The organism is Gordonia hirsuta DSM 44140 = NBRC 16056 (assembly GCF_000333015.1).
GTDB lineage: Bacteria > Actinomycetota > Actinomycetes > Mycobacteriales > Mycobacteriaceae > Gordonia > Gordonia hirsuta.
This window is the reverse complement of sequence record NZ_BANT01000022.1, coordinates 56,831-114,501: the sequence shown is the minus strand read 5'-3', so window position 1 is coordinate 114,501 and position 57,671 is coordinate 56,831. Positions and strand designations below refer to the sequence as shown.

47 protein-coding genes, 2 tRNA genes and 1 pseudogene (2 of these 50 running past the window's edge) are annotated in these 57,671 nt (G+C 69.3%); 20 read left to right on the top strand and 30 right to left on the bottom strand.

The window, feature by feature from the left end:
- Both GOHSU_RS09165 and acpS read left to right on the top strand, forming a co-directional pair.
- A protein-coding gene (locus GOHSU_RS09165; RefSeq protein ID WP_005940173.1) for a type I polyketide synthase crosses the window boundary here: on the top strand, nucleotides 1–4,137 show its end. It extends 5,133 nt beyond the left edge of the window; only the last 4,137 of its 9,270 coding nucleotides appear in the window; its start codon lies beyond the left edge, outside the window; it ends in the stop codon at nucleotides 4,135–4,137.
- Nucleotides 4,134–4,529, top strand: a complete 396-nt coding sequence (acpS, locus tag GOHSU_RS09160; RefSeq protein ID WP_005940171.1) for a holo-ACP synthase AcpS — start codon at nucleotides 4,134–4,136, stop codon at nucleotides 4,527–4,529. The genes GOHSU_RS09165 and acpS overlap by 4 nt, the downstream gene beginning before the upstream one ends.
- A gap of 34 nt (nucleotides 4,530–4,563) precedes the next feature.
- Here acpS and GOHSU_RS09155 read toward each other — a convergent pair whose 3' ends face one another.
- Complete coding sequence (locus GOHSU_RS09155; protein WP_005940169.1) at nucleotides 4,564–5,214, bottom strand: TetR/AcrR family transcriptional regulator; 651 nt, start codon at nucleotides 5,212–5,214, stop codon at nucleotides 4,564–4,566.
- A gap of 20 nt (nucleotides 5,215–5,234) precedes the next feature.
- Nucleotides 5,235–5,708 (bottom strand): thioredoxin-dependent thiol peroxidase, encoded by a 474-nt coding sequence (bcp, locus tag GOHSU_RS09150; RefSeq protein WP_005940167.1) that lies wholly within the window; start codon nucleotides 5,706–5,708, stop codon nucleotides 5,235–5,237.
- A 113-nt stretch (nucleotides 5,709–5,821) separates the two neighbouring features.
- Here bcp and GOHSU_RS09145 point away from each other — a divergent pair, with 113 nt between their 5' ends.
- The 7 genes from GOHSU_RS09145 (at nucleotide 5,822) to GOHSU_RS09115 (ending at nucleotide 14,371) form a co-directional block, all read left to right on the top strand.
- Complete coding sequence (locus tag GOHSU_RS09145) at nucleotides 5,822–6,046, top strand: DUF3618 domain-containing protein (protein ID WP_005940165.1); 225 nt, start codon at nucleotides 5,822–5,824, stop codon at nucleotides 6,044–6,046.
- A gap of 92 nt (nucleotides 6,047–6,138) precedes the next feature.
- Nucleotides 6,139–6,211: transfer RNA gene (locus GOHSU_RS09140), tRNA-Lys, on the top strand.
- Between the two features lie 241 nt (nucleotides 6,212–6,452).
- Complete coding sequence (locus tag GOHSU_RS09135) at nucleotides 6,453–7,676, top strand: L,D-transpeptidase (protein WP_005940162.1); 1,224 nt, start codon at nucleotides 6,453–6,455, stop codon at nucleotides 7,674–7,676.
- Between the two features lie 98 nt (nucleotides 7,677–7,774).
- Entirely contained in the window at nucleotides 7,775–8,914 is a 1,140-nt protein-coding gene (locus GOHSU_RS09130; protein WP_005940159.1) for an acyl-CoA dehydrogenase family protein, read from the top strand.
- Nucleotides 8,915–9,160: 246 nt separating this feature from the next.
- Nucleotides 9,161–11,440, top strand: coding sequence for a glycerol-3-phosphate 1-O-acyltransferase (locus GOHSU_RS09125; protein WP_005940156.1), 2,280 nt, complete (start codon nucleotides 9,161–9,163; stop codon nucleotides 11,438–11,440).
- Complete coding sequence (locus GOHSU_RS09120; RefSeq protein ID WP_005940153.1) at nucleotides 11,437–12,945, top strand: HAD-IB family hydrolase; 1,509 nt, start codon at nucleotides 11,437–11,439, stop codon at nucleotides 12,943–12,945. The genes GOHSU_RS09125 and GOHSU_RS09120 overlap by 4 nt, the downstream gene beginning before the upstream one ends.
- A complete protein-coding gene (locus GOHSU_RS09115; protein WP_005940151.1) occupies nucleotides 12,935–14,371 on the top strand; it encodes a wax ester/triacylglycerol synthase domain-containing protein in 1,437 nt (478 codons plus the stop codon). The genes GOHSU_RS09120 and GOHSU_RS09115 overlap by 11 nt, the downstream gene beginning before the upstream one ends.
- Before the next feature lie 26 nt (nucleotides 14,372–14,397).
- Here the strand turns inward: GOHSU_RS09115 and GOHSU_RS09110 are convergent, their stop codons facing one another.
- The 5 genes from GOHSU_RS09110 to GOHSU_RS09090 all read right to left on the bottom strand — a co-directional run bounded on the left by GOHSU_RS09110 (nucleotide 14,398) and on the right by GOHSU_RS09090 (nucleotide 20,487).
- Nucleotides 14,398–14,844, bottom strand: coding sequence for a hemerythrin domain-containing protein (locus GOHSU_RS09110; protein ID WP_005940148.1), 447 nt, complete (start codon nucleotides 14,842–14,844; stop codon nucleotides 14,398–14,400).
- A gap of 111 nt (nucleotides 14,845–14,955) precedes the next feature.
- Nucleotides 14,956–16,437 (bottom strand): pyridoxal phosphate-dependent decarboxylase family protein, encoded by a 1,482-nt coding sequence (locus GOHSU_RS09105; protein ID WP_005940145.1) that lies wholly within the window; start codon nucleotides 16,435–16,437, stop codon nucleotides 14,956–14,958.
- A complete protein-coding gene (locus GOHSU_RS09100; protein WP_005940141.1) occupies nucleotides 16,434–17,759 on the bottom strand; it encodes an MFS transporter in 1,326 nt (441 codons plus the stop codon). The genes GOHSU_RS09105 and GOHSU_RS09100 overlap by 4 nt, the downstream gene beginning before the upstream one ends.
- Entirely contained in the window at nucleotides 17,756–19,654 is a 1,899-nt protein-coding gene (locus GOHSU_RS09095) for an amidohydrolase family protein (RefSeq protein WP_005940138.1), read from the bottom strand. The genes GOHSU_RS09100 and GOHSU_RS09095 overlap by 4 nt, the downstream gene beginning before the upstream one ends.
- A gap of 128 nt (nucleotides 19,655–19,782) precedes the next feature.
- The gene (locus GOHSU_RS09090) at nucleotides 19,783–20,487 is read right to left on the bottom strand and encodes a DUF4352 domain-containing protein (RefSeq protein ID WP_005940135.1); all 705 of its coding nucleotides are present in this window, start codon (nucleotides 20,485–20,487) and stop codon (nucleotides 19,783–19,785) included.
- A gap of 132 nt (nucleotides 20,488–20,619) precedes the next feature.
- On the opposite strand from GOHSU_RS09090, the gene GOHSU_RS09085 reads away from it, so the two are divergent.
- Both GOHSU_RS09085 and GOHSU_RS09080 read left to right on the top strand, forming a co-directional pair.
- A complete protein-coding gene (locus GOHSU_RS09085; RefSeq protein ID WP_005940131.1) occupies nucleotides 20,620–21,639 on the top strand; it encodes an LLM class flavin-dependent oxidoreductase in 1,020 nt (339 codons plus the stop codon).
- A gap of 142 nt (nucleotides 21,640–21,781) precedes the next feature.
- Nucleotides 21,782–22,147: pseudogene (locus GOHSU_RS09080) on the top strand (DUF6841 family protein); the annotation flags it as partial.
- Between the two features lie 13 nt (nucleotides 22,148–22,160).
- Here the strand turns inward: GOHSU_RS09080 and GOHSU_RS09075 are convergent.
- Nucleotides 22,161–22,724: a TetR/AcrR family transcriptional regulator gene (locus GOHSU_RS09075; protein WP_005940125.1), complete on the bottom strand. Its 564-nt coding sequence runs from the start codon at nucleotides 22,722–22,724 to the stop codon at nucleotides 22,161–22,163.
- A gap of 71 nt (nucleotides 22,725–22,795) precedes the next feature.
- Here GOHSU_RS09075 and GOHSU_RS09070 point away from each other — a divergent pair, with 71 nt between their 5' ends.
- Nucleotides 22,796–24,322 (top strand): AMP-binding protein, encoded by a 1,527-nt coding sequence (locus GOHSU_RS09070; protein WP_005940122.1) that lies wholly within the window; start codon nucleotides 22,796–22,798, stop codon nucleotides 24,320–24,322.
- Nucleotides 24,319–25,086 (top strand): crotonase/enoyl-CoA hydratase family protein, encoded by a 768-nt coding sequence (locus tag GOHSU_RS09065; protein ID WP_005940119.1) that lies wholly within the window; start codon nucleotides 24,319–24,321, stop codon nucleotides 25,084–25,086. The genes GOHSU_RS09070 and GOHSU_RS09065 overlap by 4 nt, the downstream gene beginning before the upstream one ends.
- Nucleotides 25,087–25,128: 42 nt before the next feature.
- Here GOHSU_RS09065 and GOHSU_RS09060 read toward each other — a convergent pair whose 3' ends face one another.
- The 16 genes from GOHSU_RS09060 to GOHSU_RS08985 form a co-directional block, all read right to left on the bottom strand.
- Nucleotides 25,129–26,127, bottom strand: a complete 999-nt coding sequence (locus GOHSU_RS09060; protein ID WP_005940116.1) for an isopenicillin N synthase family dioxygenase — start codon at nucleotides 26,125–26,127, stop codon at nucleotides 25,129–25,131.
- A gap of 67 nt (nucleotides 26,128–26,194) precedes the next feature.
- Nucleotides 26,195–27,850: an NADH-quinone oxidoreductase subunit NuoN gene (gene nuoN / locus GOHSU_RS09055; protein WP_005940104.1), complete on the bottom strand. Its 1,656-nt coding sequence runs from the start codon at nucleotides 27,848–27,850 to the stop codon at nucleotides 26,195–26,197.
- Nucleotides 27,847–29,361: an NADH-quinone oxidoreductase subunit M gene (locus GOHSU_RS09050; RefSeq protein WP_005940101.1), complete on the bottom strand. Its 1,515-nt coding sequence runs from the start codon at nucleotides 29,359–29,361 to the stop codon at nucleotides 27,847–27,849. The genes nuoN and GOHSU_RS09050 overlap by 4 nt, the downstream gene beginning before the upstream one ends.
- Nucleotides 29,358–31,247 (bottom strand): NADH-quinone oxidoreductase subunit L, encoded by a 1,890-nt coding sequence (nuoL, locus tag GOHSU_RS09045; RefSeq protein ID WP_005940097.1) that lies wholly within the window; start codon nucleotides 31,245–31,247, stop codon nucleotides 29,358–29,360. Before nuoL ends, GOHSU_RS09050 begins: the two co-directional genes overlap by 4 nt.
- 5 nt (nucleotides 31,248–31,252) lie before the next feature.
- Entirely contained in the window at nucleotides 31,253–31,552 is a 300-nt protein-coding gene (gene nuoK, locus GOHSU_RS09040; protein WP_005940093.1) for an NADH-quinone oxidoreductase subunit NuoK, read from the bottom strand.
- Nucleotides 31,549–32,307: an NADH-quinone oxidoreductase subunit J gene (locus tag GOHSU_RS09035; RefSeq protein WP_005940090.1), complete on the bottom strand. Its 759-nt coding sequence runs from the start codon at nucleotides 32,305–32,307 to the stop codon at nucleotides 31,549–31,551. Before GOHSU_RS09035 ends, nuoK begins: the two co-directional genes overlap by 4 nt.
- Nucleotides 32,304–32,807 carry an NADH-quinone oxidoreductase subunit NuoI gene (gene nuoI, locus GOHSU_RS09030; RefSeq protein WP_005940086.1) on the bottom strand — a complete coding sequence of 168 codons (504 nt, stop codon included), beginning with the start codon at nucleotides 32,805–32,807 and terminating at the stop codon, nucleotides 32,304–32,306. The genes GOHSU_RS09035 and nuoI overlap by 4 nt, the downstream gene beginning before the upstream one ends.
- Nucleotides 32,800–34,104: an NADH-quinone oxidoreductase subunit NuoH gene (nuoH, locus tag GOHSU_RS09025; RefSeq protein WP_005940084.1), complete on the bottom strand. Its 1,305-nt coding sequence runs from the start codon at nucleotides 34,102–34,104 to the stop codon at nucleotides 32,800–32,802. The genes nuoI and nuoH overlap by 8 nt, the downstream gene beginning before the upstream one ends.
- Nucleotides 34,104–36,530 (bottom strand): NADH-quinone oxidoreductase subunit G, encoded by a 2,427-nt coding sequence (locus GOHSU_RS09020; RefSeq protein WP_005940081.1) that lies wholly within the window; start codon nucleotides 36,528–36,530, stop codon nucleotides 34,104–34,106. Before GOHSU_RS09020 ends, nuoH begins: the two co-directional genes overlap by 1 nt.
- A complete protein-coding gene (gene nuoF, locus GOHSU_RS09015) occupies nucleotides 36,527–37,828 on the bottom strand; it encodes an NADH-quinone oxidoreductase subunit NuoF (protein ID WP_005940078.1) in 1,302 nt (433 codons plus the stop codon). Before nuoF ends, GOHSU_RS09020 begins: the two co-directional genes overlap by 4 nt.
- A complete protein-coding gene (gene nuoE, locus GOHSU_RS17380; protein WP_005940075.1) occupies nucleotides 37,825–38,460 on the bottom strand; it encodes an NADH-quinone oxidoreductase subunit NuoE in 636 nt (211 codons plus the stop codon). Before nuoE ends, nuoF begins: the two co-directional genes overlap by 4 nt.
- A complete protein-coding gene (locus GOHSU_RS09005; RefSeq protein ID WP_005940072.1) occupies nucleotides 38,457–39,752 on the bottom strand; it encodes an NADH-quinone oxidoreductase subunit D in 1,296 nt (431 codons plus the stop codon). Before GOHSU_RS09005 ends, nuoE begins: the two co-directional genes overlap by 4 nt.
- Nucleotides 39,749–40,411 carry an NADH-quinone oxidoreductase subunit C gene (locus GOHSU_RS09000; RefSeq protein WP_005940070.1) on the bottom strand — a complete coding sequence of 221 codons (663 nt, stop codon included), beginning with the start codon at nucleotides 40,409–40,411 and terminating at the stop codon, nucleotides 39,749–39,751. Before GOHSU_RS09000 ends, GOHSU_RS09005 begins: the two co-directional genes overlap by 4 nt.
- Nucleotides 40,408–40,962 (bottom strand): NuoB/complex I 20 kDa subunit family protein, encoded by a 555-nt coding sequence (locus GOHSU_RS08995; RefSeq protein ID WP_005940067.1) that lies wholly within the window; start codon nucleotides 40,960–40,962, stop codon nucleotides 40,408–40,410. Before GOHSU_RS08995 ends, GOHSU_RS09000 begins: the two co-directional genes overlap by 4 nt.
- Nucleotides 40,953–41,315, bottom strand: a complete 363-nt coding sequence (locus tag GOHSU_RS08990) for an NADH-quinone oxidoreductase subunit A (RefSeq protein WP_005940065.1) — start codon at nucleotides 41,313–41,315, stop codon at nucleotides 40,953–40,955. The genes GOHSU_RS08995 and GOHSU_RS08990 overlap by 10 nt, the downstream gene beginning before the upstream one ends.
- Nucleotides 41,316–41,424: 109 nt before the next feature.
- Nucleotides 41,425–41,823, bottom strand: a complete 399-nt coding sequence (locus GOHSU_RS08985; RefSeq protein WP_005940062.1) for a hypothetical protein — start codon at nucleotides 41,821–41,823, stop codon at nucleotides 41,425–41,427.
- 54 nt (nucleotides 41,824–41,877) lie between these two features.
- On the opposite strand from GOHSU_RS08985, the gene GOHSU_RS08980 reads away from it, so the two are divergent.
- Nucleotides 41,878–42,384 carry a GNAT family N-acetyltransferase gene (locus GOHSU_RS08980; RefSeq protein WP_005940059.1) on the top strand — a complete coding sequence of 169 codons (507 nt, stop codon included), beginning with the start codon at nucleotides 41,878–41,880 and terminating at the stop codon, nucleotides 42,382–42,384.
- A gap of 18 nt (nucleotides 42,385–42,402) precedes the next feature.
- Here the strand turns inward: GOHSU_RS08980 and GOHSU_RS08975 are convergent, their stop codons facing one another.
- Nucleotides 42,403–43,155, bottom strand: coding sequence for a DUF6319 family protein (locus GOHSU_RS08975; protein ID WP_005940056.1), 753 nt, complete (start codon nucleotides 43,153–43,155; stop codon nucleotides 42,403–42,405).
- Nucleotides 43,156–43,173: 18 nt separating this feature from the next.
- The gene (locus tag GOHSU_RS08970) at nucleotides 43,174–45,081 is read right to left on the bottom strand and encodes a sigma factor-like helix-turn-helix DNA-binding protein (RefSeq protein WP_005940052.1); all 1,908 of its coding nucleotides are present in this window, start codon (nucleotides 45,079–45,081) and stop codon (nucleotides 43,174–43,176) included.
- 155 nt (nucleotides 45,082–45,236) lie between these two features.
- Here GOHSU_RS08970 and GOHSU_RS08965 point away from each other — a divergent pair, with 155 nt between their 5' ends.
- Complete coding sequence (locus GOHSU_RS08965; RefSeq protein ID WP_024332895.1) at nucleotides 45,237–46,811, top strand: MFS transporter; 1,575 nt, start codon at nucleotides 45,237–45,239, stop codon at nucleotides 46,809–46,811.
- On the opposite strand, the gene GOHSU_RS08960 is transcribed toward GOHSU_RS08965, so the two are convergent.
- Complete coding sequence (locus tag GOHSU_RS08960) at nucleotides 46,792–47,832, bottom strand: YihY/virulence factor BrkB family protein (protein ID WP_005940044.1); 1,041 nt, start codon at nucleotides 47,830–47,832, stop codon at nucleotides 46,792–46,794. The two genes, GOHSU_RS08965 and GOHSU_RS08960, sit on opposite strands and share 20 nt — an antisense overlap.
- Before the next feature lie 103 nt (nucleotides 47,833–47,935).
- On the opposite strand from GOHSU_RS08960, the gene GOHSU_RS08955 reads away from it, so the two are divergent.
- A complete protein-coding gene (locus GOHSU_RS08955) occupies nucleotides 47,936–49,117 on the top strand; it encodes an arginase family protein (protein WP_005940041.1) in 1,182 nt (393 codons plus the stop codon).
- Between the two features lie 53 nt (nucleotides 49,118–49,170).
- Complete coding sequence (locus tag GOHSU_RS08950; protein WP_005940037.1) at nucleotides 49,171–50,298, top strand: tellurite resistance/C4-dicarboxylate transporter family protein; 1,128 nt, start codon at nucleotides 49,171–49,173, stop codon at nucleotides 50,296–50,298.
- A 99-nt stretch (nucleotides 50,299–50,397) separates the two neighbouring features.
- Here GOHSU_RS08950 and GOHSU_RS08945 read toward each other — a convergent pair.
- The 3 genes from GOHSU_RS08945 to cmrA all read right to left on the bottom strand — a co-directional run bounded on the left by GOHSU_RS08945 (nucleotide 50,398) and on the right by cmrA (nucleotide 51,983).
- Nucleotides 50,398–50,470 (bottom strand) — tRNA-His (locus GOHSU_RS08945).
- 100 nt (nucleotides 50,471–50,570) lie between these two features.
- On the bottom strand, nucleotides 50,571–51,167 hold the full coding sequence (orn, locus tag GOHSU_RS08940) for an oligoribonuclease (RefSeq protein WP_024332893.1): 597 nt from the start codon (nucleotides 51,165–51,167) through the stop codon (nucleotides 50,571–50,573).
- A 3-nt stretch (nucleotides 51,168–51,170) separates the two neighbouring features.
- Nucleotides 51,171–51,983 (bottom strand): mycolate reductase, encoded by an 813-nt coding sequence (cmrA, locus tag GOHSU_RS08935; protein WP_005940031.1) that lies wholly within the window; start codon nucleotides 51,981–51,983, stop codon nucleotides 51,171–51,173.
- Nucleotides 51,984–52,067: 84 nt separating this feature from the next.
- Between cmrA and GOHSU_RS08930 the strand changes: the two genes are divergently transcribed.
- From GOHSU_RS08930 to GOHSU_RS08920, 3 genes are all read left to right on the top strand, one after another.
- Nucleotides 52,068–54,599 (top strand): helix-turn-helix transcriptional regulator, encoded by a 2,532-nt coding sequence (locus GOHSU_RS08930; RefSeq protein ID WP_005940028.1) that lies wholly within the window; start codon nucleotides 52,068–52,070, stop codon nucleotides 54,597–54,599.
- 88 nt (nucleotides 54,600–54,687) lie between these two features.
- On the top strand, nucleotides 54,688–57,135 hold the full coding sequence (locus GOHSU_RS08925) for a LuxR C-terminal-related transcriptional regulator (RefSeq protein WP_155821081.1): 2,448 nt from the start codon (nucleotides 54,688–54,690) through the stop codon (nucleotides 57,133–57,135).
- Nucleotides 57,136–57,243: 108 nt separating this feature from the next.
- Nucleotides 57,244–57,671 carry the 5' portion of a hypothetical protein gene (locus tag GOHSU_RS08920; protein ID WP_005940022.1) on the top strand. The gene runs 31 nt beyond the window's last position, so the window shows 428 of its 459 coding nt (coding positions 1–428); the start codon lies at nucleotides 57,244–57,246; its stop codon lies beyond the right edge, outside the window.

Sequence of the window (57,671 nt, the reverse complement as noted above, 5' to 3'; positions counted from 1 at the left end):
TACGCCACCGTGAGCGCCGAAGTGCTCAACGCCGAGAGCGATGCCGATCTGCTGGTGGCCCAGGATGCCGGTGTCGAGCCGGTCGAGGACGTCGTCGAACAGGCTCCGGCCGCTGACCAGACTCCTGCCGCACCGGCGGCCGCCCCCGTCGCGGCGGCACCGACCGCTGCGGCGACCGGTCCGCGTCCCGACGACATCGTCTTCACCCCGACCGATGCGGTCCGCTCGGTGATCGCGCTGTGGACCAAGATGCGCACCGACCAGATCGGCGCGGTCGACACCATCGAGGCACTGTGCGACGGCGTCTCCTCGCGCCGCAACCAGTTGCTGCTCGACATCGGCGCCGAACTGGGGCTCGGTGCGATCGACGGTGCCGCCGAAGCGGATATGGCCGCGCTGTCCGCGCAGGTCGATTCGCTCGCCCGCGGCTACCGGCCGCTCGGCGAGGTCCTCACCGATGCGGTCGCCGATCAGTTCCGCAAGGTGGCCGGCCCGCTGGGCAAGCGGCAGTCGTATGTCATCGACCGGGTGACCGGCGACTGGCAGCTGGGTGCCGGGTGGGCGCAGCACGCGCTGGTCGCACTGGCGCTGGGCACCCGGGACGGGGCCAGCGTCCGCGGCGGTGATCTGGGCGATCTGCTCGACGGTCCGGTGACCAACACCGACGGCCTGGACGGGGTCATCGACCGCGCTGTGCGCCGTGTCGGTACCGCCCGCGGCATCGCCGTCGAACTTCCGGTGGCCGCCACCGGCGGGGGCGCTGCGGTCGATGCCGCCGCCCTCGGCGAGTTCGCCGATCAGGTGACCGGCCCCGACGGGGTGCTGGCGACGGCGGCGCAGACCGTGCTGGCCAAACTGGGGCTCACCGACACCGAGTCGACTCCCGAAGCCGACCCGGATGCCGCGGTGCTGGCCGACCGGGTCAGCGCCGAACTGGGTTCGGACTGGCAGCGCACCGTCGCCCCCGCCTTCGACGCCGACCGCGCCGTGCTGATCGACGATCGGTGGGCCAGCGCCCGCGAGGATCTGGCGATCATCTGGCTGCGCCCCGAGGACGAACTCGACCAGATCGCCACGGCCGGGTTCACCGGCGCCGGGCAGACCGTCGCCGAGCACGCTTCCTGGTGGCGCCGACGCGCCGAGCAGACCGGTGCCGATGCGCACGCCCGGCTGTATGCGGCGATCGCGCAGGCCGCGATGGTCGCCGAACCCGGCGAGTTCGCCGACGACATCGCCGTGGTCACCGGGGCCTCGGCAGGCTCGATCGCCGCGGCCGTGACCAGCAGGCTGCTGGCCGGTGGGGCGACCGTGGTCGCCACCACCTCCCGGCTCAACGGCGAGCGGCTGGCCTTCTACAAGCAGCTCTACCGCGAGCACGCCCGCGCCGGTGCCGCACTGTGGGTGGTGCCGGCCAATATGGCGGCCTATACCGACGTCGACGCACTGGTCGAATGGCTGGGCAGCGAGCAGACCGAGAACCTGGGGGCGAGCACCGTGGTGGTCAAGCCGGTCATGGCGCCGACGCTGCTGTTCCCGTTCGCCGCACCGCGGGTGGCCGGTGACCTCACCGACGCCGGTGCGCGCGCCGAACTGGAGATGAAGGTGCTGCTCTGGTCGGTGGAACGGCTGATCGGCGGCCTGTCGGCCATCGGCGCCGACCACGACCTGGACGCCCGGCTGCACGTGGTGCTGCCCGGATCGCCCAACCGCGGCATGTTCGGCGGCGACGGCGCCTATGCCGAGAGCAAGGCCGCCCTGGACGCGGTGATCAACCGCTGGTCGGCCGAGGACTCCTGGAACGGGCACACCAGCCTGGCGCATGCGCTGATCGGCTGGGTGCGCGGCACCGGGCTGATGGGCGGCAACGACCCGATGGTCGACGCCGTCGAGGCCGCCGGGGTGCGGACCTGGAGCACCGACGAGATGGCCGCGAACCTGCTGGGTCTGTGCAGCGTCGAACAGCGTTCGGCGGCCCGGACCGCGCCGCTGCTGGCCGACTTCACCGCGGGCCTGGATCCTGCCTCGATCGATTTGAAGGCGATCGCCGACCAGGCTCAGGCCGGCGGCGACGACCCGACGACCGCCGATGCGGACTCCGCCGAGGACGAGGACGGGGTGCTGGTGTCGGCGCTGTCGGCCCCGGCCCGTGCCGAACTGCCCGCGCCGATCGACTGGGCGCCGATCGATGCCCGCCCGGAGGATCTGGTGGTCATCGTCGGTGCCGGCGAGGTCGGGCCGTACGGATCGGCACGCACCCGGTTCGAGATGGAGGTCGACGAGAAGCTGTCGGCCGCCGGCGTGCTGGAACTGGCCTGGAACACCGGGCTGGTGCAGTGGGACACCGCTCCCAAACCGGGCTGGTACGACGTGGCCACCGGTGACCGGATCGCCGAGGAGGACATCGCCGAGCGCTATCACGACGAGGTGCTCGAACGCTGCGGCATCCGCCGCTACGCCGACGACGGTGCGATGACCGACAACGCCGCGCCGCTGCTGGAGTCGGTCTTCCTGGACGAGGACCTGAGCTTCGCGGTGCCCTCGGAGGCGGCGGCGCGTGCCTTCGCCGCGGCCGACCCCGAGCGCACCCGGGTCAGGGCCAACGCCGACACCGGTGACTGGACGGTCACCCGGCTGGCCGGCACCGAGATCCGGGTGCCGCGGCAGATGAAGCTCTCGCGCACCGTCGGCGGCCAGATCCCGACCGGTTTCGATCCGGTGCGCTGGGGTGTGTCCGCGGATATGGCCGAGTCGGTGGACCGGGTCGCATTGTGGAACCTGGTGGCCACCGTGGATGCCTTCCTGACCGCCGGCTTCAGCCCGGCCGAGCTGATGCGCTGGGTGCACCCCGGACTGGTCGCCAATACGCAGGGCACCGGCATGGGCGGGATGACCTCCATGCGGTCGCTGTACGTGGACACCCTGCTCGGTGAGGCCAAGGCCAACGACATCCTGCAGGAGGCGCTGCCGAATGTGGTGGCCGCGCACGTGGTCCAGTCGTATGTGGGTTCCTACGGGGCGATGATCCACCCGGTCGCCGCCTGCGCCACCGCAGCCGTCTCGGTCGAGGAGGGTGTGGACAAGATCCGCCTAGGCAAGGCGCTGTTCGCGGTGGCCGGCGGTTTCGACGACCTCGGTATCGAGGGGATCGTGGGCTTCGGCGACATGTCGGCCACGGCCGATTCGGCGGCGATGACCGCACGCGGTATCGAGGACCGGCGTTTCTCCCGGGCCAACGACCGGCGCCGCGGCGGCTTCGTCGAATCGGCGGGCGGTGGCACGGTACTGCTGGCCCGCGGCGATGTGGCCGCCCAGATGGGACTGCCGGTGCTGGGCGTCGTCGCCTGGGCGCAGAGCTTCGGCGACGGTGTGCACACCTCCATTCCGGCGCCCGGCCTGGGTGCCCTGGGGGCGGCCCGCGGCGGGCAGGATTCGCCGCTGGCGGCGTCGCTGGAGGCCCTCGGCGTCACCGCCGACGAGGTGGCCGTCGTCTCCAAACACGACACCTCGACGCGGGCGAACGATCCGAACGAGTCCGAGCTGCACGAGCGGCTGGCCTCGGCGATCGGCCGCAGCGACGGCGCACCGCTGTTCGTCGTCTCGCAGAAGTCGCTGACCGGCCACGCCAAGGGCGGTGCCGCCGCCTTCCAGCTGATCGGTCTGTGCCAGGTGCTGCGCGACGGGATCATCCCGCCCAACCGCAGCCTCGACTGCGTCGACGAGAAGATGGCGCAGTATCCGCATCTGGTGTGGGCACGCGAGCCGCTGGCGCTGGGCGAGCGGTCCGGGCTGAAGGCGGGTCTGCTGACCTCGCTGGGCTTCGGGCACGTGTCCGGGCTGATCGCCGTGGTGCATCCGGAGGCCTTCATCGCCTCGCTGGACGATGCTCAGCGGGCCGAATACCGGGAGCGGTCCGCACTGCGGCTGCGCACCGGCCGCCAGCGCCTGCTGGAGGCGATGTGCGGAGTGGAGTCGGCCTACCAGCGCCCGCCGAACCGCCGATTGGATGCGGACCTTGACGAGCACGACGCCGAGGCCGCCCTGCTGCTGGATCCGCAGGTCCGGCTCGACGCCGAGGGCGCCTATGCGGCCACCGGCTCGGCGACCGCCGTTGCGGGCACCGCGGGGGCTGTTCGATGAGCGTGGTCGGTATCGGACTCGACATCGTCGACGTTCCCGAGTTCGCTGAACTGCTGGAGCAACCGGGGTCGACCATCGCGATGAGTTTCCGGGTCGGGGAGCGGCGGGATGCCGATTCCCGGACCGGGGACCCCGCGCGGCACCTGGCGGCGCGCTGGGCGGCGCGTGAGGCGGTCATCAAAGCGTGGTCGTCGAGCCGATTCGCACAGGTGCCGGTGCTGCCGGAGACCGCGGTGAACGATGTGGAGATCATCTCCGACAACTGGCGCCGGCCCAAGGTGCGTCTGCACGGCGATCTGGCGAAGTATCTGAGTCACGTCGACATCCACGTCTCACTGACCCACGACGGAAACACCGCCGCGGCGGTGGCGATCCTGGAGACGCGGGAGTAGGCGGAGCAGATCCAGCGGAGAACACCGGCCGGTGTCAGACCCGGTCGGTGTTCTCCTCCAGGAGCAGATAGCCCCCGAGCATGCGCTTGAGTTCGTGCACGGTCTGCTCGTGGTCGTGACCGTCCTGCACCGAGAAGCTCAGCAGGGAGTAGGCGGTGTGGACCAGCACCTGCGACATCATCTCCCGCCGCTGGGACTGGCGGGGGGTGAGCGGGGCTAGCAGCCGGGCCACCTGCTCGGCCAGGATCTGCTCGTTGAGCGATGCGGTCAGGCGGGTGGCCGGCGTCGACTGCACCGCGAGCCAGACCGCGCGGCGCGAGGGATCGGTGCGCCACAGCGACGCCAGGTGGTCGAGGAACTTCTCCAGCAGCGCAGGCCACTCCAGCGAGGGGATCTCGGTGGCGAATGCGGCCAGCTCATCGCGCACGCTCGCGGTGTCGACGCGATCGAGTTCGCAGACGATCACATACTTGTTCGCGAAGTACTGATAGAGGGTGCCGATCGGAACATCGGCGCGAGCGGCCACCTGCTCGCAGGTCAGCGAGTCGAAGCCGTCGTCGATCAGAACCTGCCGGGCTGCGGCGAGGATGTCGTTGAAGGTGCGGCGACTGCGTTCCTGGGACGGCCGCTTGCGGGGGAGCAGGGGCGCCGGGGAGCCGGGCGCACCGGAGGTGCCGGAAGTCATGGGGGAGCGGGGCGGGGCGGTCAGAGAGACAGGTCGCGCCGGATCTTGGCCACGTGTCCGGTGGCCCGCACGTTGTACATGGCCGCCGCGATGCGGCCGTCCGCGTCGATCAGGAAGGTCGATCGGATCACCCCGGTGACCACCTTGCCGTACAGCTTCTTCTCGCCGTAGGCGCCGTAGGCGGTCAGGACCTTCTTCTCCGGATCCGACAGGAGCGGGAAGTTGAGCTGATCGCGTTCGACGAACTTGGCCAGCTTCTCCGGCTTGTCCGGGGAGATCCCGATCACCGCGACGCCGGCCTCGTTCAGCTCCGCCAGATTGTCCCGGAAGTCACAGGCTTCCTTGGTGCATCCCGGGGTCATCGCCGCCGGATAGAAGTAGACCAGGACGCGCTGTCCGGCGTACTCGCTCAGCGCGACGGGTTTGCCCGTGGAATCGGGCAGTGTGAACAGGGGAGCGATGTCGCCGACTTCGAGTCGCACTGGCGCAGTCATGGGCTCAACCCTAGCCGGGCGGGCTGTCGGCCGGGCCGGTGACTCGGTACGCTCCTAGAGCAGGTGCGCCGCCGTGCGCACAATCGCCCGAACCACAGACGACGGAGGACCGCGTGGCAGACGATACCCAACGGATCGAGCAGGAGATCGCCCAGGCGCGCGAGGAACTCGCGACCACCCTGGATCAGCTCGCCGAGCGGGCGAACCCGCAGCGCATCGCCGAGGATGCGAAAGGCAAGGCGATCGCCTTCGTGCAGAAGCCGCAGGTCAAGTACACGCTCATCGGTGTCGCCGGACTGACGGTGGTCCTGGTGGTCCGCGCCGTCGTCAAGCGCTGACACGACCCCTTGCGAGACCCGAAAGTCGGTGCTGACCAGCCGATTTCGCAACCGGCACAGTCGCCTGTTAATGTTTGTTCTCGCAAGGCCAAGCGCCATTAGCTCAAGTGGTAGAGCAGCTGACTCTTAATCAGCGGGTTCGGGGTTCGAGTCCCTGATGGCGCACCGGATGATCGCCCTTCACCGCACCACAGTGGAGGGCGATTCGCGTCTCTGGCATTCCGCGTTGACCTGCGGATATGCGAATGACAGAGATGTCATTCACCACAGTCTCGTATCTGGCGGAACCGTGGTCCGCTTGGTATTCTTGACGCCAGATTGGTCGTTGAGCTCGGGTTCGGCAAGAGTGCCGGCCAGGTGAGCACGCGGGGTGTTACGGCCGGCGTTTGATTCAGTTTGGAGCATCATGGGTTTCCCACGTCTGCGCGGCCGTCGCACGATCAGCAAGTCGACGGCGGCCGGTGTCCTGGCCGTCGCGGCCGTCACTCTCACCGCCTGCAGCGGTGGGTACAGCGATCAGGTGCACGCCTCGGGCGAGTTCGCCGACATGATCAAGCCGGCGATCACCATCACCGATAACAACGGAAAAGCGCTGACCAAGGACGCGGTCGGCGTGCAGCCGGGTCTGCCGATCGTGGTCAACGCCACCGAAGGCGCCCTGACCGGTGTGCGGATCGACAAGATCGACGGAACCCCGGTCAAGGGCCGGTTCAGCGCCGACGGTGGCACGTGGACCAGCTCCGAGCCGTTCGGCTACAACCGCCGGTACACGGTACAGGCCGAGGCGATCGGCGTCGGCGGACAGACGGCGGCGACGCAGTCGTTCACCACCCAGGCGCCGGACAACCTCACCAGTGCCTACATCATCCCGGGCAAGGGCGAGACGGTCGGCATCGCGCAGACGGTGGGTGTGCGGTTCGACGAGGCCATCCCCGATCGCCAGGCCGCCCAGGATGCGATCAAGATCACCAGCACCCCGGCGGTGCAGGGCAAGTTCTACTGGATCAGCAACTCCGAGGTCCGGTGGCGTCCGGAGCACTACTGGAAGCCCGGCACCAAGGTCGACATCCAGGTGAACACCTACGGCATCGACCTGGGCAACGGCCTGTTCGGTGAGAAGAACGTGTCCTCGAACTTCACCGTGGGCCGAGCGATGGAACTGTCCGTCGACGACAACACCAAGACCGTCGTGATCAAGCGGGACGGTCAGGTGATCCGGACCATGCCGACATCCATGGGCAAGCCGGGGCACACCACGCCCAACGGCATCTACATGATCGGCGACCGCGTCGACCACATCATCATGGATTCGTCGACCTACGGTGTGGCGGTCGGCTCGGCCGAGGGATACCGCACACCGGTCGACTGGGCGGTGCAGATGTCCTACAGCGGTATCTACCTGCACGGGGCACCCTGGTCGATGTGGGCGCAGGGCAACAGCAACACCAGCCACGGCTGCCTGAACCTGAGTCCCGAGGACGCGCAGTGGCTGGTGCGCAACACCCTGCGCGGGGACCCGGTCAGCGTCAAGAACACCGGCGGGGAGACCCTGTCGGGCACCGATGGACTCGGTGACTGGAACATCCCGTGGTCGGTCTGGTCGAAGGGCAACGCCGGCACCCAGGGCTGAGCGTCCACACACCCCCGGGGTGGTCGAACGTTGCCAACGGTCAATGGTTAGGATCGTGCGGACCGAACCACATCCATCCGAAATAAGGTGAACGATCCATGGCCAAGCCCTCGTGGGAGACCGAAGAACTGACTGCCCTGCGCGATATGACGCGGGCTTTCTGTGAGAAGGAGATCGAGCCGAACATCGAGCGCTTCGCCGAGCAGCACCACGTCGATCGAGACCTGTGGAACAAGGCCGGCGAAGTCGGTCTGCTCTGCATGTCGATCCCGGAGGAGTACGGCGGCGGCGGCGGGACGTTCGCGCACGAGGCCGTGCTGATCGAAGAGCAGGCCCGGCTGGCCGACGCCTCGTGGGGTGTGAGCCTGCACAACGGCATCGTCGCCCACTACCTCCTGGCCTACGGCTCGGAGGAGCAGAAGAAGCACTGGCTGCCGAAGATGGCGACCGGCGAGGTGGTCGGCGCCATCGCGATGACCGAACCGGGCACCGGCAGTGACCTGCAGAACGTCAAGACCAAAGCCGTCAAGGACGGCGACGACTACGTGATCGACGGCAACAAGACCTTCATCACCAACGGTGGCCAGGCAGACCTGGTGATCGTGGTCGCCAAAACCGACACCGGTGAGGGTGCCAAGGGCATCTCGCTGATCCTGGTGGAGACCGATCGCGAGGGCTTCTCCCGCGGCCGGATCCTGGACAAGGTCGGCATGAAGGGCCAGGACACCGCAGAACTGAACTTCAGCGGTGTGCGGGTCCCGCAGTCGAACCTGCTCGGCGACTCCGAGGGCCTGGGCTTTGTGCAGCTGATGCAGCAGCTGCCGCAGGAGCGCCTGATCATCGCCGTCGGCGCGGTGGCTGGTATGGAGGTCGCCCTGGAGAAGACGCTGGAGTACACCAAGGATCGCACCGCCTTCGGCCGGCCGATCTTCGGCTTCCAGAACACCAAGTTCAAGCTGGCCGAGGTGGCCACCGATGCGCACATCGGCCGGGTCTTCCTGGACGACTGCATCGACAAGCACCTGCGCGGCGAGCTGGACATCCCGACCGTGGCGATGGCGAAGGCCTGGACCACCGACACCGCGCAGAAGGTGGCCGACGAGTGCCTGCAGCTGTTCGGCGGTTACGGATACATGAACGAGTACCCGATCGCACGCATGTGGGCCGACAGCCGGGTCCAGCGCATCTACGGCGGTACCAACGAGATCATGAAGGAGATCATCAGCCGCTCGCTGTGATCTGTCGTGCGCAGTGACCGCACTGGTGCGTAGACGCCGGAGCGGTTGGGGCGCAAGCCGATTGCGGTCCGACGACGGGCCGACCCTCGAAAGGGGACCGGCCCGTTGTGCATCCCGGCGGTCGATCTGTGCCGCACCGTGGGGCCGGTTGCGGCATGATCGATCCCACCGGCCACGCGCTGTCATGTTGTGAGTCACAATGGAGCCGTCGGGGGAGACATGGACCAAGGAATCGGAGGCTGCACTGTGAGCACGATCGTTCTGGCGGATGTGCGGACCGACACCGAACGGCAGGCGATCGACTCGTGGGCGGCCACGCATCATCCCGGTGCGACCGTGGAGCCGCTGGCGGAGGTCGACGTCGAGCGTCTGCCGGAGGACACGGTGCTGGTGCCGGCCAGGGTTGTGTGGCTGCCTCCGGTGCGTGATGGCCGACGACGTTCGGCGTTGGTCGATGCGGTCCTGCTGTCCAATCCACGGAAGCCGCCGGCGTTCCGGCAGGCGTCGATCCGTAAGCGCCATCCCGACCGGGTACACGTGGTCGAGGGCGCTCCGGCCACGATCGGCGAGCTGCGTGGACCGTACGAGCAGCAGCAGGCCGAGGGTGAATCGTTCGCCGCCTTCGTGGGGATGCGCGCCGAACTCTCCGCCGAGCGCGCCGAACTGGAACTGGTGGGGGACCGCTACAAGGTGCCACGCCTGGTCGCCGAGCAGATCAGTTCGTCGGCGCGCTTCCAGCAGGCCTGCGCCGAACTCGCCGCCGAACTGGGCAGGCCGACCGCCGCGGTGGCCCGGGAGGCGACCGACAAGATGAGCAGCTTCGTGGCCACCCAGAGCCGGCTGGTGCGCGATGTCTTCGATTCGACGTTCAGCCGCCTGTACGAGCGTGCCTGGACCGTGTCGGTCGATCTGGACACCCTGGGCCGGCTGCGGGCCCAGAATGAGAAGACCTCGCTGGTCTTCCTACCCTCGCATCGCTCCTATGTGGATTCACTGGTGCTGTCGGGGGTGCTGCATCAGCACGACTTCCCGCCCAATCTGGTGCTGGGCGGCAACAACCTGGCGTTCTGGCCGATGGGTCCGATCGCGCAGCGTGCCGGCACCATCTTCATCCGGCGGCAGTTCGGCTCCGATCCGGTCTACAAGCTGGCGATGCGCTCGTATCTGGCGTTCATCGTGGCCAAAAGGTTCAACCTGGAGTGGTACATCGAAGGCGGCCGCAGTCGTACCGGCAAGCTGCGCCCACCCATGCTGGGTCTGCTGGCCTATGTCGCCGAAGCAGTGGAGTCGCTCGACGGCGCCGACGCCACCATCGTCCCGACGTCGATCGTCTACGACCAGCTGCCGGAGATCGCCGCGATGGCCCAGGAGTCGGCCGGCGGCGCCAAGCGGCCCGAAGATCTCAAATGGCTGCTCAAGTACGCCCGCGGCCAGCGCGTACATCGCGGGGAGGCGCGGGTCCGGTTCGGTGAGCCGTTCTCGCTGCGTCAGGCGCTGGCCGAGGCCGGTGAGGGCCGGGCCCGGCTGGAGAAGGTCTCGTTCCGGGTGATGGACGAGATCAACGCGGCGACCCCGATCTCGGCGACCTCCCTGGCCGGCTTCGCTCTGCTGGGCGCCGCCGATCGGGCCTACACCGCTGCCGAGGTGGAGGCGATCCTGGCTCCGCTGCTGATCTACATCGACGACCGTGGCCTGCCCGGTCCGGACCCGGCGCTGTGCCGCGGACTGGGTCTGCTGACGACGCTGGGTGAGCTGACCGAAGCCGGCGTGCTGACCACCTTTGACGGGGGGCCCGAGCAGGTCTGGTCCATCGCACCGGACAACCATCCGGTCGCCGCCTACTACCGAAACGGGGCTCTGCACCACTTCGTGGATCGGGCGATCGTCGAGTTGGCGATGCTTGCGGTGGCCGACGGTACGGTCGGTCCGGAAGGGCCGTATGTCCCCGGAGCCGCGGTCGACCCCGATGCGATGCTGGCGGCGGCCCAGGCCGAGGCGATGCGGATCCGCGATCTGCTCAAGTTCGAGTTCTTCTTCCCGCCGAAGGACGAGTATCTACACCGGCTGGGCGCGGAACTGGATCTGCTCGCCCCGGCCTGGCGCACGGTCAATCCGACGCAGGACTGGGTGTACGAGGCACTGTTCGCCAATGCCGGCAAACTCTTCGCCCGGCGCACCCTGCAGACCTTCTTCGATGCCCAATTGGTGGTCGCCACCTATCTGGTGTCGCTGCGTGGGGAGCGGATGGAGAAGCAGACCGTGCTCACCGACTGCCTGGGGCTGGGCCGGCAGTTGGCCCTGCAGGGGATGATCACCAGTAAGGACTCGGTGTCCAAAGACCTGTACGACGCCGCCTATCGTCTCGCGGAGAACCGCGGGGCGGTCGGTGACGACGAGGCTCCGGAACAGCAGCAGGCCCGCGCCGGGTGGCTCGCCGAGGTCGAGGAGATCCGCGAGCGCCTGGCCCGCATCGCCGATATCGAAGCCGAACAGGCCAGCCACGACGAGAAGCAGGAGGTCCGGTGAGCGCTCTGGCGAACCGTCTCAAACAGATCCGTTCGGCGCCGACGGGGGACCGGATCTGCGCCTTCTTCGACTACGACGGGACCTTGATCGAAGGCTTCTCGGCCGTCGACATCCTCAAGGCCCGGGTCCGCAGCCTGGATTTCACCGCCGCGGAGGTCCGCGATGCGCTGCTGATCGGATTGCGCGGCTGTACCTCCGAACAGGATTACGCGGAGGTCTTGGAGGCGACGAAACCGGCTTTCGCCGGGAAGACCTACGACGAGTTGCTGCAGATGGGCAGCGAACTGTTCAAGAACGAGACCGCCGCCAAACTGCGGCCGCAGATGTGGCAGGTCATCCGGGCTCATCGCGAGCGCGGTCACCGCATCGTCATCGCCTCGTCGGCGACCCGCTTCCAGATCGAGCCGATCGCCCGGGAGATCGGTGCCGACCGCGCGCTGGCCACCGATGTGGAGGTGGTCGACGGCATCGTCACCGGCAACATCCTGGGCAGACCGCTGTGGGGGCCGGGCAAGGCCGCCGCGGTGCGTCGACTGGCCCGTGAATGGGATCTGGACCTGGCCGAATCGTTCGCCTACTGCGACGGCAACGAGGACGTTCCGTTCCTTGAGGCGGTCGGGCACCCGGCGGCGGTGTCGCCGCAGCGCGGACTGCGCGGGGTCGCCGAGCAGCGCGGCTGGCCGATCCTGGACCTGCGCAACCCGCACTACAACAAGGTGGGCATGCTGCTGCGAACCAGCGCCTTCTACGGCAGTTTTCTGGGCGGGGCCGCCGTGGGAGTCGCGCGCGGACTGCTCGGCGGAGACCGGGTGGAGGCGATGCAGGAGTCGGTCAGCGGTGGCCTGGATCTGGGTTTCGCGCTGGCCGGGGTCGATGTGGACGTGCTGTCGGGGCAGGAGTATCTGACCTCGGCGCGCCCGTGCGTTTTCGTCTTCAACCACCAATCGAAGCTGGATCTGCCGGTAATGATCCACCTGGTGCGAACAGACGCGACCGGGGTGGTGAAGAAGGAGGTCCAGAATCTGCCGGTCTTCGGCCAGATCCTCGACGCGGGGGGAGTGGTCTTCATCGATCGCGCCAACTCGGGCAAGGCCATCGAGCAGCTGGCTCCGGTGATCGAGAGGATCCGTGACGACAGGGTTTCGCTGGTGGTGTCCCCCGAGGGGACGCGTTCGGCGACGCCGCGGATCGGGCCGTTCAAGAAGGGGCCGTTCCACATCGCCATGCAGGCCGGCGTGCCGGTGGTCCCGGTGGTGCTGCGCAACGCCGGCGAGGTGATGTGGCGGGGTGCGCAGTTGATCAAACCGGGGACCGTGGAGGTGCGCGTGCTGCCGCCGGTGGACACCTCGTCGTGGACACCGGAGACCGTCGCCGACCACGCTGAAGAGGTGCGGCAGATGTTTCTGACCGCGCTCACCGACTGGCCGGTGACGGCGTTCGACGACGGTCGGATGACCAGAACCCGGACCGTTTTCGAGTGGCAGGAGAGTGCCGATGACCAGTGAGCGCCGCGAGGATAAACCGCTGGACTGGGCCGCCGATCCGTACATGAGTCCGGTCGATGCGGTGATGTGGCGCGGCGACGCCGACCGTCGCCTGCGTTCGACCATCGGGATGCTCGAACTCTATGACTGTCCCCCGGACTGGGATCGGCTGGTGGCCGCCCACGACTGGGGAACCCGGATGGCGCCCCGTTTCCGGCAGCGGGTGATCGAATCACCGCTGCAGACCGGGACCCCGTCGTGGGCGGTGGACCCCGACTTCGACCTGCACTATCACCTGCGACGGATCCGGCTCGGCGGCGACAACTCGTTCACCGAGTTGCTGCGGACCTGCGAACAGTTGGCGATGACCCCGCTGGATCCGGCGCGCCCGCCCTGGGAGGGCTACCTGATCGAGGGGCTGCCGGACGGCAAGGCGGCCTATTTCGTCAAGGCGCACCACGCCCTGACCGACGGGCTCGGGGCGATCATCGGGCTGGCCCAGCTGCATTCGACCAGCCGCGATCCCATCCCGGGCAAACCGCAGCCGCCCGTCCCGGAAGCGATCGAGCCCAGTTCCCTGGACGTGCTCAGACGCCAGCTCGGTGAGGAGGTGCGCCGAGTGCCGGCTCTGGCCGGGATGGCCCTCGACGGTGCGCTGGCCCTGACCTCACCGAAGAAGGCACTGGCCAAGGTCCTGCGTTACGGCCGTTCCGTCCCGCGCGTGGCCGGCCTGATCAGCCCGCCGGGGTCGCCGCTGCTGGCCGGTCGCAGTGTGTCCTGGCGCTTCGCCGCCTTCGAGGTGCCCTTCGAATCGCTCAAGGCGGCCGCCACCGCCACCCGCGCATCGATCAACGACGTGTATCTGGGCGGCTTGATCGGTGGCCTGCGGCGCTACCACCAGCGTTTGGATGTGATGGTCGAGGCGATTCCGGTCGCGATCCCGATCTCGGTGCGCAGCGATGACGACCGCGCCAGCGGCAACCGGATCGCGGTGGGCCGGCTGGCCGGTCCGATCGGTATCGACGACCCCTTCGAGCGGGTGCTCACCATCCGGGAACAGGTCCGGGCTGCGCGCGCCGAACCGGCCGTCGACGTGTTCAACACCGCAGGCCCGGTGCTGGCCTGGCTGCCCGGGCAGGTGCTCGCGCAGTTCAGTGGGGCTACGGCGATGAACGATCTGCAGGCCTCCAATGTGCCGGGGATCCCCTGGGAGACCTACGTGGCCGGAGCCAAGGTGGAGCGGATGTTCCCCTTCGGACCGCTGCCGGGTTGCGCGATCATGGCCACGATGATCACCCACAACTCGGTGGCCTGTCTGGGCGTGAACTTCGACGCCGCCGCCGTCACGCATCCGGAGCTGTTCGCCGAGTGCCTGATCGAAGGCTTCGACGAAGTGATCGACCTGGCCGAGGACGATTCACTGCCGCGGATGATCCAGCTGACCTGACCTGACCTGAATCGGACGATCGACGGTCAGCTCTCCAGCAGCTGTTCACCCGGGTGGGCGCGCTGCCAGGCGGAGATCGCGGCATCCCATTCGTGCCCGCCGAGGGCCGACAGCGAGGCGGGGAACAGCGAATCCTCTTCCTTGGCGATGTGCTCCTGTAGACCGTCGACTTCGGCGCGCAGCCGATCCCGGTGATCGGAACGGGTCAGGTCCACCACGGTCAGGAACTGATCGAGGGAGCGGTGCTCGGCGATCAACGGTTCGATATGTGCGGCGAAGATGTCGTCGTTGTTCAGCAACGCCGCGAAAATCCCGTCTTCTTCACCGCGCCAGTGGCTGCGCAGCTGCGTGGCCAGCCGGCCGGTGAAGCGCTGGGCGGCGGTGGTGTCACCCGCATCGAGGGCCCGGATCGCGTCGGCGCCGAGATTGATCACCCGCTCGTGCTCGGCCGTGTAATCACGCAATAGCGGCATGTCTCGGCATCCGCAGTACTGGCACATGAGGTCTCCGTCCTTGGGGTCCCCGCCGTTCGGAAGAGCCGAAGACTCTCCTGTTCGGGGTACCTTCCACGCTATCCGGGGCGATCACGGATTTCCGTAGGCCGCCAGGAACTCGGTCAGCATCTTCGCGGTGACCGGGCGGGGCAAAGACTCGATCGCGGCGATCACCGCCGGCAGGTCGAGGGCCTCGGCGGCACCGGAGGGATCGGTGTGCGGATCGATGCCGGCGCCGATCAGGGCGGCCTCGACCGCCTCGGACGGCAGTGCCAGTGCGTCGTCGACGGTGAGGGTGCCGTCGGCGAAGGCGTCGGTGAGGCCGGCCAGCGCCTGGGGTGGTTGTGCCGCTCCGGCGCCGCGGGCATCGGCGGCACCGGCGCGCAGGGCGGCCGACAGCTCCTCGAGCACCCCGGCGGTGACGGGGGTGACGGTCAGATGTGTGCTGGCAGGCAACAGCGTGCCGTCGGACTGCACGTAGCGTGGCTGGGCCTGCAGTGTGAAACCGTGGTCGGCCACCGCCGAAGACCACCGATGTGGGTCGATCGGGCTGGTGCTGGCGGGATCGGCGGTGACCGCGAAGACCGGTCCGGCCGGGTGTCCGGTCACGCGCAGACCGTCGATATCGTCGACCACCGCGCGCAGCCGGGCGGTGGCCGCAGCGATGTCGGCGACCAGGGCGGAGAAGCCGGCCGGGCCCAGGTATTCGGCGATCGCCCAGGCCGAGGCGAGTCCGGCGGCCGACCGCGATCCGAGCAGGGTGGGATTGACCACCGGATATCCGGGCCAGTCGGTGGTGGCGAAGAAACCCGCCCGGTGCCGGTCCCGGTCGGTGTGCAGCAGGAGCGAGGCTCCCTTGGGTGCGTAGCCGTACTTATGCAGATCGGCCGAGATACTGGTGACCCCGGGGACCCGGAAATCCCAGGCGGGCAGCGGCTCGGGCCACCAGGCCAGCGCGAACCCGCCCAGGCACGCATCCACGTGCAGGGGCACGCCGCGTGCGGAGGCGAGCGCGCCGAGGTCCTCGATCGGATCCATCGTGCCGGTGGGATAGTTCGGCGCCGAGGCCACCAGCAGGAAGGTCTGCTCGTCGATCGCAGCGGCCATCGCCTCGACCGTGACGGCGGTGGTGACTGGATCGACCGGTACGCGCACCGCCCGGACGCCGAGGAGTGCGGCGGCCTTGTCGAAGGCGGCGTGGGCGGTGGACGGCAGCACGATCGATCCCCGCCCGGCCGCTACCCCGGCCAGGTCGCGGGCCGCCTTCACCGCGAGAATGCAGCTCTCGGTGCCGCCGGAGGTGACCGAGCCGATCGCCTCGGGGCCGTGGAACGCGGTGCGGGCGAACGAGATCAGGTCGCGCTCAAGGGAGGCGACCGAACCGAAGACGGTGGGGTCGAGGGCATTGACCGGCTGCACCAGCGCCGCGGCGCCGGCGGCCAGCTCGTCCAGTTCGGCCAGCCCGGAATCGTAGACATAGCTCAGGACCCGCCCGCCGTGTGTCGGGGCGTCGGCGGTGCGGCGCCGGGCCAGTTCGGCCAGGATCTGTTCGGGGCTGCGGGAGCGGCTCATGCGGAAGTGTCCTTGTCGTAGCGGGCCAGTATCAGCAGGCTGAGGGCGATCAGGGCGGCTGGCAGCAGGGCAAAGCCGGCGGTGATCCCCACCAGGGCACTGTGCGGCTGGGCGGCGGGGCTGTCCCCGGTGGAGGAGACGAAGCCGGCGGCGGCCAGCACCAGCAGGAACAGTCCCGGCCCGACGGCCATCCCGAAGGTCTCGGCGGCGGTCCACAACCCCGACAGCGCACCGCCTTGATCACGGCCGGCACGCCGGGTCTGCTCGTCGATCACATCGGGCAGCATCGCCAGCGGGAAGGTCTGCATCCCGGCGTAGCCGATGCCGCACAGCGCCACCGGCGCGAACACCCAGGTCCCGGGAGCGACGATCGCGACGCCCAGTACCGCCGAGGCGAGCAGGAACACAGTGGAGGCCAGCGCGAGGGACCGTCGTTTGCCCAGCCGCCGCCCGATCCGCACCCACACCGGCATCACCAGCAGCGCCGGCGCGACGAGCGCGGCGAACAGGGGCGTCAGGGCGGTCTTGTCGTCGAGCACATAGGTGGCCAGGTATTGCGCCCCGGCCAGCATGACCGCGGTGGCCAGAGCCTGGATGACGAACACCGCCAACAGGATGCGGTAGTGCCGGTTGTTGCGCAGGGCCCTCAGCCCGTCTCGGGCGCTGTGCCCGCCGCCGGCCGGGGTCCGGTCGGGGCGGCGTGCGGCGGCCCGGCCCGCCCAGAACGTGGCGGCGGCCATGCCCGTGCCCATCAAGGCCGCGACGGCGACGGCCATCGCGACGTAGCCGGGTGGGCCGCCGAGGGCATCCCGGATCGCTGGGGCGCCGGCCCCGACCACCAGGATCGTCAGCGCCAGCACGACGATCCGCTCGGAGATCAATCGGGTGCGTGCGTGATAGTCCGGTGTCAGCTCGGCCGGCAGCGCGATGTAGGGGACCTGAAAACAGGCGTAGGCGACCGCCGCCAGCGAGAAGAAGATCAGCACCCACAGGGCACCCAGGCCCGGCCCGACGGATGTGGGGGCGGAGAAGGTGAGCACGAACAGCGGCAGGATCGCGAGGGTGCCCAGCCACATCAGCCGCGTCCGGCCGCCGGTGGCGCCGACGTCGGCGTCACTGCGGGCGCCGATGAGCGGATTGATCACCACGTCGATCGCCTTGGGAATCACCACGATGACCGCGGCGAGCAACGCCCCGACACCGAGGGAGTCGGTGAGGTAGTACGCCAGCACCAGCCCCGGAAGCACCCCGAACGCGCCGGTGCCGACACTGCCGACGGCGTATCCCAGGGACACCGACCGGGGCGGTGCGGCGATGGTCATCGGGTGTGCGCTTCAGTGCGCTCCCACATCGCGAGTTTGGCCGAAGCGCCGTGATACATGTCGTCGACCAGGGCGTTGCCGTCGGCGCCGGCGGCCAGTCGCAGGCTTTCGATCCAGTCCGGAATCAGGCCGTAGTGCGCGGTGCCGTCGACGTTGACATCGAAGGATTTGGTGCCCGAGACCTGCCGGGACATCAGGGCGCCGTTTTCAGCGCGGAACGGGTAGCGCACCGGGTTCTTCTTGGCGCCGGGCCGGGGCGGAGCCTGTTTGCCCAGCCCGTTCATATCCGGGCCGAAGGTGATTCCCACGGGCGCACCGCCGTTGGCCTGGCGAAGCTTCCGCCACTCGTCGACGAAGGACTCGCTGTGCTTGTCGCCGGGTGTGCGTTCGGCGCCGCTGGCATACAGGCCCACGGCACCGCCGGCGGACAGAATGCGCCGGTAGTTGGCCGGATCGGTCCAGGTGTGCGAGGAGGTCAGGCCCGGATAGTCGCGGCCGGCGGCGATCGACAGGACCCGGTCGGCCGATTTGACCGACAGATGGTCGATGTCGATCACCAGGTTCCGGTCGATGGCCGCGTTCACCGCGTAGGCGCCCAGGTCGGTGAGGCCGCGCGCGTTGCACCGGCCGGGGGCGTCGAACGGTGCCTGATGGTCGCGCCGGGGGGTACGGCACGGTTCGGTCTGCCAGGGCCGGCCGGTGGCGATCACCTGGCCGGTCTGGACCGCCAGACCGGTGAAGTCGGAGTCGATGTGCGCACCGCCGAAGGCGTTGTCGAACTTGTGCGTCAAGATCATCTGCCGCACGCCCATGGCCTTGAGCTCATCCATCCCGCGGTCGATGTCGCCGCGCGTGCACTGGGGGACGTCGTGGATCATCGTGCAACCGAACGGTTCGGAGATCTCGATCCCCAGGGTGACGGCGAGTTTGCCGGCGGCGATCACCGAGCGCATCTGGGCGGCATCGGTGACGATCCGGAAGAAGCCCTTCCCGGGGCCGCCGGCCTGGGCGTCGATGTAGTTCTGCAGACGAGCCAGCCGCCGGTGCTGAATCCGCACCGACTCCATCTCGTCGCACGGTTCGTCGCCGAGCGGATACAGCTCGCACAGCACCCGGTTCTGCACGTAGTAGTTGTTGATCACCCGCAAACCGCCGCGCCAGGCGCGTTCGATCCACCGGTAGTAGGTCTGTTCGTGGGTCAGCGAATACCACTTGGGCCAGCCGGTGAAGCTCGGCCAGCCGTAGGCGCTGTGCGGTCCCGGCTCGGACAGGATGTGTTCGCTGAGCGCGGGCCAGCCGTCGGGGGCGTGGTCGGCGCAGTCTTTCAGGGCGACGGTGATGCCCAGCGGGCTGAACGGTTTACCGCAGTGCAGGCCGCCGCCGAGGAACTGCTCGGCCATCAGGTGGGCGTGGCCGTCGGCGAAGCCGAGGAGTCTGCCCTGCGCGTCGACGGGGGCGCCGAAGCCGCCGTCGACGTTGAGCTGCGCTTCGGGGAAGTTCCGGCAGCCCTGCGCCGCGGTCAGCGAGACCGTCCGCTGGATCTTGCCGGCGGTCACCGAGGTCAGTCGGTAGCGGTCGCCGTCGTGGCGCACCGACCAGATCGAGGCGTTCGACGGTGCGGTGCGCAAGACCGCCGAGCCGCCGTCGGCGGTCAGCAGCCGGCCTGACTTGTCGGAGAACAGGAACTGTCCCAGGGCCGCGGCTTTGGCGTAGTAGTGCCCACCGGGTACGGACTTGCCGCTGAGCCGAAAGCATTTGCCGGCCAGTTCATAGGCGGGGGCGGCCGGCGCCGCAGCCGCCGGTGGCAGCAGAGCCGCCGACGCCGCGGTCAGCAGGCCGGCGAGCAGAACGATAAGAAGAGAAAACGGGCGAACCGCACCGAGAGACTTACGCACGCCTGGAAGGCTATTAGAACTAGTTGCAGTTTCGTCCGGATTGCGCCGCTTTGGCGCAGATGTCAGGTCGCTACGACACTGCGGCGGCGTCCGGCCAGACCCCCCAGGTGCCGGCCGGACGCCCGGGCTCACCGCAGATTGACGGTGGCCCCGCCGGAGAAGGCCGAGTCGTGCAGCTCCAGGCTTGCCGGCTGCGCGTCGGCGGGCATGTCGAAGACAAGCTTGACCGTGACGGTGTTACCGGGGTTGATGTTGTCCCACACAGCGATATCGGTGTCATCGAGGGCGATCTGTGCCGAGGAGTCGGTCTCGAAGGTCCGGCCTGCCGCATCCTTGAGCTTCTGATTGCTCGGGCTGAACGACTGCGGCTTGTCGCTGGTGTTCTGCACGGTCATGGTCACCACGACGAACTGGCCCTGGGCCTTCTGCGCCAGGAACTCGTTGGTTCCGACGGTGGAGAGTCCCGATTCGACGCCGGTCACCACGAACTCGAATTTGCCGTCGCGGACCGGTGCGTTCAGGCCGGCGTCACCGCCGGTATCACTGCCGCCGGTGCCATCGCTGCCGCTGTTGGTGTCGGCGCTACCGGACCCGGTCGAGCTGCTGGATCCGGTCGAGGCTTCTTCGCCGCCACTGACCGCGCCGATGATGATGCCCAGCACCACCAGGGCGCCGACGATCCACGGCCACTTCTTCTTATTCTTCTTCGGGGCCGCGGTCGGCTGGATCGGCGGATAGGGCTGCCCGGGGGTGGGGCCGAACTGCGGAGGCTGGTTCGGGAAGGGGCCGGACTGCGGCGGCTGGGCGCTGGGCGGGGTCGGGGGCGTGGTCATGGTGAACTCCTCTGTTCAAGGGTGGATGTGCTTCGGTCGGTGCTCACCATGCCCTCAGGTACCGACAATTCGCCTTTACCGTGCGAATCGGCAGGGGGAATATAAGCGGACCACGGTACGGTTAGTGTTGTTATGAAGAAGATCGGATTCCTCTCGTTCGGGCACTGGTCGCAGGGCATGGGCTCACAGACCCGCAGTGCCGCTGACGTGCTGCACCAGTCCATCGACCTGGCCGTGGCGGCCGAAGAGATCGGCGTGGACGGCGCGTACTTCCGGGTGCACCACTTCGCCCGGCAGTTGGCCTCGCCGTTCCCGCTGCTGTCGGCGATCGGTGCCAAGACCTCGAGCATCGAGATCGGGACCGGGGTGATCGACATGCGGTACGAGAATCCGCTGTACATGGTGGAGGACTCCGGTGCCGCCGACCTGATCGCCGACGGGCGCCTGCAGCTGGGGATCTCGCGCGGATCACCCGAGCAGGTGATCGAGGGGTACAAGTACTTCGGCTACCAGCCCGGTGAGGGGCAGACCGACGCCGATATGGCGCGCCGCAACACCGAGGTCTATCTCCAACTGCTCGAGGGTGACGGCTTCGCCGAGCCCAACCCGCGGCCGATGTTCCCCAACCCGCCGGGGCTGCTGCGGCTGGAGCCGCACTCACCCGGGCTGCGCGAGCGCATCTGGTGGGGATCGGGTACCCGGGCCACCGCCGAGTGGACCGCGACCAAGGGCATGAACCTGATGAGTTCGACGCTGCTGACCGAGGACACCGGGGTGCCGTTCCATCAGTTGCAGGCCGAGCAGATCCAGGTGTTCCGGGGCGAGTGGGCCCGTCACGACTGGGGCTTCGAGCCGCGGGTGTCGGTGAGCCGCTCCATCTTCGCGCTGGTCAACGACCAGGACCGCGCATACTTCGGGTTGCGGGGAGGCGACCAGGATCAGGTCGGCCACCTCGAGGGCGGGCTGGCCAGGTTCGGCAAGTCCTATGCCGCCGAACCGGACAAGCTGATCGAGCAGCTGCGGGCCGACGAGGCGATCGCCGCCGCCGACACCCTGCTGCTGACGGTGCCCAACCAACTCGGTGTCGAGTACAACGTGCACGTACTCGAGTCGATCCTGACCCATGTGGCACCGGCTCTGGGCTGGCGCTGACCGAGCACGTCGCCTGGCCGGTCCGCAGCGGTGGGAACGAGCCGGGGAGAGCTACGCTCACCGGATGGGACACAGTGACACGGCGGTGATCGCCTATCTTGACCGATACGCCTGAGCGGTCACCGACTTCGATGCCGAGGCCGGTGCGGGCCTGTGGGCCGAACCCGGTGTGATCGTCGACGATCGGTTCTCCGGTGTCGCGGCGACGCGGGAGGAGATGGCGGCGGGCCTCACGGCCTCGTTCCCGATGTACCGAAAGCTGGGGCTGGGATCTGTCGGCTATGAGGTCGAGGAGATCCGCTGGCTGACCGACAGACTGGTGCAGGTGGCGGTGCACTGGCTGTTCTACGACGACACCGGGGCCCCGCTGCCCGACAGTACCGGCCACTACGTTCTGCGGGACTCGCCCGAGGGGTTGCAGGCGTGTGTGTGCATCCAGGTCGACGATGCGCAGAAGCTGACGGCACTGGCGCGCGAGCGTGGAGTCGATCCGAAGCTGCTGGATTGAGGTGGGCGGTTCCTCAGCGAAACGCTGAAATCCACGCATGCAGAACCTGGGCTTCCCGCTCGGGGCGGTCGCGCAGGACTGCGCCGATGGCCAGGCCGCGCAGCAGGCTGAGGAGCCCGTCGACGAAGACGGCGAGCTGGTCCTCCGGCAGATCGCCGACCAGGGGAGTGAGCGCTTCCCGGATCTGACCGAGCAGCCGATGGGCGCCCGGCTGCAGCGCCGAGCGCAACTCGGGCTGGGCACGCGCGGCGAGCCACAGCTGTAGTCCCGCCAGAAAGGTGGGCCGGCGGGTGATCTGATGAATCATCTGGACCGTGGCATCGACCGATGCGTCGGCGATCACCGCTTCCCGGATCTCGGCGGCCTGCTGGTCGGCGATGTAGTCGACGGCGGCGACGGCGATCTCCGACATCGAGCCGAAATGATGGGTCAGGGCGCCGCGGCTGACTCCGGCGGCGGCCTGTACCCGCTGCATGGTCATCCCGGCGTATCCGTACTCGACCAGCACGTCGACGGCGCCGGCCAGAATTTTTTCGCGGGTCCGGACGGCGCGCTCTTGACGGGGCGGGGAAGTCACGTCACAATCATGTCAGACATCAAAACAGACCAAAAGATCTGTTTTGCTCGGATGAGCGACAGGAGTCAGACATGGCGATGGCAGCCACCCATATCCTTCGCGGAGCGACGGCGCACGCCGACTCGCCCGCGATCTACGTCGGCGACGACACCCTGACCTTCCAACAGGTCAACGACCGCGCCAATCTCATCGCCCACCATCTGCTGGCGGCCGGGGTGCAGAAGGGGGCCCACGTCGCGCTGCTGGTGAACAACGGCCTGAACTCGGTGCCGATGGATTTCGCGGCGATCAAGACCGGGGTGGTGCGGGTGCCGCTCAACGCCCGCCTGTCCCTGGACGAGCACGCGGCAATGGTCGAGGGTTCGCGCGCCAGCGTCGTCGTGGCGGACGCGTCGCTGATCGAGCGGGCGACCGAACTCGCCGGCCGGATCGACGGACTGCAGATTCTGGGCCTGGGTGCGCAGGCGGAGGGCATCGCCGATCTGCTGGAGCCGGCCGACGGCCCGATCGGTGAACCGGACGTCGAGCTCTCGCCGGACGACCCGACGCTGCTGCTCTACACCTCCGGCACCACCGGAAAACTCAAGGCGGTCATCCACACCCAGGGCTCGTACGGGGCGATCTGCACCAACATCCTGGCCAATCTACTGGACCCGCGCCACGATTCGGTGATGCTGCATGCGGCGTCGTTGATCCATGCCAGCGGCACCTTTGTTCTTCCGTACTGGGTGCGCGGCGGAGCCTCAGCGATTCTGCCCGGCTTCGAACCGGCCTCGTTCGCGGCCGCGATCGCCCGCTACCGGGTCACCGAGATCAACCTGGTGCCCACGATGTTCGCCATGCTGCTGAGCACCGGCGTCCTCGCCGACGCCGACCTGAGTTCGCTGCGCAAGGTGATTTACGGGGCCAGCCCCATGCCCGCGCCTGTCCTGGAACGCTCCATCGAGGCGTTCGGGCCGATCCTGGCCCAGTACTACGGCCAGACCGAGGCCCCGCTGGTGATCGCCGCGCTGGACGAGCAGGCACATGCCGACCGCTCACTGTGGGGTGCCTGCGGGATGCCGTCGACCGATGTGGAGTTGACACTGCTCGACGACGACGGCCGGGAGGTGCCGCGCGGGGAGATCGGCGAGATCACGCTGCGTGCGCCCTTCCAGATGGCCGGCTACTTCGATGCCGACGAGCTCAACGCCGCCACGTTCACCCCCGACGGGTGGATCAAGACCCGGGATCTGGCGCGCTTCGACGAGCGCGGCTACCTGCACCTGGTCGACCGCACCAGCGACATGATCATCACCGGGGGCTACAACGTCTATCCGCGCGAAGTCGAGGATGCGCTCGCCTCGCATCCGGGCGTGGCCGAATGCGCGGTGGTCGGCGCCCCGGACGAGAAGTGGGTGGAGGCGGTCACCGCCTTCGTCGTGGTGGCGCCGGGGGCGCAGGTCTCCGAGTCCGAGCTGATCGAGCACGTCCGCGGCCTGATCGCCGCGCACAAGGCGCCCAAGACCGTGCATCTGGTCGAGGCCATTCCGAAATCGGCGGTCGGCAAGATCTTGCGCCGCGCGCTGCGGGAGCCGCTGTGGGAGGCGTCCAAATGAGTGATGTCCGTGTGGAACGCGACGGCGACGTCCTGATCGTCGTCATGGCCCGCCCCGATCGGCACAACGCCGTCGACGGGCCCATGTCCCGGGAGCTGGCGGCGGCCTTCCGCGAGTTCGAGGCCTCCGATGCGAAGGTCGCGGTGCTGGCCGGCGACGGACCGTCGTTCTGCGCCGGCGCCGACCTCAAGGGGGTCGGGACCGAACGCAGCAATCCGCTGACCCCCGAGGGCGACGGGCCGATGGGTCCGACGCGCCTGGATCTGGACAAACCGGTGATCGCCGCGATCAACGGCCATGCTGTGGCCGGTGGTCTGGAACTGGCCCTGTGGTGCGATCTGCGGGTGGCCGACGACGATGCGACGCTCGGCGTCTTCTGCCGGCGGTGGGGAGTGCCCTTGATCGACGGCGGCACCATCCGGCTGCCCCGGCTGATCGGGCACAGCCGCGCGATGGACCTGATCCTGACCGGCCGTCCCGTAGAAGCGGCCGAAGCACTGGACATCGGGCTGGTCAACCGGGTGGTGCCGTCCGGTACCGCACGGGAGGCGGCGGTCGAGCTGGCCAAAGACATCGCCCGCATGCCGCAGACCTGCATGCGCGGTGACCGGCGGTCGGCGCGCAGCCAATGGTCGCAGGACGAGCCGACGGCGCTGCTGGGCGAATACGCGATCGGCATGACCTCGCTGAGTCGCGACGGTCTCACCGGTGCCGCGCGCTTTGCCGGCGGCAAGGGTCGCGGCGGCTCCTTCGACGACATCTGACCGGGACCGGCCGCGCCGGCCGAGCGCCGTGCGGTGACGGGGTCAGTCCAGCAGGTCGGCGTGATGGCGCGCGGCCACATCGGGGTGCGCCCGCAGCCGGGCCTTGAGCATGTTCTCGCCGAAGGTGCCCGAGATCGGGTTGTCCGGATCGTCGGTGACACCGGGGGCGTGGGCGGCCAGCTCCGGCGGCAGTGCGATCTTGGGCATCGTCGAACTGAGCGCCGGATTGAAGAAGAACGGCACCGACAGCCGTTCGGTGCCCGCCGGCGGCGACTGGACCCGGTGCATGGTGGCCTTCAGGTAGCCGTCGGTGGCGTATTCCATCAACTCGCCGATGTTCACCACGAATGCGTCCTCGACCGGCGGGGCATCGATCCAGGTGCCGTCGTACTCCACCTGCAACCCGCCCTTGCCCGGCTCCACCAGCAACAGGGTCAGCACCCCCGGATCCTTGTGCGCCCCGACGCCCTGCCGGTCGGCGGCCTCCTCGCGGCCGGGGTAGCGCACCAGCTTCAGCAGCGTCGACGGCCGGTCGGCGAAGGCGGCGTCGAACACGTCTTCGGGTGAGCCCAGGCTCAGCGCCCACTGGCGCATGAGAGTCATCCCCAGCGCGCTGCAGCGCTGCTGCCAGTCGGTGATCACCTCGCGGAACTCGGGCAGCTGCAGGGGCCACAGATTCGGGCCGTCCAGGCGCAGGAACGCCGGGGCGTCCTCACCGGCATCCAGCGGAGGGTATTCGGCGCCCAGATCGATCTGCTCGCGCCAGTCGACCGCGCCCTGGGTGTATTCACCGCCGAACCGCGTGTATCCACGGAACTGCGGGCTGGCCAGCATCTCGACACTGAACTTCTCGGTGTCGGCCATGGCGAAGAAGTCACGCGCGGTGTCCAGCAGCCGGTCCCGGACGGCACGGTCGATACCGTGACCGACGAGGTAGAAGAAGCCGACCTCGTGGGTGGCAGAGCGCAGCGCGTGGCGGAAGGCCACCGGGTCGGTATCGACCAGGGACAGGTCGACGATGGGCAGCTCGGTCAACGTCATGGCTCCACCCTAGGGGGTGGGCCAGTGCGAGGTGTGCCAGTGCGCTTTCATCCCGGCGGCGGCGTCGTCAGCCCAGGAACGACGATGCCGCCTCGGCCAGCGCCAGCAGCGGCTGCGGGAAGAAACCGAGGATCCCGGTCACCGCGGCACACACCCCGATCGGCACCGTGGTCAGCGGACTGGGGGCGCCCACCACCGGGGCCGGCTCGGCGGTGGTGGCGAAGAACATCGACACGATCACCCGGACGTAGAACCAGGCCGCCACGGCACTGGCGAGCACACCGGCGATCACCAGGACCCACGCACCGTCGGCGCCTGCCGCGGCGAAGGCGACCAGTTTCCCGATGAAACCACTGGTCAACGGGATCCCGGCGAACGACAGCAGAAACAGCGACATCAGCAGACCGACCATCGGGCTGCGCCGGCCCAGACCCGACCAGGACGACAACGCGGCCTCCTCCCGCCCGGCGGAATCGCGGACCACTGCCAGCAATGCGAAGGCGCCGAAGGCGGCGAAGGCGTAGGCACCCAGATAGAACAGCGTCGCCGCCACCCCGGCGGAGCCCAGAGTGATCGCCGAGGTGAGGGCGAACCCGACGTGCGAGACCGAGGAGTAGGCGAGCATGCGTTTGAGATCGGTTTGGGTCACCGCCATGAACGTGGCCAGCACCATCGTGGCCAGGGTGATGATCCCCAGCGCCACCCGCCAGTCCGGTTCCAGAGCCGGGAACGCCACGTGCAGCACCCGCAGCAGTGCGCCGAAGGCGGCCACCTTGGTGGCCGAGGCCATCAGCGCCGAGACCGGGGTGGGGGCGCCCTGGTAGACGTCGGGCACCCAGGAACCGAACGGGACGGCGCCGACCTTGAACAACAGGCCGACCACCACCAGCACCGTGGCGATCAGCGCCAGTGTGCGGTCGGCGTGGCCGAAGGCGATCGCCTCACCGATCTCGGCCAGGTTCAGCGATCCGGTGGCGCCGTAGGCGAAGGCCGCGCCGAACAGGAAGATCGCCGAGGCGAACGCGCCGAGCAGGAAGTACTTGAGCGAGGCCTCCTGCGACAGCAGCCGCCGGCGCCGGGCCAGACCGCACAGCAGATACAGCGGCAGCGACAGCACCTCCAGGGCGATGAACATGGTCAGCAGATCCCCGCACGCACCGAACAGCAGCATCCCGCCGACGGCGAACAAGGCCAGTGGAAACACCTCGGTGGTGATGGTCTGGGCGCGGGCGGCCGCCAGTTCTTCCGGAGAGCCGGGCACGGTGGCCGCGGCCGGGGTGAAGGCATCGGCCGGACCCTCCTGGTGCACGGCCGGTGTCCCGGTCTCACCGAGGATGACCGGCGCTCCGCCGGCGGTCTTGACCTCCAGCGGAGCCCACACCCGGTCCAGGCGCCGCTCGCCCATGAAGGCCACCGCCCCCAGCGCCACCAGCAGCACCACACCCTGGCCGAACAGGGCCGGACCGTCGATCACCACCGCCCCCGACATCAGTGACTGCCCGGTCCCGTCGCCGGCCACGGCCACGGCCACGGCGATCAGCATGCCCAGTGCCGCGGCCAGCCCGCTCAGCGCCAGCACCAGCTGCACGGTGTGCCGGTGCTGGGCGCGGCCGATCATGACGGCCTCGACCACCACGGCGGCCACCGCCACACCGAAGACGATCAGCATCGGCGACAGCGCGAAGTAGGCGATGCTCGGCGCACTCGCGCCGGCGGCGATCATCGGAGGCTCCCGGAGAAGTAGCTCACGGCCGGGTCCACGAAGTCCAGAATCAGACCGGGGAACAGGCCCAGCACCAGCAGTGCGGCGATCAGGACTCCGGCGACGGTGCGCTGACGCAGATCCAGGTCGCGGATCGGTCCGGGCTGGTGCGCCGGTCCGCCGAACATGCGCTGATAGGTCCACAGGATGTACAGCGCCGAGAGCACCAGCGCGACCGAAGCCACCACGGCGGCCACCGGATAGCGCACGTAGGTGCCGATGAGCACCAGGAACTCGCTGATGAACGGGGCCAGCCCGGGCAGGGACAGGGTCGCCAGTCCGGCCACCAGGAAGGTGCCGGCCAGGACCGGGGCCACCTTCGCGGTGCCGCCGTAGTCGGCGATGCGCCTGCTGCCGCGCTGGGTCACCAGGAATCCGGCGATCAGGAACAGCGCCGCCGTGGAGATGCCGTGGTTGACCATGTACAGCGTCGACCCGGCCTGACCCTGCGCGGTCAGCGCGAAGATGCCGAGCACGATGAACCCGAAATGCGAGATCGAGGTGTAGGCGATCAGCCGCATCAGGTCGGTCTGGCCGATGGCCACGATCGCCCCGTAGATCACCGAGATCACCGCCAGCACACAGATCACCGGCGCGAAGGTCGCCGACGCCTCCGGGAACAGTTCCAGACAGAAGCGCAGCATCGCGAAGGTGCCGACCTTGTCCATCACCGCCATCATCAGCACCGCACTGGCCGGTGTGGCGGCCACCGCCGCGTCGGGCAGCCAGCTGTGCAACGGCCACAGCGGCGCCTTAACCGCGAACGCGAACAGGAAACCCAGGAAAAGCAGATTCAGGGTCGACGACGACGCCGCCAGCCCGTCGCCCCGGACCAGCTCGCCGATGGCGCTCAGCGAGAAGGTGCCCGGTCCGCTGCGGGTGGTCACCACGTACAGCCCGATCACCGCGGCCAGCATCACCAGCCCGCCCAGCAGGTTGTACAGCAAGAACTTGACCGCCGCCCTCGAGGCGTTCGGGCCGGTGCCGTACCCGCCGATCAGGAAGTACATCGGGATCAGCATCGCCTCGAAGACGATGTAGAACAGCAGCACATCGGTGGCCACGAAGCTGATCAGCACCATCGCCTCGGTCGCCAGCAGCAGGGCGAAGAAGGTGTGGGTGCCGCGCGCGGTGGTCCGGCCGCTGATGTCGGCCTCGTGCCAGCCGGCCCCGATCAGCACCGGCGCCAGCAGCGCGGTCAGCAGCAGCAGGGCCAGCCCGATCCCGTCCAGGGCCAGCGAATAGCTGGCGCCGATCGCCGGGATCCAGCTGACGTCCTCGATCAGCTGGAACCGCGGTCCGGCCGCGGAGAACCGCACCGCCACCAGCACCGCCCACACCGCGGTGACCACCGAGGCGCCCAGGGCCAGTGCCTTGGCGGTATCGGCCCGATGCGCCGGCACCGCGAGCACGGCGAGGGAGGCGGCGGCGGGAATGAGCCACAGCACGGTCAGCCAGGGCACGGCGGTCACAGCGCGCTCACCACCCACACGATCACACCGATCGCCAGGGTGCCGACCAGGATCGACGCCGCATACGAGCGCACGAAACCGTTCTGCAGACCACGGCTGAGCCGGGAGATCCGGTCGACCCCGGCGCCGACCTCGGCCGGGATCCGGGCCATGCCGTCGTCTTCGACGGTCACCAGCGCACGGGTGAGCAGCTGCCCGGGGGCGGCGAACAGTCCTTCGTTGACCGCATCGCCGTACAGGTCGCGGCGCGCCGCGCGGGTCAGCGCCGACACCTGTGCGGGAGCCTCCGGAGCGACCGGGGTCAGCTGGTAGCGGCGCCAGGCCAGTCCGGCGCCGATCAGCACCGAGACCAGCACCAGGACGGTGACCGCCGCAGCCGGCAGCGGAGCCTGCCGGTGTTCGGCCTGCCCGACCACCGGGGCCAGCCAGTGCTGCAGGCCGCCGCCGATGATCAGCGCCCCGCCGGCGCCCACCGAGCCGACGGCCAGCACGATCATCGGCCAGGTCATCGTCGGCGGCGCCTCGCGCGGTTGCGGTGCGGGCCGCCCCGGGACCTCCCAGCGACGCTGCCCGAAGAAGGTCATCACCATCACCCGGGTCATGTAGAACGCGGTCAGCCCGGCGCCGGTGACGGCCACGACGAACAGCAGGGGACCGCGCACCCCGCCGGCGGCCAGCGCCGCCTCGATGATCGAGTCCTTGGTGAAGAAGCCCGACAGCGGCGGAATGCCGATCAGCGCCAGATACCCCAGACCGAAGGTGACGAAGGTGATCGGCATGACCCGTGCCAGACCGCCGTAGCGGCGCATATCGGTCTCGTCGTCCATCGCGTGCATCACCGATCCGGCACCCAGGAACAGGCCGGCCTTGAAGAAGCCGTGGGCGATCAGGTGGGCGATGGCGAAGGCGTAGCCGGCCGGTCCCAGCCCGGCGGCCAGCACCATGTAGCCGATCTGGCTCATCGTGGAGGCGGCCAGCGCCTTCTTGATGTCGTCCTTGGCGCAGCCGATGACCGCACCGAACAGCAGGGTCACCGCGCCCACCACGATCACGGCGGTCTGAGCGCCGGGGGCCAGATCGTAGAGCGGGGCCGACCGGGTGATCAGGTACACCCCGGCGGTCACCATGGTCGCTGCGTGGATCAGCGCCGACACCGGCGTCGGGCCCTCCATCGCATCGAGCAGCCAGGCCTGCAGCGGGACCTGCGCGGATTTGGCGCAGGCCGCCAGCAACAGCAGCAGGCAGATCGCGTTGAGCGTGCCCTCTCCGGCGGCCGCGGCACCGTCGAACACCGGGCCGAAGCCGACCGAACCGAAGGTGGCGAACATGACCATCAGGGCGATCACGAAGCCGACGTCGCCCACCCGGTTGATGATGAAGGCCTTCTTCGCCGCCGTGGCCGCCGACGGCTTGTGCTGCCAGAAGCCGATCAGCAGATACGAGGCCAGACCGACACCCTCCCAGCCCAGGTAGATGCCCAGATAGCCGTCGGCCAGCACCAGCACCAGCATGGCGGCCAGGAACAGGTTGAGGTAGGCGAAGAAGCGGCGCCGGTCCGGGTCGGCGGCCATGTAGCCGATCGAATAGAGGTGGATCAGGGTGCCGACGACGGTGATCAGCAGCACGAAGCACACCGACAACTGGTCCAGCCGCAGCCCCGCCTCGACGTGGAAGTCGCCGGCGGTGATCCAGCGCCAGCCGTGGGCCAGGACCGTCCGGTCGGCGGTGTCGCGGCCGATCATCGCCACCGCCGCCACGATCGCGACCACCGCCGAGGCGCCGGCCAGCGCGGTGGCCAGCAGGTGCCCCCAGCGGTCGGTGCGACGTCCGCCGACCAGCAGCAGCAGGGCGCCCAAGGCCGGTAGTCCGGGCAGCCACCAGAGCATCGCGGTCACCGCCTCAGCAGATCGGCGTCGTCGACCGACGCGGACTTGCGGACACGGAAGATCATCATGATGATCGCAAGCCCGACCACCACCTCGGCGGCGGCGACCACCATCGTGAAGAAGGCGATCGCCTGCCCGTCCAGGCTGGCGTGCATGCGGGCGAAGGTGACGAACGCCAGATTGGCGGCGTTGAGCATCAACTCCACGCACATGAACACCACCAGCGCGTTACGGCGCAGCAGCACCCCGGCCGCGCCGATCGCGAACAGGATCGCCGACAGGAACAGATAGTTCGCCGGATTCATCGACCCTCCTGAATCCGGGCCTGGCCGCTGTCGGGGATCTCGCGAGGAGTCAGCAGTGCATTGACCGACTGCGCCGACGGGGAGCCGTCGGGTTCGCGGGCTGGTAGATCGACGGCGTTGTGCCGGGCGTACACCCCCGGGGGCGGCAGCGGAGTCATGCGCGCACCGCTGCGGACCCGGGCGAGCGCCAGGTCCCGCTGGGTGGGTTTGGGCTCGACGCGCTGACGGTGGGCCAGCACCACCGCACCCAGGGTCGCGGTGATCAGCAGGGCACCGGTGAGTTCGAAGGCCCACAGGTAGTCGATGAAGATCAGCTCGGCCAGGGCCCGTACGTGCGCATTGCCGGTGCCGGTGGGCGGTGCTCCGCGGAACGGGGTCAGACTCGCCGTCCCCAGGGCGGCCACCCCCATGATCGCGAACCCCACACCCAGACCCACCCCCAGAACGCGCTGGCCCCGGATCGTCTCGACCAGCGAATCGGCCGAGTCCACCCCGATCAGCATCAGGACGAACAGGAACAGCATCATCACCGCGCCGGTGTAGACCACCACCTGCACCACACCGAGGAACAGTGCGCCCTGGGCCACGTAGAACACGGCCAGCACGATCATCGTCATCGCCAGGAACACCGCCGAGTAGACGGCTTTGCGGCTCAGGACCACCCCGAGTGCGCCGACCACGACGATCACCGCGAGCACCCAGAACGTGACGGCTTCGCCGGTCGAGGTGCGCACCAGTTCCTCGGCGGCGATCACGTGACGTCCCCGCGGTAGTAGTCCTCGGGCCGGGTGCCCGGGGCCATCGGATGCGGCGGGGCGGTCATCCCGTCCTCGAGGGGCGCCAGCAGCTGATCCTTCTCATAGATCATTCCGGCCCGGGTCGGTCCGGTCATCTCGTAGTCGTCGGTCATCGTCAGCGCCCGGGTGGGGCAGGCCTCCACGCACAGCCCGCAGCCGATGCAGCGCAGATAGTTGATCTGGTAGACGCTGCCGTAGCGTTCACCCGGGGAATAGCGCTGCTCCTCGGTGTTTTCGGAGCCCTCGACGAAGATGGCATCGGCTGGGCAGGCCCAGGCGCACAGCTCGCAGCCGATGCATTTCTCCAGCCCGTCGGCGTACCGGTTCAGCTGGTGGCGCCCGTGGTAGCGCGCGGCCGGCGGGGCCTTCTCCTCCGGGTACTGCTCGGTGACCGGCGCGGCGAACATCGCCGAGAAGGTCTGGCCGAAGCCGGCGATCGGCTTGGGTAGCTCAGGCACGCGAGGCCTCCCTGTCGGTGGTGGGGCCCGGGCCGTCGGGAACGACGGGCCCGGCCGGGATGGTCTGTCCGGGCAGCGGCGGCACCGGGAAGCCGCCGGCGAAGGCGTCGAACACCTCCGGTGCCGGGGGCGTGCCCGGCGGTTGCGAGGGACCGGCGACCACGCGGCCGATCGCCCGCAGCAGCACCGCGGTCACCACCAGCCCGGCGGCACCGAGGATCAGCCCGGCCGATGTCGCGGTCATCGTGCGGGTGGCCTGGGCCAGGATCGCCACCACCAGCACCCAGCCCAGCGCGAAGGGGATCAGCACCTTCCAGCCCAGGGCCATGAACTGGTCGTAGCGCAACCGCGGCAGCGTGGTGCGCAGCCAGATGAAGACGAACAAGAACACCCACACCTTGCCGACGAACCACAGCAGCGGCCACCAGCCCGAGTTCGCCCCCGACCACAGGCTCAACGGCCACGGTGCCTGCCAGCCGCCGAGGAACAGCGTGGTCGCCAGCGCCGAGACCGTCACCATGTTGATGTATTCGGCCATCATGAACATCGCGAACTTGAGTGAGGAGTATTCGGTGTGGAAGCCGCCGACCAGTTCGCCTTCGGCTTCGGGCAGGTCGAACGGGGCCCGGTTGGTCTCGCCGACCATCGAGATGGCGTAGATGACGAAGGACGGCAGCAGCACCAGCACGTACCAGCGGCCCTGCTGCGCGGCGACGATCCCGGAGGTGGACATGGTGTGCGAGAGCAGGAAGACCGCGGCGAAGGTCAGTCCCATCGCGATCTCGTAGGAGATCACCTGCGCGGTCGAGCGCAGCGCACCCAGCAGCGGATAGGTCGATCCCGACGACCAGCCGGCCAGCACGATCCCGTAGACGCCGATCGAGGTGACCGCCAGGATGTAGAGCACCGCCACCGACAGGTCCGTCAGCTGCAGCGGGGTGTGGTGGCCGAAGACCGAGACCGACGGGCCCATCGGGATCACCGCGAACGCCATGATCGCCGGCACCAGCGCGATGATCGGAGCCAGCAGGTACAGCACCTTGTCCACCCCGGCCGGGGTGATGCCTTCCTTGAGGGCGAGTTTGACCCCGTCGGCCAGACTCTGCAGGATCCCGTGCCAGCCGACCCGGTTGGGTCCGAGCCGCCGCTGCATGCGGGCCATGATCTTGCGTTCGGCCAGGATCGCCACCAGGACGGTGAGCACCAGGAACCCGAAGATCGCCAGGGACTTGGCCAGCATCAGCCACCAGGGATCGCGGCCGAAGTCGGCCAGGTCCGGGAACGGTGCGGCCCGCATCACGACCGCCTCCGTACACGCACCCGATCGCCGGGACTCGCGGCCAGCGCCGTGTGCAGATGGGAACCGGGTGAACGCATCGGAACCCAGACGACGCCGTCGACCATCGGGGTGATCGCCAGCGGCAGGGTCAGCTCGCCGCGGTCGGTCCAGACGGTCACCAGGTCGTCGTCGGCGGCACCGATCGCCGCCGCATCGGCGGGGGAGAGCCGCACGACGGGCCGGCGGGCGGTGGCCGCCAGATCGGGCGCACCCTCCTGCAGGGAGCCGTCGTCGAGCAGCATCCGCCAGGAGGCCAGCACCCACTGCGCAGGGGCATCGTCAGGTGCCGAGGCATCGGGTTCGGCGGTTGCGGGTTCGGCGGGGACCGGTGCGGGGTCGGCTGCCGGTGCGGCGGCCCGCTCACCGGTCCACGGCCCGATGCGCCCGAACTCGCGGTGGATGGCCTCGCCGTCGGGGCAGCCCAGATCGGCGCCGAGTTCGGCGGCCAGCAGATGCAGCACCCGGTGATCGGCCAGCGGCAGGGTCCGTCGCTCCGGGGCGGGCAGGGCGGTGCCGAAGCTGCGCGGGCGGCCCTCCCAGTTGACGAAGGTCCCGCGTTTCTCGGTGACGGCGGCGACGGGGAAGACCACATCGGCCAGGGCGGTCACCGAGGACGGCCGCAATTCCAGGCTCACCACGAATGCGCCGTGCAGTGCGTCGGCGGCGGCCTGCGGGTCGGGCAGATCGGCCAGGTCGACGCCGCCGGTGACGGCCGCGGCCAGGGTGCCCTCACCCAGTCCGGCGAGTATTCCGGCGGTGTCCCGGCCGGTATCGGCCGGCGGGGTCACCCCCCAGACCTGAGCCAGATCGGCCCGGGCGGCCGCCGAGGCCAGCGGGCGCCCGGCAGGCAGCAGGTTCGGCGCCGCGCCCACATCGAGGGCGCCGCGTTCCCCGGTCCGTCGCGGCACCCAGGCCAGGGCGGCGCCGGTGGCGGCGGTGACGGCGGCGGCGGCGCTGAGCGCACCGGGTGCGGTGGCCAGGCGTTCACCGGTCAGCAGCACCGCACCGGGGCGGGCCAGCAGTTCGGCCACCTCGGTCGAAGCCAGCCACGGTCCCTCCTGACCGGGTGTGCACGCCAGGACGCGGGCCGACAGTTTGACACTTCCCGGGCTGGCCAGCGGAGCCAGGGTCACCACCTGCGTGCGGCCGGCCTGCACCGCCTTCCGCAGCCGCAGGAACAGGATCGGGCATTCCTCTTCCGGTTCCAGTCCGGCCAGGACCACCACCGGCGCGGTCTCCAGGACCGGATAGGTCAGCCCGATCCCAGTGCCGGCGACCCGGGCGGCCAGGAAGTCCGACTCCTCGGCCGAATGAGCCCGGATCCGGGTATCGACGTGATTGCTGCCCAGCACCGCCCGCGCGAATTTGGCGTAGGCGTAGGCGTCCTCGACGGTGGCCCGCCCGCCGATCAGCACTCCGGTGGCGGCGCCGGCGGCCGCCAGCCCGCGGGCGGCGATGGCCAGCGCGTGCGGCCAGGCCGCCGGTGCCAGGGTGCCGTCCTCACCGCGCACCAGCGGTACGGTCAACCGATCGCGCAGCTGGGCGTACTCGAACGCCCACCGGCCCTTATCGCAGTTCCACTCCTCGTTGACCTCCGGATCGTCCCCGGCCAGCCGCCGCATCACCCGCCCGCGCCGATGATCGGTGCGCTGGGCGCAGCCGGCCGAACAGTGCTCGCAGATACTGGGCGTGGACACCAGATCGAAGGGGCGGGCACGGAACCGGTAGGTCACCCCGGTCAGCGCCCCCACCGGGCAGATCTGCACGGTGTTGCCGGAGAAATACGATTCGAAGGGCTCGTCCTGATAGGCGACGACCTGCTGCAGGGCGCCGCGTTCGGCCATCTCGATCAGCGGATCCCCGGCGATCTCGGTGGAGAACCGGGTGCAGCGGGCGCACAGGACGCACCGCTCCCGGTCCAGCAGCACCTCGGCCGACAGCGGCACCGGTTTGGTGAAGGTCCGCTTGACCGCGTCGAACCGGGAGACCGGCCGGCCCGCCGACATCGCCTGATTCTGCAGCGGGCACTCGCCGCCCTTATCGCAGGTCGGGCAGTCCAGCGGATGGTTGATCAGCAGCAGCTCCATCACCCCGCGCTGGGCGCGTTCGGCCTCGGCGGAGGTGTGCTGGGTGCGCACCACCATGCCGTCGGCGACCGGCACCGTGCACGAGGGCATCGGTTTGCGCTGACCCTCGATCTCCACCAGGCACTGCCGGCAGGCGCCGACCGGCGGCAGCAGCGGATGATCGCAGAACCGGGGGATGTCCACTCCGAGCTGTTCGGCGGCGCGGATCACCAGGGTGCCGGCCGGGACGGTGACCTGCACATCGTCGATGGTGACGGTGACCAGGCCGGGCCGCTCGCTGCGCGTGTCGTCGCTCATGACCAGGCCGTCGCTTTCGCCGGATCCAGCGGGCATCCGCCGGGGCGGCCGTCGCCGGGGAAGTGGGCCAGGTATTCGTCGCGGAAGTACTCCAGCGAGCTGAAGATCGGGCTGCCGGCCGCATCGCCGAGGGCACAGAACGATTTGCCGACGACGCTGTCGGTGATCTCGAACAGGGTGGTCAGATCGTCGTCGTCGGCGTCCCCGTTCTCCAGCCGCTCCATCAGCTGCCGCAGCCAGTAGGTGCCCTCGCGGCACGGCGTGCATTTGCCGCACGATTCGTGGGCGTAGAACTCGGTCCAGCGGGCGACGGCGCGCACCACGCACACCGTCTCGTCGAAGATCTGCAGCGCTTTGGTGCCCAGCATGGACCCGGCCTCGGCCACATGCTCGTAGTCCAGGGGCACATCGAGGTGCTCGGCGGTCAGGATCGGGGTGGAGGAGCCGCCCGGTGTCCAGAACTTCAGGGTGTGCCCGGCCCGCACGCCGCCGGCCCGCTCGAGCAGCTCGCGCAGCGTGATGCCCAGCGGCGCCTCGTACTGGCCGGGCCGGGTGACGTGCCCGGACAGCGAGTACAGCGTGAACCCGGGGGAGGCCGGGGTGCCCATGGACCGGAACCAGTCGGAGCCGTTCAGCAGGATCGACGGCACACTGGCGATCGATTCGACGTTGTTGACCACGGTGGGACTGGCGTACAGACCGGCCACTGCGGGGAACGGCGGGCGCAGCCGCGGCTGACCGCGCCGGCCCTCCAACGACTCCAGCAGCGCGGTCTCCTCGCCGCAGATGTAGGCGCCGGCACCGGCGTGCACCACCAGCTCCAGATCCAGAGCCGAACCCAGGATCGACCGGCCCAGCAGCCCGGCGTCATAGGCCTCGGCGACGGCGGCGCGCAGCCGCCGGACCACCGAGGCGACCTCGCCGCGGATGTAGATGAAGGCGTGGCGGGCCCGGATCGCATAGGCCGCGATCACGATGCCCTCGATCAGGGTGTGCGGACTGGCCAGCATCAGCGGCATGTCCTTGCAGGTGCCGGGCTCGGACTCGTCGGCGTTGACCACCAGGTAGTGGGCCTCACTGGTGTCGTCGGCCCCCTGCGGGATGAACGACCATTTGGTGCCGACGGGGAATCCGGCGCCCCCGCGGCCGCGCAGCCCGGAGGCCTTCACCAGCTCGATCACCTGGTCGGGGGACATGTCCAGCGCGGCCCGCAGACCCCGGTAGCCGTCGTGGCGCCGGTAGGACTCCAGCGTCCAGGACTGCTCCTGCGACCAGTGGCGGGACAGGACCGGGATCATGGCCGCTCCTCCTCGACGCCGGCCAGCAGCCGGGAGACCTGCCGGAAGGTGCACAGGGAGTCGGCGCCGCGGCTGGGCTGCACCGGCCGGCCGGCCCGCAGATCGTCGACGAGCGCCACGGCCGACTCGGGCGTCTGGTCGTCGAAGAACTCCCAGTTGACCATCACCACCGGCGCGAAATCGCAGGCCGCATTGCATTCGACCGACTGGACCGTCACCGCGCCGTCCTCGGTGGTCTGCCCCGGCTCCAGACCCAGGTGGGTGCAGAGCCGGTCCAAGATCGCGTCGCCGCCCATCACCGCGCACAGGGTCGTGGTGCAGACCCCGATCAGATGCTCACCGGTCGGTTCCCGGCGGTACATCGAATAGAAGGTGGCCACCGAGGCGACCTGGGCCAGCGTCAGGTCCAGCAGCTGCGCGCAGAGGCCGATGCCGGCGCGGGTGAGGTAGCCGTCGTGGGACTGCACCAGGTGCAGCAGCGGCAGCAGCGCCGATCGCGACTGCGGATAGCGCGCGATGATCGGTCGGGCATCGGCGGTCAGTGCGGCGGTGACTTCGGCGTCGTAGGCGTCCGGGCCGGAGAACTCGATGCTCGGATGCGGTGTCACGGTGAGGAAGACGGGCTTGTTCATCGATCCACCCCGCCCATCACCGGATCGATACTGGCCACCGCGGTGATCACATCGGCCACCAGACCGCCTTCGCACATCACCGACACCGCCTGCAGGTTGGTGAAGGACGGATCGCGGAAGTGCACCCGGTAGGGGCGGGTGCCGCCGTCGGAGACCATGTGCACGCCCAGCTCCCCGCGCGGGGACTCCACGGTGACATAGCACTGCCCCGGCGGCACCCGGAAACCCTCGGTGACCAGTTTGAAGTGATGGATGAGCGATTCCATGGAGCCGCCCATGATCTCGGCGATGTGCTCGCGCGAGTTGCCCAGACCGTCGGGACCGACGTCCAGGTCGGCCGGCCAGGCGATGGCGGCGTCCTCGATCATCACCGGTCCGGGCGTCAGCTTGTCCAGGGCCTGGCGGGCGATCGCGATGGACTGGTAGATCTCCTGCACCCGGATCAGGTAGCGCCCGTAGGAGTCGCAGGCGGTGTCGGTGGCGACCTGGAATTCGTAGTCCTCGTACCCGCAGTAGGGTGCGGCTTTGCGCAGGTCGTGCGGCAGCCCCGTGGAGCGCAGGACCGGGCCGGTGATGCCCAGGGCCATACAGCCGCTCAGATCCAGGAATCCGACGCCGCGGGTGCGGGCCTGCCAGATCGGATTGTGGGTGAGCAGGGCCTCGACTTCGGCGATCTGTGCCGGCAGGGCATCCAGGACGGCGGCGATCTTCTGCTGCGCGCCGTCGGGCAGGTCGGCGGCGACCCCGCCGGGACGGATGTAGGCGTGGTTCATCCGCAGGCCGGTGATCTCCTCGAACAGGTCGAGAATGGTTTCGCGGGCGCCGAAACCGAGGAACATCGGGGTCACCGCTCCCAGTTCCATGCCGCCGGTCGCCAGGGCCACCAGATGCGAGGTGATGCGGTTCAGTTCCATCAGCAGAACCCGGATCACGCTGGCGCGTTCGGGGATCGCCTCGGTGATCCCCAGCAGCTTCTCCACCGCCAGGCAGTAGGCGGTCTCGTTGAAGAACGGCGCCAGATAGTCCATCCGGGTCACGAACGAGACCCCCTGCGTCCACGTGCGGAACTCCAGGTTCTTTTCGATACCGGTGTGCAGATAGCCGATACCGCACCGGGCCTGCGTGACCGTCTCGCCCTCGATCTCCAGGATCAGCCGCAGGACCCCGTGGGTGGAGGGGTGCTGCGGGCCCATGTTCACCACGATCCGCTCGTCGGCGGAGCTGCGGTCGGCCAGATCGGCCACCAGCTGATCCCAGTCGCGGCCGCTCACGGTGTAGGTCTGCCCGCTCATCGGTAGCTCCTGCGCTCATCCGGGGGCGGCACCGTGGCGCCCTTGTACTGGACGGGGATCCCGCCGAGCGGATAGTCCTTGCGTTGCGGGTGTCCCTCCCAGTCGTCGGGCATCTCGATGCGGGTCAGCGACGGGTGGCCGGTGAACACGATCCCGAAGAAGTCGTAGGTCTCGCGTTCGTGCCAGTCGTTGGTCGGATAGATCGCGGTGAGGCTGGGGATTCGCGGATCCTCGTCGGGGGCGGTGACCTCCACCCGCATCAGCCGGTCGTGGGTGATCGAGCGCAGCGGCAGCACCGCGTGCAGTTCGCGGCCGGTCTGCTGCGGATAGTGCACGCCGCTGACCCCCAGACACAGTTCGAACCGCAACGCCGGCTCGTCCCGCAGGGTCACCGCGACGGCGGGCAGGTGTTCGCGGGCGATGGTCAGACTCAGCTCACCGCGATCGACCACCACGGCCAGCAGCGCCGCATCCGGATCGACCTCGCGGGCGCGCAGCCCGGTGATCAGCTCGTCGACCACCTCGTCGAACCAACCGCCGTACGGGCGCTGCGCCGCCCCGGGAAGCGCAATCGAGGACACCAGACCGCCGTACCCGGAGGTGTCGCCGGTCCCGGGCGGACCGAACAGCCCGCGCGTGACGAACAGCTCGTCGCTCATCGCAGCCGGCCTTTGAGCTCGAGGGTGGTCGGGGCGCTCAGCGCCGCCCGTTCGGCGACCTGCACCGCCTCGGCACGGTGGACACCCAGCGGCTCGTCGCCGATCTGCGCGTGCAGCGCCAGGATCGCGTTCAGCAGCATCTCCGGTCGCGGCGGGCAGCCGGGCAGATAGATGTCGACCGGAACCACGTGGTCGACGCCCTGGACGATGGCGTAGTTGTTGAACATCCCGCCGGAGGAGGCGCACACCCCCATGGCCAGGACCCACTTGGGTTCGGCCATCTGGTCGTAGATCTGCCGCAGGACCGGCGCCATCTTCTGGCTGACCCGTCCGGCGACGATCATCAGATCAGCCTGGCGCGGGGAGGCGCGGAAGGCCTCCATACCGAAGCGGGCCAGATCGTAGCGGCCGGAGGTGGTGGCCATCATCTCGATGGCGCAGCAGGCCAGCCCGAAGGTGGCCGGCCACAGCGAGCCCTTGCGGAAGTACCCGGCGAGCTGCTCGACGGTGCTGAGCAGGAAGCCGCCGGGCAGCTGTTCTTCTAATCCCATTGCAGTCCTCCGCGCCGCCACTCGTAGGCGTAGGCGACCGAGACGTTCACGATGAACAGGCCCACCGCGGCGATCCCGAACCAGCCGAGGGTGTCCGAGGCCACCGCCCACGGATACAGAAAGACGATCTCGATATCGAAGATGATGAACAGCATCGCCGTCAGGTAGTACTTCACCGGGAAACGCTGGACCAGACCGGCGCTGGCCGGCAGCGGTTCGATGCCGCATTCGTAGGCTTCGAGCTTGGCCCGGTTCGGTCTGCGCGGCCCGATCACCGCGGCGATCACGACCGAGACGACGGCGAAGGCCAGCGCGATCCCGCCGAGCATCAGGATCGGTGCGTAGGCGTTCATTGCGCTCAGCCCTCCTGTGCCGCAACAACATTCGGATGGTGACCACAGTCACAGATGTGACCTGACTCTCACCCTAGTGCCGTGTGGCGCCGTGTGCGCAATCTTGCCGCTATTGCGGTGTGGCGAGCCCGCGCAGCAGGTCCGTCACCACCCGGCCGAGTTCGATCGGATCGACGGGCAGGCGCACCGCGGCCTGTGCGCGCGACCAGTCCGCCAGCCAGCGGTCGGCCTCGCGGGCGATCAGCACCACCAGCGGCGGGCACGGGTTCACTTCGTCGCGCAGCTGCTTGGCCAGGCCCATGCCGCCGACGGGTGCGGCCTCGCCGTCGAGCACGGCCAGGTCGATCCGGCCGGTTTCGATTTCGGCGATCGCCGCGGCGGCCGTGGCGGCCTGGACGAACTCGAGTTCCGGCAGATCCGGGCGCAGCCGCGTGCCCAGTGCCACCAGCACCTGACCGCGGGTATCGGCGTTGTCGGAGTAGACCAGGACCCGCACGACGACGCTCATGATTCCCGACCCTAGTGCCGGAGGGCGGAGACCGGGCCCCGATACGCTGGATACATGTCTGCGACGCTGCGCACCCTCGAACGCGCCGATCTGCCCTTTCTGCACGCGCTGTTCAACGATCCCGAGGTGACGCGCTACTGGTTCGTCGAGCCGACGTATTCGCTGGCGGCGATGGAGGACCGGTACAACCAGCGGATCCACGACGAGAGCGAGCGGCGCTTCGTGATCGACGACGCCGGGAGGCGCTGCGGGCTGGTGGAGCTGGTGGATATCGACCTGCGGCACCGCAACTGCGAGTTCCAGATCATCGTCGCACCCGAGGCGCAGGGCAACGGCTACGCCGGGGCCGCGACGAGGTCGGCGCTGGACTACGCGTTCCGCACACTCAACCTGCACAAGGTGTACCTGCTGGTGGACAACCTCAACGCGGCGGCGATCCACGTCTACCAGAAGGCCGGCTTCGTCTCCGAAGGGGTGCTGCGCCAGGAGTACTTCGCCGACGGTGCCTACCAGGACGTCACCCGGATGGCGATCTATCAGCGCGACTATCTGGCGGACTGACGGCGTGCGGCGCGGCGGTCAGTCGGGCTGCTGCAGGGCGGCCAGGGCCGCCTTGGCCGCATCGAGTTCGCGACTGAGTTCGGCGACGCGCGCCTGAGCCTGGGCCCGCGCGGCCTGCAGCAGGCTGGTGACCGCCTCGACCGTCTGCACGTCGCCGAGTTCGGCGACGGCGGCATCGACCGACTCGGGGGAGACCGGGCGGGAACGCTGTGGTTTCCGCGCGCCGCGGGTCACCGCCACCGACCACTGATTGTCTGGGGAGCCGTACAGGGTGACGGTGACTGATTTGCCGGCACCGCGCGGTGCCGGCTTCGCCGCAGTCCTCGCCGTGGCTTTGGGGGCCGTTTTCTGCGGTGGTACCGAAGAAGTGGTCGCCGAAGACGTGGTCGCCGTGGCTGCGGGAGTCGTGGCTGCGGCAGTGGCCGCCGTCTTCTTCGCCGCCGTCTTCTTCACCGCGGTCTTTTTGGCCGGCATCTTTTTCGCCGGCGTCTTCCGGACGGCCGCCTCCGGTGCGGGCGGAGGGTTCTTGGTCCGTCGCAACTCGTCGGCCTCGTAGGGCAGTTCGTCGTCGATCCCGCGCGGCCGGACCACCACGGTGTCCCCGTCCACGGCGATGACCCGCGCGGAGCTTCCCGGTGGCAGCCCCAGACTGGGGGTGCCCTCGCGCAGATAGACGGTGGCGCGTCGGCCTTCGGCGACCGCGGCGGCCAGCACCGTCAGATCGTCGCCGGTCAGGGACTCGGCCGGGGAGGTGCGTCGGCGCGGTGGCATGAGGCGAGGGCTCCTTGATCAGTCGATCGGTTCGACGGCGAAGCGGCCGTCATCGGTGAAGACGAAGTAGACGTCGGCGCCTTCGTCGATCCCCAGGGCGGAGAAGAAGCGGCGCGTACTGCCCAGGGTCGGCTGCAGTGCCGTCCAAGACAATGCCTGGTCCCCGTGGTCGGAGTCCAGGCGGCGGGAGTCGCCGTATTCCAGTTCCAGGGCCGCCGCCAGCCCGACCGGCAACGGAGCGCCGCTGCCGCGCAGATGTTCCCGGTTGACGGTGACCCGCAGCTTCCACGCATCGCCGACACGGAACAGGTTACGCGTCTGCTCGGGCGTCTTGCGGGCAGCGGCGCCGCCCTCGGCCCGGGACACCACACCGGCCTGCGTGCGGTAGGGGGGTGCGGCGGCGTAGGCGGTGACACTGGCCGGTTTGACGTCCAGGGCCGAGAGCCGGTCGATCAGCGCGTCCAGCTCGACGGTGCCGCCGAGCTCGTCCAGCACATCGCCGATCGCCGCGCGGATGGATTCGTAGGTCCGGCCGCCCCAGGCGCGCAGTCCCCAGTGGCTACGGCTGACCCGCTGGAAACGGTCGTCGCCGGCCATCTGATTGACCAGCGACCGTTCCGAGCGGTCGACGTGGAAGCGACCGACCAGATCCTCCGGAGTCATGGGTTCGCCGTGGATCGACAGAATCGCCGCGGCATAGTCCTCCATGCTCGCCGTCGCCGACAGGATGTGATCGTGGTAGACGATGTACCCCAGGTCGGCGGCCCATCGGGCCGGCCATCGGGGGCCTTCGCCGTCGAGGGCGAGCTGGTTCACCGCTGCCAGGTCGGTCACCGCGAGCACCCCGAACTCGTCGGCGCGCCGGGTGACCAGTGTCCGGCTCGCCTCGCGGGCGGAGTCGAGCGTGGGTGCTGCGGCCCAGCCGTCGGCGACCTCGAAAGGCACCCCGAGCCCGACCAGGACCTGCCACAACGGGCGCTCGGCGGATCCGACCTCCTCGGCCAGGGGCGGCAGCGCGGCGGTGAGGACCTCGATCGGGCGGACGACGTCGATCATCCGCACCGCCGAGGTCAGCAGGAACTGTGCGGGCCGGCTGTTCTCGAGCCACTCGGCCAGATCGGTCAGGGCACGGGCTTCGTACTGGCGGACGCGTTCGCGGGAGACGCCGTAATGCTCGCCGAGTGCTTCCAGCCGCGCGTACGGTTCCTGCAGTCGCCGGGCCAGGAAGACCTCGCGGTCGCGTTCGCCCAGTTCGTTCAGGCGTGCAGTCAGATCGGCTGCCACGCTCTGGTCGTCCTGCTCGCTGACCGGCAGGGTGTCGGCGGTCAGCGTGTCGAGCCGGTGGCGCGCCTCGTGCACGGCCGCCGGTGCATAGGCGGGAACCGGGGCCAGCAGGGAGACGTCGTCGCCGCCGGTGGCCCGGCGCCAGCGGGCGATGATCTCCAGATCGTCGAGCAGCTCGTCGACCACATCCGGGCCCAGGTCGGTGTCGCGGGCCAGCTGATCGGTGGACAGCTCCACCAGCCGGCTCAGCAGACCGATCACCGAGCCGGTACCCATCCCGCGGCTCTTGAGGATCTCTGCGGTGGTGACCGGCCGGATGCGGTCGGTGGTGAACATCGAGGACTGCAGCAGCCAGTTGGCCGCCCGGGTGGGCAGTGCCGGATCCGGGATCAGGTCGACGTCGCCGGGAAGCAGCGGCAGCAACTCGCCGATACTGACCTCGGGGACCGCCTCGAGCATCAGGACGGCGATCAGGTCGCAGTGCGCACGCAGCACCTCGGGTGAGGCGTCGGCCGGGTCGTCGTCGATCCAGAAGAATTCCGGATCGGTGCCGTGGCCGGTCAGCCAGGGGGCGACGTCACACCAGGTCACCGGTTCGTCCTCGAAGGAGGCGTCCGCGGCTTCGGGGGAATCCGTGCGCATGCTCACAGTGTTCCCTATCGGTCGTGCACGGCCACGGATACCGCAGTGACCGTGTCGCGATGGGCGCCGCGACACGGGTATCGAGGCCGCAGCGCGCGGCGGGGTGGGCTTTCCTAGGATGAGGCGATGGCGGACATCGTCGACGGGGAGTGCTGATGGCGCTGCAACTGGGTTTGGCGCCGCTGCGTAGCACGGTGTTCCGCAATCTGTTCATCGCGCAGACGGTCTCGAACATCGGACTGTGGATGCAGACGGTGGGCGCCCAGTGGTTCCTGGTCGACGCCGACGCCGGTACCGCGATGATCTCGCTGGTGCAGACCGCCAGTCTGCTGCCTACGCTGCTGTTCTCCCTGCTGGCCGGGGTGCTCGCCGACGTCCTCAACCCCAAACGGCTGCTGATCGTGATGACCGCCTATGCGGTGCTCATCGCCGGGCTGATGGCCGCCCTGGCCTGGACCGGGCTGCTGACGCCAGCGGTCCTGCTGATCCTGACCTTCCTGCTCGGCTCGGGTGCGGCGCTCAGTTCACCGGCCTTCCAGGCGATTCAGCCCGAGCTGGTGCCGCGCGAGCAGATTCCCGATGCGGCTTCGCTGGGCAGCGTGGCGATGAACACCGCGCGGGCGGTCGGACCGGCGCTGGCCGGTGTGCTGTTCGTGTTCGGCGGCGCCGGAACCGTCTTCGCAATCAATGCGCTGTCGTACGTGGCGGTGCTGGCGGCACTGCTCAGCTGGCGTCGCAAGCCCACCGCGGTCGATGTGGAACGCGAACACATCGCCATGTCGATGGGGGTGGGGCTGCGGTATCTGGCGGCCGCACCGATCGTGCAGCGGCTGCTGACCCGGGCGGCGTTGTTCGCGGTGCCGGCGTCGGCGCTGTGGGCGCTGCTGCCGGTGGTGGCCGCGCAGCATTTCCATTTCGACTCCACCGGATACGGTCTGGTCCTGGGCGTCCTCGGGGTCGGTGCGGTGATCGGCATGCTGGTGTTGCCGTCGTTCCGGGCTTCGGTCTCCTCCGATGCGCTGCTGGCCCTGTCGGCGCTGCTGTTCGCCGGCGGCGCGCTGGCGGCGGCGTTCCTGCCGTTCGCCTGGGCGGTGGTGCCGCTGCTGCTGGCCGGGTTCGGGTGGACCGCCAAACTCTCCACCCTCAATGCGGCTCTGCAGTTGACGCTGCCGCAGTGGGTGCGGGCCCGGGGGATGTCGATGTATCTGCTGGTGTTCAGCGGGCTGCAGGGCATCGGGGCGTTCGTGTGGGGTCTGATCGGGCAGGCCGTCGGCGCCCGCATGGCACTGGTGATCGCGGCCGGTCTGCTGGTGGTGTCGATGTTCGCCCCACTGTTCCTGCCGTTGCATCCGATGACGGCGAACCTGGATCGGGAGCTGTTCGTCACCTGGCCGGTGCCGTCGCTGGTCTTCGATCCGGACCCGGCCGACGGCCCGGTGCAGATCGAGGTGACCTATCACGTCGAACCGGCCGACCGTGAGGAGTTCCTGGCCGCGATGCTGCTGCTGGCCCGCTCCCGCCGCCGCACCGGTGGCCGCGGCTGGCGGCTGTACCGCGCGGGCGAGGAGTCCGACACCTACATCGAACAGTTCGTGATGCCGTCCTGGTCGGAGTATCAGCGTCAGCGCACTCAGCGCTGGACCGGCTTCGATCACGAGAACATCCTGCGGGTCGCACGCGTGGCGCAGCGCCGCGATCAGCGTCATCTGTTCACCGAGGCGGTGGACTGAGGCCTCCGTCCGGCCGGGTGATCTCGGTGGTCGGCGCCTCCGAAGCCTCCGTGTCGATGACGGCATCGCCTTTGTCGAAGACGACGTCGATCACCTGGAAACCCTTGTTGCGCTGTGCCTTCGCCAGTCGCGTGTACGTGCGGATATCGCCGTCGGTGAGGACCACGTCGTCGGTGAACGGGGTGAGCAGCGAGCGCGGGTAGAGCTTGTCGACGCGCACGGCGTTGATCTCCAGGCAGACCACCAGCAGCACCGCGGCCAGGTAGAGGAACGCGATCAGACCGAGCACCGAGGCGAAGACACTGTTGACCGCGCTGGCCCGGGTGATGACGCGCTCGACGTAGAACCCGCCGAATCGTTGCAGCAGCAGCCAGCCGATCGCGGCGATCAGCGCTCCGGGCAGCACATTGCCGATGCTCAGCTTGCGCACGGTGCCGAACCGGAAAGCGAAGGTGAACACCACCACCGCCAGCACCAGCTGGCCGATCTCGGTGTAGGCCTTGCTCGCACCCTGGAAGTCGATGGCCGCGGCGGTGATGCTGATCGCGACCAGCGCGACCATGGACAGGCCGACGGTGAAGAGCAGGACCATCCCGCGCAGCCGCACCAGGATCGGGTTGGGGCGGGAGTTGCGCGGCACCGCCCAGACCGCGTTCATGGCGTTCTGGGTGGCGACCGAGACGCCGAGGCCGCCGTAGAGCGCGCCGACCAGACCGATGATGACGGCGGTGACCCCACCGCTCAGCGAGGCCGGGTCGTTCAGCTGGTCGCCGACCACGGGAATCTGCTGCAGGGCCGAGTCGACGATGCGGTCGCGCAAGCCGGGCTGCTTCTCCAGGACGAAACCGAGCACCGTGGTGAACAGCAGCAGCGACGGAAACAGGGAGACGAAGGCGTAGTAGGTGATCAGCGCGGCCAGGTAGCCGCCCTGATCGTCGGCGTACTTGTAGATCACGGCCAGGGGATAACCGACCCGCGGATAGCGGTTCTGAAAACCGTCGATGCGGGAGGCGAACGACACCGTGGTCCCTTCTACTCGGCCGCGGCTGCCCGCGGGACGACCGCCACCTGGATCGTATCCGGAGGCGATGCCGGCCGGACCGCACCGTGGCTAACCTGGAACCATGAGCGGACACAGCCATCGACCCCTGACCGGACGCGAGGCCGCCGAGCAGGCACCGGCCGGGTGGTGGGTCGACGACGGCACCCTCACCGCCGGCTACCGCACCGGATCGATGGTGCGCAGCGTGCAGTTCGTCGACGCGGTGACTGCGGCGGCAGAAGCGGCCGAACACCATCCGGATGTGGAGATCCACTACGGGACGGTGCGGTTCGTGCTGACCACCCACGATGCGGGTGGTCTGACCGATGCCGATGTGGGGCTGGCGCTGATGATCGCCGCGATCGCCCTGGAATGGCGGATCGACCCGGTCCCGCCGCCCGCGGACCGCACACTGCGGCTGGTCTGGCCGCAGTGGCAGGGGGCCGGTCAGGAGACGGTGGCCGAGCTGCTGCCCGAGGTCGCGCTGGAGCGGGCACGACGCGGCTATGCCGTCGGTGCGCAGGTCCTGGATGCGGTCCTGCCGTCCCGGGGCAGGTCGACGGCGCACGTCGTCGTCGACGACGAGGACGAGCCGGTGACCGAGGGAATCGAGTCGCGCGGGGTGCTGGCCGAATCACTCGAAGGCGCCCTCGACGCGCTGGCCCGCAACGACTTCGACCGGGTCGTGACCATCGGCGGCGACTGCTCGGTCAGTATCGCCCCGTTCGCCGCGCTCGCCGAGCGCTACGGCGACGACCTGGCCGTGGTGTGGCTGGATGCGCACCCGGATGTGGGCACCCCGGACAGCGCGTACCCGGGATTTCATGCGATGGCCGCCGCGGTGCTCACCGGGCACGGCGACGCCGAGATGGTCGAGCTGCTGCCGGCCACCGTGCCGGCCGAGCGGATGGCCCTGGCCGGACTGCACGAGTGGACCGACGACGACTTCCCGAACATCGCCGACTGGCAGCTGGCCTCGTTCGGTCCGGAGGCGCTGGCAACCAGTACGGCCCCGCTGCTGGACTGGCTGCGCTCGACCGGGGCCGGGAAGGTCGCGATCCACCTGGACGTGGATGTGGTCGACGCCGACGAGGCGGTCCTGGGGCTGGGGCAGGTGCGCGGCGGGCTGAGCACCGCGCAGGTGCGCCGGGTGATCGACGACGTCGCCGGCGCCGCCGAGGTGGTCGGGGTGACGATCGCCGAGTTCATTCCGCGCAACGTACTGGCGGCCCAGCGACTGCTCGACGGGCTGCCGCTGTTGTGACGCGGGGCTGAAGGCGGCGTTTCTCCTACCGGCGCGGGTCTACAGTGAGCACCATGCCCGGAGCCGTCGGTGAGACCCAGACCGGTGAGACTCAGACCGGTGAGGCCCTGCGCGATCGGTCCATCCCTGATGAGGCCACGCTCGGCGTTCGGCTGAGCCGGGCCGCCGAGGGGCTGACCCCCGGCTACTTCGCCCTGGTGATGGCGACCGGCATCATCTCCATCGGGCTGAAGACGACGGCCTGGCATCGGCTGTCGGCCGTGCTGCTGGTGATCGCCACGCTGGCCTATCTCGTTCTGATCGTGCTGACTGTGGTGCGCGCCGTGCGTTTCCGGGCCGCGTTGCGGGCCGATTTCGGTGATCCGTCGCGTTCGTTCGGGTTCTTCACCTTTGTGGCCGCCACCTGTGTCCTGGGCAGCCGACTGACCCTGGAGGGGATGCTGGTGATCCCGGCGCTGCTGCTGGGCATCGGCGCGACCGCCTGGATCGTGCTGGGCTACACGGTGCCGTGGATGGCCGTCAAAGGCCGGGCCGGCACGCCCGCGCTGGGGATCGCCAACGGGACCTGGTTCATCTGGTCGGTGGCCAGCCAGTCGGTGGCGGTGCTGGCGGCGATGCTCGAACCGGCGGTCGACACCGGCAGATCGGCGCTTGCCCTGCTCGCGGTCTTCTCCTGGTCGGTGGGCGTGTTCCTGTACTGCGCGGTGGGGGCGCTCCTGGCGGTCCGGCTGCTGGCGCACCCGTTCACCCCCGAAGACATGACACCGCCGTACTGGGTGGCGATGGGCGCCACCGCCATCACCGTGGTCGCCGGTGCCCGCATCGTGATGATGGCCGATGCGCCGATGGTCGACGCCACCCGCGGTCTGATCGCCGGTGCCGCCGTCTTCTTCTGGGCGTTCGGGACCTGGCTGATCCCACCGCTGATCGCTGCGGGCTGCTGGAAACACCTGTACAACCGGGTTCCGCTGCGCTACGAGGCGACGCTGTGGAGCATCATCTTCCCGCTGGGCATGTACGGGGTCGGCTCGCGCTTCCTCGGGGAAGTGGACCGGCTGCCCATCGTGCACGCGATCGGCACGGGGGAGAGCTGGCTGGCGCTGGCGGCCTGGACGGTCACCTTCGCGGCGATGCTGGTGCACATCTGGCGCACCGTGGTGCGCCGCGCCGATCGCGTGTGACCCCGCCCGGTATGTGCCCGGCCCGGGCACGCGGCCGGAGCAGGAAGCAGAAACGGTCCCCGATCCGCTTGTCTGCAGATCGGGGACCGTTCCCTTCGGGGTGAGTGACGGGGCTCGAACCCGCGACCCCCAGGATCACAACCTGGTGCTCTACCAACTGAACTACACTCACCATCGACGTCGTCGGCCCGGTTTCCACCGTCCCGGCGAGTCACGTCCATACTCTAGCCGGTCTCGGTAGAGAAACTCCAATCAGTTCACAGCGCCGGTATTTATGCAGGTCCGAGGTCTTTGACGATCGCTGCCAGTTGGATCTCGTTCGGTCCGGGTTCGGGAACGAAGGCCGCTTTCCGGTAGTACCGCAGTTCCCGGATCGACTCGCGGATGTCGGCCAGCGCGCGGTGCGCCAGGCCTTTCTCGGGCTGGCCGTAGTAGATCGCCGGGAACCACCGCCGGCACAGCTCCTTTATCGAGCTGACATCGACCATCCGGTAGTGCAGGAACTTGTCCAGTTCGGGCATGTCGCGGGCGATGAAGGCGCGGTCGGTGGCGATCGAGTTGCCGGCCAGGGGAACCCCGCCGCCGGGCACCTGCTCCCGCAGATACGCCAGCACCATCTGCTCGGCCTGCGCAACGGTGACGGTGGAGGCGCGTACCTCCTCGGTCAGCCCGGAGGCGGCGTGCATGTCCACCACCACCGGCGGCATGGTCGCCAGGGCGTCGTCGTCGGCATGGATCACCACATCGACGCCGTCGCCCAGGATGTTGAGGTCGCTGTCGGTGACCAGGGCCGCGATCTCGATGAGTTTGTCCGAGCCGGTGTCCAGCCCGGTCATCTCGCAATCGATCCAGACGAGTCGATCCGCCACGGCTCAGCCCTCGCCTTCGCCGAGTTTGGCGTAGAAGGTGCCCACGATCGGCGCGACGATGGCGCGCGGGGTGTAGTTGCCCGCCACCGACATCGCCTTGGACAGCGTGCCCGGCACGATCCGCATCTTGTTGCGTCCCAGCGCATCCAGGCTCATCTCGGCGACCCGTTGACTGGAATGCCACAGGAAGTCCGGGACCATCTTGTCGACGATCGAGGCCTCCTCGGCGGTCGGGGTCTGGGTGCGCACCGGGCCCGGGGCCAGCAGGGTCACGTGCACGCCGGTGCCGGCGAGCTCCCCGCGCAGCGATTCGGAGAAGGTGTTCACGAAGGCCTTGGTCGCGGCATAGGTGGCGTTGTTGGGGATCGGCATGTTGCCGGCGGCCGAACCGACCATCAGGATCCCGCCGGAGCGGCGCGCCACCATCTGCGGCAGCACCGCCAGCGTCAGATCGTGCACGGCATTGACGTTGAGCAGGACCTGGGCCTGCTCGTAGCCGGGGTCCAGTTCGGCGACCGGGCCGAAGGTGGCGATACCGGCGTTGTTGCACAGGATCGAGATCTCCCGATCCTTGAGCTCGTCGCACAGCCGGGCGGTGGCCTCGGCGTTGGACAGGTCGACCGCACGGACCTCGACGGTCACGCCGCAGCGTCGTTCCAGCTCCTTGGCCAGTTCGTCGAGGATCTCGCCGCGGCGGGCGACCAGGATCAGCGAATGTCCGCGGTCGGCGAGTACGCACGCCAGGGCCATACCGATGCCGGAGGAGGCGCCGGTGACGACCGCGCGCGCAGTGGGGGTGGGGTGGGGTAGTGCCATGGCTTCATCGTAGTGAGCGGCCCACGACGGCGGTGATCGGGCCGGATCGCCGCGAACTGCGCGAGCTCGGGAGATACTCCAGGGGTGGGTGTGCCGGGAACCGGCCTTGCGGGCCGGCAAGCACTGGCCCGCGCGGGACTGGACCGAGAAGACCTGCCGCGCGGCGGTGTCGTCGTGGGTGCAGCCGGTTCCGGTAAGACCACGGTGCTGCGTGCGATCGCCGAACACATCGATGACCCGACGATCACCCTGAGCGGTGTGGGCGGCTGTGCGGCGCTGGTATTCGGGCCGCTCGTGGCCGACGGGGATCTCTCGCCGGGCCGGCTGCGCTGGTCGCTGGCCACGGCAGTGAGCCGCCGGCCGGGTGAGGCGATGATGGTCGACGACGCCGATCGCCTCGACGACGAGGCGGCCGCCCTGGTGCACTCGCTGGTGGTCCACGAGGCCGCACCCATCCTGCTCAGCTGCACCGTCGACCCGTTGCGCCCGGATCCGGCGCAGATCCCGGAGGCGATCCGGGCGTTGTGGAAGGACGGCCATCTGCCGCGCTTCGATCTGCGGCCGATCGACACCGGCGAACTGACCGACTATCTGCAGGGCGAGCTCGGCGCACCGCCGACCGGCCGTGATGTTCAGCGGCTGACCCGCTGGTGTGGCGGAGATCTGGCCGCGCTCACTGCCCTGATCGACAGTTCGATCCGGGCCCGAGACTGGCGAACGGTTCAGGGGGTCGCCGTGCTGGCCGGGCGCCCGACGCTGCCGCTGCAGATCCGGGAGCAGGTGGCCGCGATCGTCGCCGCGCTGCCCACCGAGGTTCGCGAGGTCCTGGACCTGTTGGCCGCGGCCGTCCCGATCCTGGACGAGCGCACCGACGGCTGGCTGCCGCTGGCCCCGCTGAGCCGCCTGTACGACTTCTCGGTGTTGGTGGAGGCCGAACGGTGCGGGGTGATCGAGTCCGAGCCCGCATCGGCGGCCGCCGCCCGGGTCCGGCTCAGCGCGCCGCTACTGGGCGAGGTGATCACCGCACAGCTTCCGGGTCTGCGCCGGCTGCAGCTGATCGGCCGGTTACGTGACGCCGTGGTCGCCGAGTCGCCGCGGCCGCTCGGTGATGAGACGACGACACTGCGCGGACTGCTGGATCTGTCTGTTCCACCGGCGGCCGGACGCACCTGCACGCTGGATGCCGGGCGCAGTGCGCTGCGGCTGGGGGATCCGGCGGCGGTGAGCGTACTGGCCGGCGGGGACTGCGCGAACGATCCGGAGGGTGCGGCACTGGCGGCGTGGGCGAAACTGCATCTGGGCGATGTCGACGGTTTCGAGCAGCTCGTCGCCGCCTGGAGCGGCGATCGGTCACCGCTGTGGCGGGGTCTGGGCGATTTCACCGCGCAGGCCCGGCAGTGGCAGGTCGGCGGACCGCAGGCCTTTCTGCGGTACTGGGACGGTGAACCGGGTGGGCTGATCGGCGCCGTGCGGCGATCCCTCGCGACCGATCGCCGCTCCGGTGCGTGGTTCGGGTTGCTGGCCGCCGGCACCGCCTTTCTTGCCGGCCGCTTCACCGCGACGAACACGATCCTGGAGGCGACGAGACCGGCGGCTCGCGACGACGGCCTCCTCGTCTTCTACCTGCTGCTGGTCGAACTCCACCTGGATCTGATGGTCGATGGCGGCGAGCGTGCCTGCGAGCGGACCGAACGGGCCCGCGACGGCATCCAATGGCGAAGTGATGAGTTGCACGCGGCGGCCGATTTCGCGTGCGCGCTGGCCCACCTCGCGGTCGGAAGCTTCGGCGAGGCCATCACCGAGTTACGCAGCTGCATCCCGTTCCTGGCAGCGGTGCCCTGGCGTCAGGTGGCGACACATCTGCTCGGCCGCGCACTGGCGATGGCCTCGGGGACCGGCAGCGCAGGTTCCCACGCCTGGGACGGCGAGGATACGGCGCTGCCACTGACCGTCGCCGCGGCCGGTCTGGATCGGGCCTGGGCCGGAGCCGGCGACGATGCCGCCGACGCGATCGACACGCTGCTGGCCACGGCCGCGGCACTGCTGGGTCCGGCCCCGGTGCTGGCCCTGGAACAACTCGAGACCGCCCTGCGGTTCCTGCCACCCGGCGACGGCGCGCGAGTCCGTACTGCGGTCGACGCACTCGCCCGTGCGGCGGGCACAGCCGAACACACCGAGCGGGTCGGATTGATCGCGGACTACGGTGCCGCGGTGAATGCGGGTGACGGTGCGGCCCTGGCCGCCGTGGCAGCCCGGTACCAGAGGCTCGGATTGCTCCCGGTGGCCGCCGACGCCTATGCGCAGGCCGCCGCTGCCCACCGGCGCACCGAGGATGAGCGGGCGGCGGCGATCAACGCGATCGGGGCCCGAGATCTGGTGGCGCAGATGGGCGGACTGCACTCTCCGGCGCAGCGTCGGGTCGTGGTACCGGAATTGACGCGGCGGGAGCAGGACGTCGTGGCATCGGTCGCCTTGGGACTGAGCAACCGGGAGATCGCCGACCGGCTGCACCTGTCGGTGCGGACCGTCGAAGGGCACCTGCTGCGCGCCGGAATGAAGACCGGTCTGCGCTGCCGGGAAGACCTGGCACGGTACTGGCGAGAACGAGCGTCATGACCGAAAGACGTGCACTGTGACCTGGGGCTATCGGGCTGATGAGACCGCTTTGTCCGCGGTCGCCGAAGCCTGGGCGAAACATCGGCCGGTGCTGATCACGGGACCGGCGGGAATAGGAAAGACCCGGCTGGCGCGGCACTTCGCCGAATCGGTGGGACGTCGCCCGTTCTGGATCATCGGCGCCCCGGCCATGCGGGGAACGCAGTTGGGCGCGGTGGCCGCGGCGATACCGGTCGGCTTCGGCGACGACGTGGACTCGGTGTGGACCACCCTGCGCGAGCGGCTGCCTGCGCGGGCTTTCGTGATCGTCGAGGCGGCCGAGCATCTGGATACCGCTTCGGCGGCGATCGTGGCACGGCTGTTCGCTTCGTTCTCCGGGGTCGGAATCGTGACCGCCGGCGGGCCGCTGCCCCCGGCGCTGCGGCAGGCGCTGGATGCGGCCGGTGTTCGCGAGGTGGTGGTGCCGCCACTGGATCTGGAGACGGTCACCGAGCTGGTGGAAGACAGGATCGGCGGTGAATTGTCCGTTGCGGCGGCCGTGAGGCTGCAGCAGGTGACCGGAGGCAACCCGTTCTTCCTCACCGAATACGTCGAAGGCGCTCTGCGTTCGGAGAGCCTGGCACCGGGATCGGCCGGGATCTGGGAACTGGAGGTCGACACCGAGATCTCCGACGACCTGCGACAGGTCGCCGCCGAGCGCCTGGCCGGCGCCAGTGAATCCGAGGAACGGATACTCGACCTGCTGAGCCTGTGTGCGCCGTTGCCCCGCGCCGTCGTCGACCATCTCGGACTGGCCGATGGTGTCGGCGATGCCCCGGGGGATCTGGTGCTGCCGCTGGCCGATGCGGTGGTGTGCGGTCAAGCCATGTTCACCCAGATCCGGCGCGGCGAGCTGGGCCCGCTGCAACGCCGCAGACTGGTCGGCGACCTGGTCGAGGCTCTGGCCGCAACCGGTGAGCGGCCCGTGGAGACACTGCACCGGGCACGGCTCTGTCTAGAGTACGGGCTGGCCGCTCCGGCCCAGGTCTTCACCGAGGGAGCGGCGACGGCCTTTCTCCTCGGCGATCTGATCTTGACCGAGCAGCTGGCCCGACGAGCGATCGATACCGGCGCCGGATTGGGCGCGCATCTGCAGTTGTCGCGATCGCTGGCCGGCCGCGGGCAGGCAGGCCGGGCATTGCAGGTCCTCGCCGAGATCGAGCCCGATTCGCTGGACGAGGACGATCTGGCCGGCTACGCGATCACCGTGGCGATCACGCACACCGTCGGGCAGGGCGATCACGCGGCGGCACACGGGGTGCTGGACAAGTTCGAACCCCGGATCACCAGTGCGGCCGCCCGCGCGGGTTTCGCCGCGATTCGGGCGCTGGCTTCGGTGAATGCAGGCCGGCCGTACCCGGCACTGCAGTGGGCGCGTGCGGCACAGGCACTGGGTCGACAGGTGCCGCTGTGGTCGGCGCTGGGCGAGTTCGTCGAAGCCGAATCGCTGCGGCGCAGCGGGGAGGTGGCGCGCCCGCTGCAGATCGTGCGTCAGGCGCTGGGTGCCGATGAGTCCGGCGGCGCGTTGGTGGGCACGGGTGCCCGCCGCACCCTGGTCCAGGCGCTGCTGTCCGCCGCGGATCTGCCCGCAGCCCAGCGCGAGGGCGAGCGGCTGCTGGAAGTCTCGGTCCTGCAACACATTCCGCAGGCGATCGCCTGCGCCACCCTGGCTCAGGTGCACAGCGCCCGGGGTGATTTCTCGGCTGCCCGCCGCTTGTGTGAGACGGCGCTGGCTGCGCTCGGCGACGGTGACCGCACCGGCCTGGGCCGCGGCACCGCGATGCACTTGACGATTGCGCACGCGATGACCGGGGACCGGGCGGGAGCCCGAGCCGCCCGCCGTCGCACCGAACGTGCCACGGCGTCGGTGGCCAGCTGGGCGGGCGCCAACCTGCAGGTCGCAAGAGCGTTCGAACAGATTTCCGTCGGCGAGATCACTCGGCCGGTCGCCGTCCTGCGCGCCGTCGCCGACGAGTCCCTGGCCGCCGACCAGCGTGCCGAGGCGGCCGCGGTTCTGCATGCGGCGGTGCGGCTCGGAGACCGGATCGCGGCCCAGCGACTGCTCGCCGTGGCCCTGGCGACGGAAGGCACACTGCCGCACCTCCAGCGAACCCACGCGGCAGCTCTACTCGCCGACGATGCTGCAGGGCTATCCACGGTCGCCGACGACTTCGGCCGGCTCGGCTTTCTGCCCGCTGCCGCCGATACGTGGGCGCAGGCCGTCGCCCTTGATCGCACCTATGCCGCTCGATTAGCAGCTGTGCTCAAACGGTGTACCGACTACGTTTCACCGGTGACACGGATCGCGAAGGGCCATAGCGCGCTGAGCCCGTGGGAGACGCTGAGCCCCCGGGAAGCCGAGACGTTCGCGCTCTGGGATGCGGGCTGCACCGGCGGTGAGATCGCCGAAATCCTCGGTCTGACCACGTCGACCGTGACCGGTCTGCTGGCCCGGCTGCGGACAAAGATGAGTAGTCCTCAGCACGGATCCAGGTAGTGCGGCGCTAGTGGGGGAATGCCGGGCGGCGCGACACTGCGAGGTGTCGGGTAGTCCAATCAACCGGTTCCGGGCGATGCCGGAATCGTCGAGCAGGGGAGCAGTCTGATGAAAGCATTCCGGCGCAGCGTGGTCGCCATCGCAGCCTGTGGAGCGATGATCGGCGGGGCATTACTGGGTGTGGGGCAAGCCGAAGCGGCACCGAAACCCCAGCCCTTCCCGTTCATCTACAGCAACGTCAAAATGCCGCCGATGACACACAACGGGAAGCCCAGCCCGCTGAACAACGTGGTCTGGCGCCATATGACGGTGTTCACCCACGGGCAATCGGTGACCATCATGAACAATGACGGCGCCGTACAACTGGTCGGCAACTCGCGCATCGCCCCGTACGGGGCGATGGCGAATTCGGCCAAGAACGCGCTGAAATTCAGTGAGACCAGGCAGATCGTTGCACGGGGAGGCTGTCTGGTGACCTACTGGCAGGACAACGACATCAAGGTGCCCGGGTACGGCTGGATCGGTGCCTTCACCTA

Bases quoted from the DNA above. Each gene is read 5' to 3' on its own strand.
- nuoE (WP_005940075.1), bottom strand. From the start codon at position 38,460: ATGAACAAGCCCGTCTTCCTCACCGTGACACCGCATCCGAGCATCGAG.
- GOHSU_RS09020 (WP_005940081.1), bottom strand. From the start codon at position 36,530: ATGAGCGACGACACGCGCAGCGAGCGGCCCGGCCTGGTCACCGTCACC.
- GOHSU_RS08990 (WP_005940065.1), bottom strand. From the start codon at position 41,315: ATGAACGCCTACGCACCGATCCTGATGCTCGGCGGGATCGCGCTGGCC.
- nuoF (WP_005940078.1), bottom strand. From the start codon at position 37,828: ATGATCCCGGTCCTGTCCCGCCACTGGTCGCAGGAGCAGTCCTGGACG.
- GOHSU_RS08995 (WP_005940067.1), bottom strand. From the start codon at position 40,962: ATGGGATTAGAAGAACAGCTGCCCGGCGGCTTCCTGCTCAGCACCGTC.
- GOHSU_RS08950 (WP_005940037.1), top strand. From the start codon at position 49,171: ATGCCCGGAGCCGTCGGTGAGACCCAGACCGGTGAGACTCAGACCGGT.
- bcp (WP_005940167.1), bottom strand. From the start codon at position 5,708: ATGACTGCGCCAGTGCGACTCGAAGTCGGCGACATCGCTCCCCTGTTC.
- GOHSU_RS09105 (WP_005940145.1), bottom strand. From the start codon at position 16,437: ATGAGCCGCTCCCGCAGCCCCGAACAGATCCTGGCCGAACTGGCCCGG.
- nuoN (WP_005940104.1), bottom strand. From the start codon at position 27,850: ATGATCGCCGCCGGCGCGAGTGCGCCGAGCATCGCCTACTTCGCGCTG.
- GOHSU_RS09005 (WP_005940072.1), bottom strand. From the start codon at position 39,752: ATGAGCGGGCAGACCTACACCGTGAGCGGCCGCGACTGGGATCAGCTG.
- GOHSU_RS08975 (WP_005940056.1), bottom strand. From the start codon at position 43,155: ATGCCACCGCGCCGACGCACCTCCCCGGCCGAGTCCCTGACCGGCGAC.
- GOHSU_RS09135 (WP_005940162.1), top strand. From the start codon at position 6,453: ATGGGTTTCCCACGTCTGCGCGGCCGTCGCACGATCAGCAAGTCGACG.
- GOHSU_RS09060 (WP_005940116.1), bottom strand. From the start codon at position 26,127: ATGACGTTGACCGAGCTGCCCATCGTCGACCTGTCCCTGGTCGATACC.
- GOHSU_RS08970 (WP_005940052.1), bottom strand. From the start codon at position 45,081: ATGCGCACGGATTCCCCCGAAGCCGCGGACGCCTCCTTCGAGGACGAA.
- nuoK (WP_005940093.1), bottom strand. From the start codon at position 31,552: ATGAATCCGGCGAACTATCTGTTCCTGTCGGCGATCCTGTTCGCGATC.
- GOHSU_RS09065 (WP_005940119.1), top strand. From the start codon at position 24,319: ATGAGTGATGTCCGTGTGGAACGCGACGGCGACGTCCTGATCGTCGTC.
- GOHSU_RS09070 (WP_005940122.1), top strand. From the start codon at position 22,796: ATGGCGATGGCAGCCACCCATATCCTTCGCGGAGCGACGGCGCACGCC.
- GOHSU_RS09155 (WP_005940169.1), bottom strand. From the start codon at position 5,214: ATGACTTCCGGCACCTCCGGTGCGCCCGGCTCCCCGGCGCCCCTGCTC.
- GOHSU_RS09100 (WP_005940141.1), bottom strand. From the start codon at position 17,759: ATGACCATCGCCGCACCGCCCCGGTCGGTGTCCCTGGGATACGCCGTC.
- GOHSU_RS09000 (WP_005940070.1), bottom strand. From the start codon at position 40,411: ATGAGCGACGAGCTGTTCGTCACGCGCGGGCTGTTCGGTCCGCCCGGG.
- cmrA (WP_005940031.1), bottom strand. From the start codon at position 51,983: ATGGCACTACCCCACCCCACCCCCACTGCGCGCGCGGTCGTCACCGGC.
- GOHSU_RS09090 (WP_005940135.1), bottom strand. From the start codon at position 20,487: ATGACCACGCCCCCGACCCCGCCCAGCGCCCAGCCGCCGCAGTCCGGC.
- GOHSU_RS09110 (WP_005940148.1), bottom strand. From the start codon at position 14,844: ATGCCGCTATTGCGTGATTACACGGCCGAGCACGAGCGGGTGATCAAT.
- GOHSU_RS09115 (WP_005940151.1), top strand. From the start codon at position 12,935: ATGACCAGTGAGCGCCGCGAGGATAAACCGCTGGACTGGGCCGCCGAT.
- GOHSU_RS08965 (WP_024332895.1), top strand. From the start codon at position 45,237: ATGGCGCTGCAACTGGGTTTGGCGCCGCTGCGTAGCACGGTGTTCCGC.
- nuoH (WP_005940084.1), bottom strand. From the start codon at position 34,104: ATGCGGGCCGCACCGTTCCCGGACCTGGCCGACTTCGGCCGCGATCCC.
- GOHSU_RS09130 (WP_005940159.1), top strand. From the start codon at position 7,775: ATGGCCAAGCCCTCGTGGGAGACCGAAGAACTGACTGCCCTGCGCGAT.
- nuoL (WP_005940097.1), bottom strand. From the start codon at position 31,247: ATGCTCTGGTGGCTGCCCGGACTACCGGCCTTGGGCGCCCTGCTGCTG.
- GOHSU_RS08955 (WP_005940041.1), top strand. From the start codon at position 47,936: ATGAGCGGACACAGCCATCGACCCCTGACCGGACGCGAGGCCGCCGAG.
- GOHSU_RS08980 (WP_005940059.1), top strand. From the start codon at position 41,878: ATGTCTGCGACGCTGCGCACCCTCGAACGCGCCGATCTGCCCTTTCTG.
- GOHSU_RS09085 (WP_005940131.1), top strand. From the start codon at position 20,620: ATGAAGAAGATCGGATTCCTCTCGTTCGGGCACTGGTCGCAGGGCATG.
- GOHSU_RS08985 (WP_005940062.1), bottom strand. From the start codon at position 41,823: ATGAGCGTCGTCGTGCGGGTCCTGGTCTACTCCGACAACGCCGATACC.
- acpS (WP_005940171.1), top strand. From the start codon at position 4,134: ATGAGCGTGGTCGGTATCGGACTCGACATCGTCGACGTTCCCGAGTTC.